Consider the following 56803-nt stretch of genomic DNA (forward strand, 5'->3'; position numbering starts at 1 on the left):
CCCCCCCGGCGGGGGGGCGCACGGCGTCGTCACGTGGGTGGGTGAGGACGCTGCGGGCCGCGCGCTGCATCCGGGCGCGCGCGTCACCGACTTGCGCGGCGCATTCGTCGCACCCGGCTTCGTGGATGCGCACGTGCACCTGTCCGCGACAGGCCTGCACCTGCAGGGCTCGACGCTCGGCGCCCCCTCCAAAGCCGCCTCGCTCGAGGCGCTTCGCACGCACGCCGCCGCGACGGACGGCGTGGTGGTCGCCCGCGGCTGGGACCCCGAGCGCTGGGGCGGCGCCGTGCCGACCGTTGCGGACCTCGAGAACGCGGCCCCCGGCCGGCACGTCTACGCCGCGCGGATCGACGAGCACTCGGCGCAGGCCTCGTCCGCGCTGCGCGCCACCGTGCCCCGCCTTGCGACCCTCGACGGCTACCACCCGGAACTGCCGCTCACCGGGGCGGCGCACGACGCCGTCCGTGTCGCCGCGCAGGACGCGCTCTCCGACGCGCAGATCACCGAGGCGCAGCGTGCCGCCCTGGATGCCGCGGCTGCCGACGGCATCGTCGCCGTGCACGAGTGTTCGGGGCCCGAGATCGCCGGCGCCCGCGATTTCGCGCTACTGGCGGAGCTGGGTCACCCCGTGCACATCCGCCGGTACTGGGGCGAGGCGGTCCGGAGCGCAGCGGACGCTGCAGATCTGCTCGATCGGACGGGGGCCGACGGGCTTGCGGGAGATCTGTTCGTGGACGGCTCGTTCGGATCCCACACCGCGCTGCTGCACGCGCCGTACGCGGACGCCGACACATGCGGCACCGCTCACCTCGACCAGGATGCGGTGACAGCCCACGTCCTGGCATGTACCGAGGCTCGGATCCAGGCCGGGTTCCACGCGATCGGCGACGCCGCCGTCGCGCGCGTCGTGACCGCGCTGGCAGCCGCGGTCGAGCGCTTCGGGGTGCCCCGGGTGGCGGCGTGCGGCCATCGCATCGAGCACGCGGAGATGGTCACGCCCGAGCAGGCCGAGAGTCTCGGGGCGTGGGGGGTCCAGGCCAGCATGCAGCCGGGGTTCGACGAGCTGTGGGGCGGCGAGCACGGGATGTACGCGACGCGTCTCGGGGCGCAGCGCGCCGCGACGCTCAACGACTTCGCACTGCTGGCGCGAAACGCGGTACCGCTCGCGTTCTCGTCCGACTCGCCGGTCACGCCGCTCGGGGGCTGGGCTGTGGTGCGCGCTGCGACCACGCACCACACACGCGGCAGTGCGGTGTCGCCGCGCGCCGCCTTCGCCGCGGTGACCCGCGGAGCATGGCGTGCCGGCGGCGTCCGCGACGGTGTGGCGGGCACTCTCGTTCCGGGCGCCCCCGCATCGTTCGCCGTATGGGAGGTCGGAGATCTCGTCGTTCGGGCGCCCTCCGACGCGGTGCAGCGGTGGTCCACCGACCCGAGGGCGGGCGTGGCGCCGCTGCCGGACCTGTCCGACGGCGCCCCGCTGCCTCGCTGCCTGCGCACCGTAGTCGCCGGCACCACGGTGTACGAGGCCGGATGAGGCGCCCGACGGGAGTCGGAGCGGCAGCAGCGGCCGTCCGCGCGGGCGCCGCGATCGTCGCCGGACTGCTGCTGTTCTGGTCGTTCCCGCCCGGGCACCTGTGGTGGGCCGCCCCCCTGGGTATGGCGCTCCTGATCGGACTGCTCACGCACCGGCCGACCCGCGCGCGCTCCGGATTCGGGTACGCATTCCTGACGGGCCTCGGCATGTTCGTCCCGTTGCTGACCTGGATCGACGAGATGGTCGGCGCGCTGCCGTGGCTCGCGCTCAGCGTCGCGCTCGCCGTGTATTACGGGTTGTTCGGCGCGGTTGCCGTGCGTGTCGGGCGGATCCGCGGCGGACCGGTCTTCGTCGCCGCGACGTGGACGGCATGCGAGTGGGCGCGATCTTCGTTCCCGTTCGGCGGATTCCCCTGGGGAAGAATGGCTTTCAGTCAGCCGGATGGACCTTTCCTCGCCCTTGCCCACATTCTCGGAGCATCGGGCGTCTCCTTCGCGGTGGCCCTGACCGGCGCCGGTCTCGCCGCCCTGGTGCTGCGGATCCCGCAGGTGCGGGGCCTCCGCCCGACCCGCCGTGCGCGCGGCCTCGCCGGCCCAGCCGCGGCCGCCGTCGTGCCCGTGCTCTGCGCAGCGGCCGTGTGGCCGCTCGTGCACGCCCCGCACGGCGGCGAGCCGACGGCCACCATCGCCGCGATCCAGGGCAACGTCCCCCGCCTCAACCTGGACTTCAGCACGCAGCGTGAAGCCGTCCTGAACAACCACCTCGCCGAGACTCAACGCCTCGCGGCCGACATCCGGGCCGGCCGCGTCGCGCGGCCCGACGTCGTGATCTGGCCCGAGAACTCGTCGGACATCGCTCCCGAGCAGGATCCCGACGCGGCCGCCCGGATCTCCGCGGCATCGTTGGCCGTCGGGGCGCCGATACTGGTCGGCACGGTCCACTTCGGGACAGGTGCGGGCGTCTACTACAACTCGATGATCATGTGGGATGGGCGCGGTGCGGGGGAGCGGCACGACAAGGCGATCCTCCAGCCGTTCGGCGAGACGATGCCCATGCGTTCCTTCTTCCGCGTGTTCAGCCACTACGTCGACATCGCCAACAACTTCCATAAGGGGTCGGGCGACGGCGTCGTGCACCCGGGCAGCGGCCCGCGGCCTGGCCTGCCCATCGGGGTCGCCACCTGCTACGAGGTCGCATTCGACCGAGCCTTCCAGACCTCGGTGCGTGCGGGAGCGCAGGTGCTCACCGTGCCGACGAACAACGCGACCTTCGGCCATACGAACATGACGTACCAACAACTCGGCATGTCCCGGGTCCGCGCCGTCGAGCTGGATCGCGAGGTGGTCGTCGCGGCCACCACCGGGGTGTCGGCCGTGATCACGCCCGACGGGGGCGTCGCCCGGCAGACCGCCATGTGGACACCCGCCTACCTCGTCACGCAGGCTCCGCTGCGCTCGACGCGAACGCCCGCATCGCGGCTGGCATGGGCTCCCGACGCCGCCGCGCTCATCGTGGCCCTGTGGGGGTTCGCGGTCGCCGTAGGGCACGATAGGAGATCGGCGCGGAGAGAAGGACACCCCGCCGCGACACCCGCCGACACAGCCGAGGAAGAGTGATGAGCCCCACCGACCTGCCGCCGTCATCGAAGACGCTGGTGATCATCCCGACGTATGACGAGCTGGAGAATCTGCCGCTCATCGTCGGACGTCTCCACCGCGCGCAGCCCGGGGCGGACGTGCTCGTAGTCGACGACAACAGCCCCGACGGCACGGGCGAGAAGGCCGATGAGATGGCCGCGGCGGACGAGCGGATCCACGTTCTGCACCGCACGGAGAAGAACGGGCTCGGCGGCGCGTACATCGCCGGCTTCCGGTGGGCGCTCGCTCGCGACTACACCGTGATCGTCGAGATGGACGCCGACGGCTCGCACGCGCCAGAGCAGCTCGACCGGCTCCTGCGTGCGATCGACGACGGTGCCGACCTGGTACTCGGCTCGCGCTATGTTCCGGGCGGCAACACAGTGAACTGGCCCCTCAAGCGTCAGCTCATCTCGCGCGGCGGCAACGTGTACAGCCAGCTCGCGCTCGGAGTCCGTATCCGCGATATCACGGGTGGCTACCGCGCGTTCCGTCGCGAGGTGCTCGCCGCCCTCTCGCTCGAGACGGTTGCGTCGGCCGGCTACTGCTTCCAGATCGATCTCGCGTGGCGGGCGCTGCAACTCGGCTTCCGGGTCGAGGAGGTGCCGATCACCTTCGTCGAACGGGTCATCGGCGAGTCCAAGATGAGCGGATCCATCGTCAAGGAGGCGGCGCTCAACGTGCCCCGCTGGGGCTTCGAGGGACGCCGCCGAAAGCTGCGCCACTACCTGGACTCCCGCAAACACTGAGCAGCAGGCCGCGCTGAACGACAGAAGGACCCCGCCTCGCGAACGAGGTGAGGTCCTTCTGTCGTTGTCGTTACTTGCCGCGACGGGCGCGCAGGAGGTCGAGGCGCTCCTTGAGCAACTCCTCCAGCTCGCCCTCGCTGCGCCGCTCCAGCAGCATGTCCCAGTGCGTGCGCGGCGGCTTGGTCTTCTTCTCCTCCTGGACGACACCGTCGATCAGGGTGCCCTCCAGTCCGTTCTTGCACAGCCAGGTACCCGGAATCTCCGCGTCGTCGGCGAAGGGGACGTCGAACTCCTCGCCGTTGTCGGTGCGGTACCTGGCGATTCGGCGTGGGGCCAGGTCGTGGTCCCGGTCCGTCTCGTAACTCACGGCGCCCAGACGGCTGCCTCGCAACACTCGATCTGCCATGTATGTCCCAACCTCTCCCCGGGCCGACGTTCCCGGGCACGCTCTACAACAGCGATACGACGCGCGGTGTTCCCGCGCAAACCTTCACAACAATACCGGTTACCCTCGTCGCATGCCCACGACCACCGCCCGGCGCCGCACCGCCGTCTGCGCGTGGTGTGGCCGCGAGGTCGTGTCCGAGGGGCCGGGCCGCACCCGGAAGTACTGCAAGCGGTCGTGCAGGCAGCGAGCCTACGAGAGCCGCGCAGCCCTCGCCGGGACACCGCTGCCCGCGGACTCCGTCGTGCTGTCGGCTCAAGAGGCCGAATCGCTCTCGGAGCGGATGTTCGAGGTGCGCTGCGCCGCGGAGGACGTGCAGACGGCGGTAGCCGAGGGCGCGTCGCCGGGGGAGCTCGAGCTCCTGTGCGCCCGCCTGGTGGACACTGCGCGATCGGCCGAACGCATCCGCTGAGCCCCCCTGGAGCACCCTGCCGTCGCCGACCGCCCGTTCACTACTGTGGTCGCCGTGCCCGTCTCGCCGCTCCGTCCCACCCGCCTGCTGCTCGCCGTCGCCGCCGTCGCCGCCGGCGTCGCGCTGAGCTCGTGCGCGGCGGGCCAATCGCCCAGGATCCCGTCGCCGGCCCCACTGCCGCCGGCACCGACCGCGTTGCCGGCGGGTTGGCAGGAGACCCCGGTGACGGTGAAGGCACCGTCGGGCACGGATGCGGGGGTGTGGCTACACCCCGGCGACACTTCGGTGCCACGCGCCGCCGCCGTGCTCATCGGCCCGACGGGGTCCGACCCGAGTGGCGGCGCGTCGCGCGGTGTCGCGGTCGTCCTCGCGCACGACGGCGTCCCCACACTCCGTGTCGGCGGGCCGCCCGCACCCGTCGCGTACGCCGACCGACTCGCGCAGGCGACTGCCGCCGCGAACGACCTGGCCGGGCGCCCCGGGGTGAGCAGGGGCCGGCTGCTCGCGGTCGGGCAGGGCGACGGTGCGCCGATCGCTGCGGGGCTCGCGGGAGCAGGCAACCCCGCCGTGAAGGGAACGGCGCTGCTCGAGCCGCAGCTCGCACCCCCGACGGTGACCGGCGTCCCGCCCGCGGTCCAGCTGTCGCTCGGCCTGCCGCGGAACAGCCACAACCTCATCACCTGCTCCGACTCGGATCCGACTGTGCACTGCGGCGACGTACAGGGCCTGGTCGACACGATGGGCGGGACGCACCCCAACTACGTGCAGCTCTCGGGCGTCGATGCCGATCTGGCGGCTGTGCCGCCCGGCGGCGGCCAGCGTGCACTGTCTCCGGAGCTCGCGGTCTCCATCGGCACCTGGGTCTCGATGCAGTGAATCGTTCCGGGGCTCTCGCCGCGTTCGCCGCAGGGGCGGGCGCGGCGGTGGCGTGGAACAACGCGGTCCTGCCGCGGCTGCGGCGCGGCTCTGTCGGCCGCGCCATGGCCACGGGCGCATTCGGTGTCGGCACGGCAGCGGCGGTGCGCGTACGGGCGCACCGGCCGGCGGGGCGCGTGACGACGGTGATCGCCCTCGCCGCCGGAGCCGCGGCCGGCGCCTGGGGCCTGGCGCGGGTCCAGCCGGTGACGCGCGAACCGCATACGGGATCGGCGGCGCGGGCGCGTTGGGTGCTCGTGGAGATTCCGTTCGGGACGGCACTTGCGGAGGAGACGTTGTTCCGCGGCGCGCTGGCGCCTGCGGCGTGTGCCGCCCTCGGCCCGCGCGCCGGGGCGCTCTCGTCCGCGGCGGTGTTCGGGCTGTGGCATGTCGGTGCGGCCCGCGCCGCGGATTCGTCGCCCGCGGCGACGGTCGCCGCCACCGCTGCCGCGGGGCTGGGGTTGTGGTGGCTCACTGTGCGCACTGGGCGGCTGTGGCCGGCTTTCGCAGTGCACACGATCGTGAATTCTGCGGGCGCCTTGCTCACACGCTCCTCAGAATCGGTGTGACTAGAGTGACTAGAGTTTCTAGAGTTGTCGGTGTTTTTACTCTCGAGATCAATTTCTTCTCTTACATTCACCAATTGATCGCAAAAACAGCAGGTGGGTGGCATGTTTTCAGAAAACGCAACCACTCTTTCGATTTCTGAGATTTCTTAATACGTGGCATCATGTGGTGAGCGCACTCGTCAGGCGCGAGAGGTCGTGTGCATTCTGGAATTCTCCGGGAACGCAACGACTGCACAACGTTTCTATGAGGAGTACAGATGACCGCCATGATCGCCGGACGGCGCGGCACGGCCCGCATGGGCGCCGCTGTCACCGCGACCGCGTTGGCCTTCAGCCTCGCGACCGGCGTGGCGGCAGCCAAACCGGCCGCCGCTGCCCAGGACACGACACCCCCGGTTGCGACCAAGACCGGTTGGGTCGCCCTCGCGGACGACGCGAGCCACCAGATGACCGTCTGGCACAACGGCGAGGTAGTGCGGAAGATGCCCATCTCGATGGGCAGCGCGAAGCACCCGACCCCCAACGGCACGTACTACACCATGGAGAAGTACAGCCACATGGTGATGTCGTCGGCCACGTACGGTGTGCCCGTGAACTCGGCCGAGGGATATGAGACCCCGGTCGATTGGGCCACCCGGATGTCGTGGAGCGGCATCTTCGTCCACGCGGCACCGTGGTCGGTGGCACAGCAGGGCTACAGCAACGTGAGCCACGGCTGCATCAACGTCAGCACGTCCAACGGCAAGTTCATCTACGACAACTTCCCGTCCGGCACACCGATCGTCGTGCGCGGCACATCGGGCGGCACGTACGTCCCCGGCAGCTGAACCCGAGACCCGAACGCGTAGGGCCCCGCTCCTTCGAGGAGCGGGGCCCTACGCGTAGTGAAGAGGCCCGGTCGAGGTGTGCGCCTAAGCGGTCGCCACCGCGTCGTCCTGCTCGTCGGCGGCTGAGGCCGAGAGCGTGCTGAACTCGATCGAGTCGTCGACCTTCGAACGCTGGTACTCCAGGGCGTCGAGGTAGTAGTTGTTGCGGATGCGCCACGGCGACTGGGGAGCGGCCTTGGGCATCGCGTTGGGCGAGCGCTTCACGTAGCCCGACTCGAGGTCGAGCGCGGGGAGCTCCTCGAGTTCGGCGCCTCCAGTGGTGGGCACGGCATTGGTGTAGCCGTGCTCCTTCATATGTCCGAGCAGACGCGCGATCGCACGGGCCGAGATATCCGCGCGCAGTGTCCACGACGCGTTGGTGTAGCCGATGATGAACGCGAAGTTCGGAATGCCCGACAGCATGTGGCCTCGGTATGCGAAGTGATCGTGCGGTGCCGTCGACTCGCCGTCGATGCTCAGCTGGATCCCGCCGAACGCCTGGAGCGCCAGGCCGGTCGCCGTGATCACGATGTCCGCCTCGAGCTCACGCCCCGAGGTCAAGGCGATCCCCTTCTCGGTGAAGTGATCGATGGTGTCGGTGACGATCTCGGCCTTACCGGTACGCAGCGTCTTGAACAGATCACCGTTGGGGACAACGCAGAGGCGCTGGTCCCACGGCTTGTACCGCGGCTTGAAGTGCACGTCGACCTCGTAGCCCTTCGGCAACTGCGCCTTCGCGCTCGCCCGCAGCACCTTGCGCGAGAGCTCCGGGAACTGACGGCACAACAGGTACGACCCGATCAACACGACCGAGTTCCGGTAACGGATCAGGTTGTGCGCGATACCGTCCGGCAGCACGGTCTGCAAGGTCTTGGTGAGGGGGTACTCGCTCGGAAGCGAGGAGACGTAGGTGGGGGAGCGCTGCAGCATCGTGATGTGCTCGACCTCGTCGGCCATCGCCGGCACAAGGGTGATGGCCGTCGCACCGGAGCCGATGACGACGACCTTCTTGCCGGCGTAGTCGAGATCCTCGGGCCAGAACTGCGGGTGCACGACCGTGCCCTGGTAGTCCCCGATTCCCGGGAACTCGGGCTCGTACCCCTGGTCGTAGTTGTAGTAACCGGTACAGCCGATCAGGAAGCGCGTCGTGTAGGTGAGCTCCTCACCGCCACGTTCGGCACGCACGGTCCAGAGGTCCGTCGCAGTGTCGAAATCGGCGGACAGGACCTTGGTGCCGAATGAGATGTGACGGTCGATGCCGAACTTGGATGCGGCCTTCTCGATGTAGGCCTTGATCTCCGGACCCGATGCGAGCGTCTTGCTGCCGTCCCAGGGAAGGAACGGGTAGCTGAGGGTGAAGATGTCCGAGTCGGACCGGATGCCGGGGTACTTGAACAGGTCCCAGGTCCCGCCCATCTCATCGCGACGGTCGAGGATCGTGTAGCTCAACTCGGGTTGCGTACTGGACACGCGATATGCGGTGTCGATGCCGGCGAGGCCGGCGCCGACGATCAGTACATCCTGGTAGGTCGCGTCGGGGTTGGCCACGGAGCCTCCTTGCTTCGGGGTCTGCTGCTCTCGCAGGGCTGGTTACTGAGAGCTATTCAATAGCGCTTTTGCAGGCTAGTGTACATCGCACACTCGCCGCGGTGATAGAGATCCATCGAAGTCCTTTCACTCAGGGTGACGGTCCGTGAGCGTGGCGTGCGCCTTGGTCAGTTCGACGTAGACGCTCGAATTGAGCTTCACGCGTGCCACCTCGTCGTCGGTCAGCTCTCGCCGGACCTTCGCCGGCACGCCTACGACCATGGACCGCGGTGGGATCACCGTCCCCTCCGTGATCAGAGCGTTGGCCGCGATCAGGCTCTCGGCACCGATCACCGCGCCGTTCAGCACCGTGGCCCCCATACCGACCAGGACGTCGTCGCCGACGGTGCATCCGTGCAGGACCGCGTTGTGCCCGACACTGACGCGCGCCCCGATCGTGCACGGCACGCCCGGGTCGGCGTGCACGACGACGCCGTCCTGGATGTTGCTGGCCTCGCCGATCTCGATCCGCGCCGAGTCGGCGCGGATCACCGCGTTGTAGTAGACGCCCACCCCGGCGCCGAGATGCGCGTCTCCGATGACGGTCGCCTCCTCGGCGACCCACGCCGTCTCGTCCAGCTGCGGGGACACGGCCCCGAACCTGCGCACCGTCATGGCGACCTCCCTGACTCGTCGAGGCCGCCTCAGGCCAGCCCCGTGGTGCCGAGCAGCCTACCCACGAGGTACGTCACGGCCATCGCGAGCAGTCCTCCGCCGAGCACACGCACCATCGCTCGGCGCCGGTCCGCATCGCCGAGTGTCGCCGAAGCGAACCCCGTGGCGAGTAGTCCCACCGCGACTGCGAGGACCACCCAGAGGATGCGGTTCCACGCGATCAATGCCGCGAGTATCGGAATCGAGGCCCCGATGCCGAACGACGCTGCCGACGACAGGGCCGCCTGCCACGGGCTCGCGAGCTCGTCACGGTCGATCCCCAGCTCCACCTCGAGGTGCGCGCGCAGCGGATCGGCGGCCGTCAGCTCCTCGGCGACCCGCCGAGCGGTCTCCTCGCTCAGGCCCCGGTCCCGGTACAGCTGGACCAATTCGTCGAACTCCTCGCGCGGCTGCGTGGCCAACTCGTCCGACTCCTTGGCGATGAGTGCCTTCTCCGTGTCTCGCTGCGTACTCACGGACACGTATTCACCCAGCGCCATCGACACCGCGCCCGCGACCAGGCCGGCGATGCCCGCTGTGAGCACCGCCTGCCGGCTCACGGACGCCGCGGCGACGCCGATCACGAGGCCGGCCGTCGAGATCAGGCCGTCGTTAGCGCCCAGCACGCCGGCACGCAACCAGTTCAGCCGGTCGCCGACGCCGGGATGGTGCGGTTCCGACTCGTGGGTCGCGGTCATGAGCGCAGTGTAGGACTCCTCAGACGGGGCACCACGGACGGCTACGACGCGTCCGGCCCTGCGCCGCCGCCGGTCGCACCACCTGCGTCGCCCCCGCCCCCGCTCGCGGAGTCGCCGCTGCCTGAATCCGTGCCGCCGGCTGCGCTGCCTGCCGCGTCCTTGCTCGTCGACGCGCCGCTACCCGACGCACCGCTGCCCGCGTCCTTGTCGCCGGCCTCCGTCTTCCCCGACGAGCCCGCCGAGCCCTGCGCGGACCCGGTCCGGTTCGATCCCGAGCCGCTTCCCTCGCTGGACCGACCGCCGGTCGAAGACGATCCGCCCGCGCCCGACGCGCCCTTGCTCTCGCCCGACTGCTCCGATGCGTCTCGGCCGGATCCCGTCGCAGCGGCGATCACATCGCCGACGACCGTGCTCAGCGTGCCTCCGGTCGTCCGCGTCGCGGACGGCGCCCGCTCGGTCGTCGCAGGCGTAGCCGCGCCCGACTGCGTGGCAGCAGAGGCCGCTAGCGCATTCGTGTCGGAGCCGCTACCGGTCGCGTCGGCCCCCGCGGCCCCACTGCTCGCGGCGCCGCCCGGCTGCTTCCCGATACTTCCGGGCGCTACCTGCTCCTGGATGCCCACGACCGTGGGGTTCTCGACCGTGCCGCCCAGGCCGGTCGAGTATGTGGGCTCGCCCGGCTGAGGTACCGGCACGGCGGCGCTGAGCGCCTTGTCGAAGCTCAACGGCACGTCGAATCCGTAGCTCCTGAGCATCTGGCCCCACGGGTTCTGGCCGGTGTCGACCGCGAGGTAGGTCGTCGAGCCGTCGACCCAGGTGCGGGTGGAGCTGCCGTCGCTGTACTGCTGGACTGTGACGACGGTGCCGTCCGGGCGGGTCTCGGTGGTCGGGTCGCCTACCGGCGTCACATCGGTCGGATGCGACGACGGGAGGAGCGTGGGATCGACCGCCGCATACGGCGCGATGTTGTCGGCGGTGTACCAGTTGTAGTGCAGGTACGTCCCCGGGGTCGAGTAGAAAACCGTCGCGATCGGGTTCGACAGGATGTTGCCCATGCTGCACACGGAGTCACCCGCGACGCAGACGTCGGTGGTGCTCGTGTTCTGGAGATCCTTCGTCACGATCGGACCGTAGGACGGAAACGACGGCAGGCCTACGGGCATGTTCCAGCGGGCCCCGGTCTGGGGATACGACGGTGCTCCGTACTCGACCAGGGTCAGCTGCCCGTTGGTCGGGTCCGCCTCGTACAGCCGTGCTGCTACCGCCGCGGCCTCGGTGCCCTGCGAGTACGCGTAGACCGTGACCGGGCCCTGCGCGCCCTTGATCGCGGCAAGGGTGTTCGGGCCACCGATCTCCGCCGCCTGTTCGTACGTGCCCGTGCCGATCTGCCCGGGCCCGCCGGCGGGATAGGTGACCCGCACGGCACCCGGGCCGGCGCCCACCGCCTCGGCGAATTTGGAGCCGTCCGAGTCGCCGTAGCCGCCCACGATCACCGGAGTCGAGGCGCCCGCGCGGGCGAGAGCCGCCGGTAGGGCCGACGCCGCGTTCGCCGCGGCGGGCGGTGCGGCGGCAAGCATCAGGCCGACGGCGACGGTGCAGAGCAGGGGAGAACACAGCGGTACGCGCGTGATTCGGTGCATACCGGGATTCGATCACAGCGCGGTCCGCTTTGCGCGGGATGAGCGGTTACGGCTACCAGGGTTCAGGATGCGCCGGCGCCGCCGTGCGTCGATCCGCGGCCTCCGGCACCGGTTCCTCCGCTGTCACCGCCGCCACCGGAGCTCCCATCCGAGGTATGGCCCGACCCGGTTCCGGTCGCACCACCCGACCCGGTTCCGGTGGACCCGCCGGAGCCGGCATGCGAGACACCTTCGCCTGCATCGTCGCCGGAGCTAGTCCGCTCCGCACTGCCGCGAGTGCCTCCGGTGACCCGGTCGATGATGTGCTGCACCGCGGTGAGGCCCGGCCGAGTCGCGCGATGCGCGCCGGCGTCGCCGTCCGGCTCCGCGGCGTCACCGCCGGACGTGCCCCCGGACGCCACCTCGCGGCCGGCCGGCTCCGCGTCTTTCGCTTCTTTCGCGCCGCCCGTAGCCGACGACTCCGAGGTCTGCGAGGTCTGCGAGGCCTGTCGGGCCGCTTGCGCTGCGGAGCCCGCCGACCGCGTTCCTCCCGACGGCGAGACGCCCTCCTGCGAGCCGCCAGGTTGCGGGGCGATGCTGCCCGGGAGCAGGGTCCGCTGCACGTCGTGCACGGTCGGCATCTTCACCTGTGCGCCCCACGGTGTGCCGGCGTAATCCGCTTCACCTGGCTGAGGCACGGGCACGACCGAGCTCATCGCCTGGTCGAACTGGCGCGGAACGGGGATCCCGGCCGACCGCGCTATGAGACCCCAGGGGTTCTGGCCCGTGTCTATCGCGATGTAGGTGGTCGAGCCGTCTCGCCAGGTACGCGTCGTGGACCCGTCCGAGTACTGCTGGACGGTGACGACGGTGCCGTCGGGTCGGGTCTCCTGCGTCGGTGCCCCGACGGGCACGCCGTCCGACGCCGGCGTCGCCGCACCCGGCGTGATCGGGACGAGCGCGTCTGAATCGGACGGGTCCGGGGTCGCGGGCATGGCGCCCTGGTATTCGGCCAGGTTCTCGGAGTTGTACCAGGAGCCGTGCATCAGAAAGCCCGGCACGGCGTACACCGCCGCGCCGACCGGGTCGACGAGGATGTTGCCCATCCCGCACGCCGGGTCGCCGACGACACAGATCGACGTCGTCTGGGTATGGGTGAGGTCGGTGGTATCGGCGGGGCCGTACGCGGGGAGGCCGGGAATCCCCGTGACGATGTTCTGCCAGACGCCGGTCTCGGGGAAGCTCGGGCTGCCGTCGATCACGAGTGCGACCGGGATACTCGACGTCGGATCCGATTCGTATCGCCTCGCCGCGACCGCGGCCTCGTCGGCGCCCTGCGACAGGGTGTAGACGTAGACGGGCTGGTCGCCTGCGGCCCCTATCGCGGCCACCGTGTTGGCGGCGCCGACGTCGACGGTGTCCGCATACGTGCTGTCGGTGATCCCGGTGCCGTCGGAACCGATCGCGGGGAGCCCGCCGCCACCGATCCCCACGACACCAGGCTGGTACACGACCAGGACGCGGTCCGCGGTGGGACGCAGCACGCGCCCCGCCTGCTGGCCGCCGGTCGGGTCGCTCGCGCCGCCCACCAGGATCACGGTGCTTCCGGTCGTCCCGGGCTGCAGCTCGTACCACTGCGCGGCGGCGACGGTCCGCAGCGGCACGAACGAGGTGTTCTGCGCACTCCCCGCGAACACCAGGGCGGTCGCGAGACCGCCTGCGCCCACCGCGATCGTGGCCGATCTACTCACGGCACACACGCGTCCAGCCATCACCAAGCCTCCTGAGGGATCCCTGCGCCGAGTACGAGCGCCCAGGAAGAGTAGGCCCGCGTGCGGTTCCTCGGGGCCGAATCGCCGACCCCGTCCTCCGAACCGACGACAGCCGGCGAATCCGGCCGCGGGCCTTCAGCGGCGAAGCTCGCGGACCATCCCCAGCAGCGCCCTGGTCGCCTTGCGTGCGGCAGGCGCGTCGCCGTCGACGACGGCCTGCACGACCGCGCCGTGCTCCGCCGCGAAGGAGCCCTCGAGTCCGACGGGCCGATTGCGGATGCTCTCTGTGACCAGCGGGAGCAAGTGGTCGTAGAACTCCAGATAGATCGCGTTATGACTCGCGGCGACGACGGCACGGTGCACCGCGACGTCCGCCTCGACCACCGCATCGACGTCCGCGGCGGGTACCTCGTCGACCTCCCAGAAGCGGTCCCGTTCGGCGAGCAGTCGCTGGAGGTCGGCCACGTCCTGATCGGTACGACGCTGTGCGGCGAGGCCCGCAGCGGTCACCTCGAGCGACTCTCGTAGCTCGAGCAGATCGGACTCGGCCGCCGCCGCGAAGTACTCGCCCAGGTAGTGGTCCGAGGCCGACAAGACATACGTGCCGGAGCCCTGGCGGCGTTCCAGCATCCCTGCATGTACGAGCGCCTGAACGGCTTCTCGGACCGTGTTGCGTGCCGTGCCGGTGATCTCGCACAGTTCGGGCTCGGTGGGTATCCGAGAGCCGACCGGCCAGGTCCCCGTCACGATCTCGCGGCGCAGCTGATCCGTGACCTGCCCGATCAGGGTCTGGCGTCGCACGGGTTGCACGGTGGTCGAGGCTACCGCGTGCCTCGTCACAATCAAGCCGAGACTGTTGGGCACACACATCCATTCATCCTATGATTCGAGGGAATGAAGATCCCGACACGGAGGTTGGCACGCCCATGACCGCGATACTGGACCGACGGCGGGGCCTCGGCAGCCGCTCGACCCGCTACGGCCGCATCCTGGTCGCACTGGCGATCCTGGTGTTCGCGCTATCGCTCCGCACCGCTGTCACCGCCCTGACCCCGCTGCTCACCGCTATCGGTGCGGATCTCGGGTTCGGCTCGGCCGTCATGGGAGTGTTCGGCATGCTCCCGACGGCTATGTTCGCCGTCGCCGGCCTGGCCACACCGTGGTTCACGGCACGCTTCGGGCTCGAGCGAGTCACTCTCGCCGCCGTCGCGTTCACCGCGATCGGCATAGCCCTCCGGTCGGTCACGTCGGGTACGGCAGGCCTCCTGGCGCTGTCCTGTGTCGCGCTGCTGGGCATGGGTATCGGCAACGTCGTCCTCCCGCCGCTGGTCAAGCGCTACTTCGCCGACGGAGTCGCAGCCATGAGCACGGCCTACCTGCTGTGCGTCCAGCTCGGCACGACGATCCCGCCGCTCACCGCGGTCCCGCTGGCCGACGCCTACGGCTGGCGCATGTCGCTCGCGGTGTGGGCGATCATCCCGATCGCCGCGCTGCTGCCGTGGGTCGGCGTCGTCCTCGCCCGCCGCGGGCACGACGTACACGACCACACGGGCGAGGCAGCCGGGGAGTCGACCGGAACCGTGTGGCGGTCGCCGGTCGCGTGGGGGATGGCGGCCATGTTCGGCATGACCTCGCTGATGACCTATTCGATGTTCACCTGGATCCCCGCGGTCCTGGCGTCGGCCGGTGGTAGCGCCTCGCTGGGCGGGAACATGGTGGCACTGTTCTCGGGTGTCGGATTCGTCGCGACGTTCGTGGCGCCCGCCGCCGCGACGCGCATCCGCAACCCGTTCCCCGTGGCGCTCGCATGCGCCGCGGTGCTCCTGATCGGGTTCGCCGGACTCCTGTGGGCGCCCATGACGGCTACCTGGCTGTGGATCACCCTGATCGGCTTGGGCCCGACGACGTTCCCGATGGCGCTGACCCTCATCAACCAGCGCACCCGGACCGGCGCGGGCTCGGCGGCGCTGTCGGGCTTCGCGCAGGGGGTCGGCTACACCGCGGCCTGCGCCGGACCGCTGCTGTTCGGCATCCTGCACTCCGCCACGGGCGGATGGTCGGTGCCGTTCGGGTTCCTCGTCGGCACCACCGTCGTCATGCTGGTCGGCGCCTTCCATGCCTGCAGACCGCGGATGCTCGAGGACACCTGGGGCAGGGCCGGGGCCGTCGCCCGATAGTGCAGCGCCAGTAGGGTGTCCGCCATGTCCGCCGGATCGTTCAGTCAGGTCGATGTGTTCTCCACCGAGCCGTTCGGCGGCAACCCGGTGGCGGTGGTGCACGACGCCTCCGACTGGTCCGACGACGATATGGCGCGCTTCGCGCGCTGGACGAACCTGTCGGAGACGACGTTCCTGCTGCCGCCCTCGACACCGGCCGCCGACTATCGGCTGCGCATCTTCACTCCCGGCGGCGAGCTACCGTTCGCAGGCCACCCCACGCTCGGTTCGTGCCATGCGTGGCTCGAGGCGGGCAACTCTCCGCAGGGGGAGGCGGTCGTACAGGAGTGCGGGGTCGGGTTGGTCACGCTGCGCGAAACCGGCGCGGGCCTCGCGTTCGCTGCGCCACCACTGCGCCGGTCTGGCCCGGTGGACGCGGACGTGCTCGCCCGCGCCACCTATGTGCTCGGGCTGACCGCCGACGATGTACTCGCCTCGTCGTGGGTGGACAACGGGCCGCCGTGGCTGGGCCTGATGCTGCGGGACGCGGGAATGGTCCTCGGCCTACGCCCCGACTTCGTCGCGATGGGCGATCTGTTCGTCGGCGTGGTCGGACGGCATCCCGACGGTGCAGAACCCACGGGCGGTCCGGCCGACGTCGAGGTCCGCGCGTTCTGCCCGGGTGCCGGGGTGAACGAGGATCCCGTGACCGGCAGCCTCAATGCGGGGCTCGCCCAGTGGCTGCTCGGCGCCGGCGTACTTCAGGAGCCGTACACCGCGGCCCAGGGTACGGCGATCGGCCGGAGCGGACGGGTGCATGTCACGCGCGACGGGGACGGCACGGTGTGGGTCGCGGGTGCGACGGTGACGCGCATCGCGGGCTCGGTCCGCTGAACCCGCCGGCTAGGCGCCTCCGGCTGCCGCGACCTCCCGCGCGAGGGAGGCCAGTTCGTCGACGCGCATGCGGGGCCAGCCGTGCAGCTTCTCCTGCCAGTGCCCGGGGACGGCTGCCCGGCCCCAACGCGCGCCGAGGAGGCCACCGGCGATAGCAGCGGTCGTATCGGTGTCGTTGCCCGCACGCACCGCCGTCTCGAGTGCAGCCACGAGGTGATGCGGCCCGGACGCGTCGGTGGTGCTGATCGCCCACCACGCGGTCTGCAGCGCGTGCACGACCCACCCGTTCTGCGCGAACTCCGTAGGCGGGCCGGCCTCGGCGGCATCGAGCAACGGCGACCAGAAATCGCGTTCCACCGCGTCCGCCGCCTCGAGGTAGAGGCGCGGCCCGTCGAAGGTCCCGGTCACGACGGCGTGCCGGATCGAGTAGGACCACAACGCGCACGCCTGTCCCGCGTGGGGATCGGCATGGGTGAGGTCTGAGACGCGCCTGGCGGCGTCGACGCACGCGTCCGGATCGTCCAGATACCGGAGGGCGACGGGTGCGGTGCGCATGAGCGACCCATTCCCGCCGGTGCGGCCTGTGCGGGCGTGCAGGTCGGCAGCGGCGGCCGTCATCGATGCCGCGTCCGAGGCAGCGCGCGTGAGAACCACCCGGGTCTGGTTGCCGATGTCCTTGGGCGCGCCCGCGTACCAGCGCTGGAACCCGGCAGCGGCCGCGTCGAGCCCGTCGCCGCGCAGGTCTCCGGCGACCGCGCCCTGAGCCACGGCGACCGTCATCGCGGTGTCGTCGGTCCACTCGCCGGGGGCGAATCCGAACGGCCCGCCGCCCCGCATCCGGATATCGACGCCCGCGCCGGGCACGGTGAACTCGTAGCCCGCCCCGAGCGCATCGCCCGCCGCTGTCGCCACGAGCACGCCCTCGATGCGGTCCAGAGAGTCTGCGGTGTACTCCATGGCGCGCACGCTACCGGTCGACCGGGGCATGTCCCGGCCGGCACCCGTCATGAGTATTGATATATGCGCATTCGCTTATGTATGGTCGGAGGCGTTCCTGCCCACAAACGAGGAGAGCGGATGAGCGAGCACGAGGGCGGCCACAGGCACCGCTCCGGTCACCACAGCCACGACCACACGATCTCGGCAGACGCGGATCGCCGCTGGCTGTCCGCGGCGCTCGTCCTCCTCATCGCGTTCATGGCCGCCGAGGTCGTCGTCGGCATCGTCGCGCAATCGCTCGCCCTGATCTCCGACGCGGGTCACATGCTGACGGATGCCGCGGCCATCGCGCTGGCGCTGGTGGCGCTCCGCCTCGCCGCCAGGCCAGCACGCGGCGGCTTCACGTACGGCCTCAAGCGTGCGGAGATCCTGTCCGCTCAAGCCAACGGGCTGACGCTGCTGCTGCTCGCGGCGTGGTTCCTATACGAGGGCGTGCGGCGCTTGATCACGCCACCCGACGTGGCCGGGCCCCTCGTTCTTGCGACGGCACTCGTCGGCATCATCGTCAATCTCGCCGCAACGTGGTGCCTGCGCCGAGCCGACCGGACCAGTCTGAATGTAGAAGGCGCCTACCAGCACGTGCTCAACGACCTCTTCGCGTTCATCGCGACCGCGGTCGCCGGCGCCGTCGTGTGGGCCACCGGATGGTCGCGCGCGGATGCGATCGCCGCACTCGTGGTGGCGGCCTTGATGGTGAAGGCGGGCTGGGGGCTCGTCAGAGACTCCGGCAGGATCTTCCTCGAGGCCGCGCCGCCCGGCGTCGATCCTGTCACCGTCGGCACCCGCTTGGCCACGGTCGACGGCGTCCTGGAGCTGCACGACCTGCACATCTGGCAGATCACGTCCGGACAGTCAGCGCTTTCGGCGCACGTCCTGGTGAGCGATGCAACCGACCCGCACGTCGTACGCATCGGGATCGAGCAGATACTGCGGCACGAGCACGCGATCGAGCACACGACACTGCAGGTGGACCGCGCTGCGTGCGCCCCGGAGGGACACTGCTCGGGCGAGCACGGTCCGGCATTCCGCGCTGCGACAGCCTGACTCACCCTTCTGCAAGCTCGGTGCACCACACTGAAGTTGCGGGATGCTTGAATGAACCCGTGAACGGAACGGGCGATACGACCTCGGATGCGTACCGAGTGGCCGCGTGGATCCGCGATGGCATCGTCGACGGCTCACGCTCGCCGGGCAGCCGGCTCGTCGAGCGCGATCTCGCCGACGAGTACGGCGTCAGCCGCATCCCCGTCCGCGAGGCGCTCAAGCTGCTCGATGCCGAAGGCATCGTCACGCTCCGGCCCCGAACGTGGGCCGTGGTCCGCGAGTTCACCCAGTCGGATGTCGCGGATCTGTACGAAGTGCGGGCGGCGCTGGAGGTATTGGCATTCCGGCTCGCCGCGCAGCGCTACCACAGGAAGGGCCTCGACCACCTCGCCGAGACACTGGCCATCCAGCAGGACTGCACGCACGCGGGTGACCTGCCAGGGGCGCGACGCGCGGCGGCCGACTTCCACGAGGTCGTCGTCGAGCTCGCCGGGAATCGCCTGCTCACCGAGCTCTTCGACACCATGGGCAGCCGCATGCGATGGCTGCTCGGGCAACACGACGACGTCGGGCACGTGACCGCCGAGCACGAGGCCCTGTACTCGGCTATCGCGCGGCGCGACGTCGATGCGATCCCGGCTCTCGTACGCGCGCACCTCGACACCAGTCGCCGGCTGCGCGAGCAGTACATCGACGGGCCCGGTGCGCAGCCTGCGGACAGTGGTCTGGGGTAGCGTGTCGGGTCGGCCGCAGGCCCACGGACGCGAAGTAGAACGTGTTACAGTTTCGGTCATTCGACGCCCGGACACGAACCTGCGACCCTAGGTTCCAGAAGGGTTGCCCGGGCCTTGGAAGAGTTGAGGAGACCCGTGAAGACCTCCGCTACAGACGACAGCACGGAGACCATGGCCGACGAGACCGACGACGCAGAGCAGGACATCGAGACGCCGACGAAGGTCGACACGTCTCCCGGGGAGGCGGCGCAGGAGCGCCGCCGCATCCGCGAGGAGCGCGCTGCTAAGCAGTCGTCCACGATCACGCTGTCGGTCTCGCGCACGACCGCCGTCCTCGGCGCGCTCACGGTGCTCTTCGCGATCGCCGCGATCGTGTTCGCGGGCCTGTGGCTGTCGGACCGTTCGGAAGCGAACGACGCCAAGGCGCAGCTGTCGGCGCAGCAGGCGACGGCCGATCAGAACCAGCGCGCGCAGGACGTCGCAACGAAGTACGCAGTCGGCGCCGCCACCGTCGACTACCAGAACCTGGGGGTATGGGAGAAGGCCGTGGTCGCCGGCACCACGCCTGCCTTGTCGAATACGCTGCAACAGGCTGCATCCCAGATGGAGCAGATCTACTCACCCGTGCAGTGGCGCTCTACGGCCACACCTATCACCGCGGTCGCCACCTCCAACAAGAACGGCGTCATCGCCGTGAACGTCTTCGTGAGCGTTATCACCAAGACGACGCAGACACCCGAGGGCATGCCCTCGACGGCTACCTACTCGGTCACCGTCGACAGCAGGCAGAACTGGGTGATCACCGATGTGCGCGGGATCGACGCGACCCTGCCCAAGTAGGCGCCCCTGACAGACGCGCGGCCGGTCAGGGCTGGCCGGGCAGCAACTGGACCATCAGGCCGTGCGCCTCGGCGAGCAGCGTCCCGTCTGCGGTCGTGAGCTTCGAGGACACGAAGGTCTTCCGGCCTTCGACACTCGTCACCGAGCCCTCGACGACGAGCGGCTCGTTCAGCGGGGTCACCTTGCGGTAGTCCACGTGCAGGAATGCGGTGCGGCTGATCGGCCGGCGCGCCGCATACACGATCATGCCGAAGTTGTCGTCGAAGACCAGCGGAAGCACGCCCCCGTGCGCCACGCCCCCGCCACCGAGGTGGTATCGCCGCAGTACCCCTGTCGCGCGAACCGACTCCGCGTCGAACTTCTCCACCGACCAGGGCGGCATGAGGAGGCTGCCTCGTCCGGGCAGCGACACGACGCGGCCGGCCGGTGAACGTCCTTCGCGGGCCTCGTACGGCTCCAGCGTGCCGATGAGAGCGTTCGCCTGCTGGAGCGCTTCGTCGAGGATCTCGCCCGGCGCGTCCACGGAGACGGCCAGGTCCTGGAGCCTGCGCATGGACTCGACGAAGGGGCCGAACGAATCGGGGGGTGTTGCAGGGCGGTAGCGCGGGAAGTCGCTGCGCCGGTCGAGATCGCCGGACTCCTCGGCCGATCCGCCCTCGGACTGGGTCGCTTCGGTCATGAGACGAATGTACTCAGCACCAATCCGCTGGTCGGCACCCCCGTCCCGGCAGTGACAAGCACGGTGTGCGGACTCCCGACCTGATTCGCGGCGGTGCCACGCAGTTGGCGCACCGCCTCGGCGATCCCGTTCATTCCGTGGATGTACGCCTCGCCGAGCTGGCCACCGTGCGGGTTCAGGGGGAGATCACCCCCGAGCTCCAGGTGCCCCTCGGCGACGAAGCCCGGCGCCTCGCCCTTGCGACAGAATCCGAGTTCCTCGAGCTGCATGAGCACGTACGGGGTGAAGTGGTCGTACAGTACGGCGACGTCCACGTCCGCGGGCGAGAGCCCCGACTGCGCCCACAGCTGGGATCCGACGACGCGCATCTCCGGTAGCCCGGCCACGTCGTCGCGGTAGTAGCTCGTCATCACGTACTGGTCCTGCCCGCTGCCCTGGGCCGCCGCCTGGATCACCGCGGGAGCCTGCGCCAGGTCGCGCGCGCGCTCGACGGACGTGATCACCAACGCCACACCGCCGTCCGACTCCTGGCAGCAGTCGAGCAGGCGGAGCGGCTCGGCTATCGGACGGGACGCCTGGTGGTCCTCGAGCGTTATCGGCCGACCATGGAACCACGCTTTGGGATTTGTAGCCGCCCGCGCCCTGTCCAGTACCGCGATCCGACCGAAATCCTCGCTGGTGGCACCGTACTCGTGCATGTATCGACGCGCGGACATCGCGACGGTGGCCGCGGGCGTCGCGATACCCATGGGGTAGTGGAAGCTGTTTTCGACACCATTGGTATTGACCTGCTGTGCCGCCGCGGCGGACACGCGTCCGAATCGCTGCCCCGAACGCTCGTTGAACGCTCTGTATGCGACCACGACGTCTGCCACCCCGGTCGCAACCGCCATGGCTGCCTGCTGAACCGTTGCCGCCGCCGCGCCGCCACCGAAATTGATGCGGCTGAAGAACTTCAGCGATCCCAGGCCCAGTTCGCGTGCGACCGCGATCTCGCTGCTGGAGTCCATCGTGAACGTGACGAGGCCGTCGACGGCGGCGGGTTCCAGCCCGGCGTCGTCGAGTGCCGCGCGGACGGCCTCCACCGCGAGTCGCAACTCGCTGCGGCCGGAGTCCTTCGAGAACTCTGTGGCACCTGTTCCTGCGATCGCCGCGCGGCCGGAAAGCCCGCTCATTCGGGCAACACCACCGTCACCGCACCGGTGATGTGGTCCCCGATCGAGTCTCGCGCGACGACGGACACGACGACGCGGACCTCGCCGTCGACCTCGCGGTGCTCCGTGACGGAGCCCCGGAATGTCAGCGAGTCGTAGGCGTAGCAGGGCACGCCGAGCCGGATCGATGCGGCGCGTACCAGCGCATCCGGCCCTGCCCAGTCGGTGACGTACCGCTGTACCAGACCGCTATCGGTAAGGATGTTGACGAAGATGTCCTTCGAGCCGCCCGCCTGCGCCGAGTCCCGATCGTGATGCACGTCTTGGAAATCGCGCGTCGCCAGCGCGGAAGAGACGATGAACGTCGGAGTCGCCTCGATCGTCAGCGACGGGAGCTCGACGCCGACCGGTACCTCGGAGACACGCAGCGTCTTCGACTGCGCCAGAGGTCTGTTCGCAGTCATGCCACCTCCCATGCCGGCAGGGTCGTGTCGTCGTCGATACGCAGGAAGACAGCGCGGACGTTCATACCGACGTGCACGGACTCCGGGGCCGCGTCGATGAGTTCACCGAGCACGCGCACACCCTCGGGCAGGTCGACGAGTGCCACGACGAACGGCAGACGCTTACCGGGCACCGGCGGATGATGATGCACCACATACGAGTACACGGTGCCCGCGCCGGACGCGACGACGTAGCCCGGAGCCTTGGCGAGGTCGCCGTCGGGGGAGACGGTCCCGGGTGGGTGCCGCAGGAGGGGCGCCGCTCCCGGATCACCGAAGCTCTGGATCCGCAGTTCGCCCACCTTTGTGCCCTCCCAGAAGAATTCGGTGTCACGCGACACGACGGGGCGCAGCACGCCCTCGGCGTAACCGGGTGCGTCGATGATGCGCCCCGACGCGCCCCGGTCCGGGGGCGGAGCCGAACCACGCCCAGGCGGCGCGAATTTGAGCACGCGGAAGGTCATCTCGGCGACGACCTCATCGGCGACCCGCCACATGGTTCTGGTCGTCACGAACCAACCCTCGCCAAGGCCGGTCCGCTTGGGACCCTTGACATCCTCTAGCCGTGCGGATGCGGTGAGACGCTCGCCGACGCGGAGGTACCTGTGGTAGATCTGCTGGGAGTCGGTGGCGACGACGGAGGTGTAGCCGGCGTCGTCGAGCGCGGCCATCATCGCCCCGAGCGGGTCGTCCTCTGTGCGCGTGCCATGCAGGCCCGGCATGGTCCACACCTGGGCCATGGCGGGCGGCGCGACGAGCCCGCCGTGCACCGATGCGACCGCGATCTCCTGGTCCACGTAGACCGGATTCATGTCACCTATGGCCTCGACCCAATTGTGGATCATGGCCTGGTTCACCGGGTCTCGCGCCATGCGCGGCGCCGACTCACCCCACGCGGCGATCCGGTCCGCTGCTGCCCGGACCACCTGTGCGGCCGCGGCGGTCACCGCGGCACCCGCGGGAGTTCGAGGCCCATCCGGGCTATCAGTTCACGCTGGATCTCGTTCACGCCGCCTCCGAAGGTGATCACCAGGTTCCGTTTGGCCTGCACGTCGAGCCAGCGCAGCAGCGCGGCGGTGTCGGGTTCGGCCGGATCCCCGAAACGCCCGACCACCTCCTCCAGCAGTGCGACGAGCCCTTGAACGCGCTGCGACCCGAAGACCTTGGTCGCGGATGCGGCGGCGACGACCGCACGTGGATCGGTGTCGCTCGCGGCGGCCACCTGCCAGTTGAGCAGCTCGTTGATGCGCTCCGCGGCACGCACCTCCGCGAGCGCGCGAGCGACCGCCGACTCGGACATCAGGTCGTGCGCCGCGGCCCATGTCTGGACGCGATCGGCGATACCACCGATCCGCCCGGACGGCCCGAGCATGACGCGCTCATGGTTGAGCTGAGTGGTGATGAGGCCCCACCCACCGTTCTCCGCCCCGACGAGCCGGCTGGCAGGCACCCGCACGTCCTCGTAGTACGTTGCGTCGACATGGTGCGCGCCGTCGCAAGTGAGGATCGGCGTCCAGCTGTATCCCGGATCGCTCGTATCTACGATCAGGATCGAGATCCCCTTGTGGCGCGGCGCATCCGGGTCCGTGCGAACAGCGAGCCAGATGAAGTCGGCGTCGTGCCCGCCGGTCGTGAACGTCTTCTGCCCGTTCACGACGTACTCCTCGCCCTCACGCACTGCGGTGGTGCGCAGGGCGGCCAGATCGGTGCCCGCGCACGGCTCGGTGTATCCGATAGCGAAATGCACGTCGCCCGCGAGGATCCGCGGCAGAAAGAACGCCTTCTGCTCGTCAGTGCCGAACTCCTGCAAGGTCGGACCTACCGTCTGCAGCGTCACAGAGGGCAGCTGGACATCCGCTCGCGTAGCCTCGTTGACGAAGAGGTACTGCTCGACAGGGCCGAATCCACGGCCGCCGTACTCGAGCGGCCAGCCCACGCCGAGACGCCCGTCGGAGCCCAGGCGCCGGACCACTTCTCGGTGCACGGCCCCGTGGCGTTGCACCATCATCGAGGCGCGCTCCTGCTCTGTCATCAGGTTCGCGAAGTACCCGCGCAGCTCCCTCTGCAGACTGGACTGGCGGGCCGTGAGTGCTATGAACCGCCCGTCGGCCGCCACGGCGTCGCTCGGACCGCAGTCGCCACCGACCTCCGCGAGCCGCTGCAGTGCTGCGTCCGCCCCGCCGACGAACCGCGTCAGGTCCTTGATCAGGGAGTAGTACCTGTGCAGCGGATAGGTGATGTCGACGCCGATGCCGCCGTGCAGGTGGTGGCAGGTGCGCATCGCCTCCGGTACCTCGGCCGCGAGCCAGTACGCAGCCAGCTCCGCCTCGGCGTCGCGGTAGTCGTCTCCCATACCTGCGGACGCGATCCGGAACACCGCGGACGCAGCCGCGAGATGAATTGTGCGCGAGACGATGTAGACGTCCGCGATCTGTTGCGCAACGGCTTGGAACGTGGCCAGCGGCCGCCCGAACTGCTCACGCGTCGAGACGTGCGCCGCGGTCAGACGCAGGGCTACGGCCAGTGCACCGTCGCCGACCGCGGCCGCGCCGACGAGTGCGTGCCTCCGCAGCGACCGTGCAGCCGCGCCGCTCACGTCCCCGCCCAGCAGGCCCTCGCCGCGCACGCGGACGCCGTCGAGGACCATGCTCGCCTCGGGCGCACCGGACGACGCGGCCGCCTCATCCAGGGTGACTCCCTGCGCGCGCGGATCGACCAGGAACACGCCGACGGTCCCCTCCGGCAGCAGAGCCGTCGTGAGGATCCGTTCCGCCTCGGCGGCGTAGGGGATCGCGGTCTTCCGGCCGTCGAGACGCCATCCCCCGGAGACCGGGGCCGCAGTCGTCGCCGGCCGATTCGATAGGGGCGACCCGGGCTCACCCAGTGCGGCGCTGAGCAGGGTGGCGCCCGTCGCCACACCGGGCAGAAAGGCGGCCTGCTGGGCGGCGGTGCCGTGCTCGGCGAGCGGCAGCGCCCCCAGCGCGAGGGTCGCCAGCGCCGGGATTTCCGCCGCATCGCCTCCCACCGCGGTGAGGACGGCGGCCACCGCCTGCGGCCCCATGCCCACGCCACCGTGCTGTCCGGGTACGCAGAGGCCCAGCAGCTCGGACTTCGCCATGGCGGCCCAGAGCTCGCGCGGGCCGGCCTCGGCCGCGCGCGCGAGCACCTCACGCGTGAGGCGCGCCACCGCCTGCAGATCCTCGTCCGCGTCGAACCGCACGCGCGCCTCCTCGCCGGTACGGCATTGTCGCCGAACCACTCACACAGGGTTGAAACCTGTTCTAGTTTTAACAAGGAGGGCGTGCTGCCGCAAGGATTCCGCCCACAGAGACGAACCGTCGATACGACCGGAGCGGAGAGCTGCCGTGCGATTCACGTACGCCGAGGCGATGACCGAGCCCGACTACTACGTCCCGTTGGCGCAGGCCGCGGAGGCGGCCGGCTACACGTCCATGTGTGTCGCCGACAGCATCGCGTATCCCGAGGAGTCCGACTCGATATACCCGTATACGCCCGACGGGAGCCGGGAGTTCTTGGACGGCAAGGCGTTCATCGAGACGTTCGTGCTCTCGGCCGCCCTCGCCGCGTCGACGACGACACTGCGCTTCACGCCTTTCGTGCTGAAGCTCCCGATCCGGCCGCCGGTACTCGTCGCCAAGCAGGCGACGTCGCTGGCGTACCTCAGCGGTGACCGGTTCGAGCTCGGGGTCGGGATCAGCCCGTGGCCCGAGGACTTCGAGATGATGGGCGTACCGTTCGAGCGGCGCGGGCGGCGCATGGACGAATGCATGGAGGTCATCCGCGGCCTGAGCTCGGGCGAGTACTTCGAGTATCACGGCGAGTTCTACGACGTCGCCCGCCTCAAGCTGACGCCGGCACCGCGTAAGCCCTTGCCGCTGCTGGTCGGCGGACACAGCGACGCGGCTCTGCGGCGCGCGGTGCGGCTCGGCGACGGCTGGATGCACGCCGGAGGGGATCCCGAGGATCTGGACCGCATGCTGGCACGGATCTCCGAGTTGGAGCGGGAACGCGACACGCCGCGGGACATCCCGTTCGAGGTCCACGTCATCTCGCTCGACGCGTACACCGTCGACGGCGTCAAACGCCTGGAGGACAAGGGGGTCACCGATGTCATCGTCGGCTTCCGGCTTCCATACATCGTCGGACCCGACACCGAGCCGCTCGAGAAGAAGATAGAGAACCTGCAGCGCTACGCCGACGACGTGATCGCCAACTGCTCCTGAATCAACCGTATGGAGGAAGCTATGACCGACGCCGACCCCGCCCGCGCCGTCGCCGAGGCGTCTCGGAAGGCCGTGCGTGCCAAGGACAAGGACGCGTGGCTTGCGCTCTTCGCCGAGGACGGCTGGGTCGAGGATCCGGTCGGCCCGTCCGGGTTCGACCCCGACGGCAGAGGCCACCACGGACGCGACGAGATCGCCGCATTCTGGGACAAGGCGATCGCGCTCGCCGACACCATCGAGTTCGACTACACCGACTCCTTCGCGTGCGGCCGTGAGGTCGCGTACACGGGCGCGATCCGGACCACCGTGGCAGGCACGCGGATCGATGCGGAGGGAGTATTCGTCTACCGCGTCGACCCTGAGGGCCGCCTCATGTCCCTCCGCGCCTTCTGGGAGGTCGACCGTGCGATGGCGACGGCCCGCACGATCGCACCGCAGTAGGCGGGAGAGCCAGGACGCCTCACCGCTCCGGGGGAGCAGGCGGCACCCACGCGGGATCACGTCCCAATCGGCGCAGCAGCAGCGCCTGCAGGCCGCAGATCCGGCTCGTCCAGCTCATCACAGATCTCCCGGAAGGCCGCGACACAGCTGTCCAGAAGTTCGATTCGGCGAGGCGACACCACTAGCGCACCGTCTCACACGATCCCGCGGAACGCAGGCGGGCTACTCGTATCCGATCTCCACTTCGTCGCTCACGGGAAGGGCCTGGCAGGCCAGGATGAGACCGTCTTCGATGTCCTCGGGTTCGAGGACATCGTTCTCGACCATCCGCACCTCACCCGACACGAGGCGCGCGGCGCACGCCCCACACGACCCTTCGCGACACGAATACGGAGCCGTCAGGTCGGCATCGAGCAGCACGTCCAGCAGTCGCCTGTCGCGCCGCCAGGACAGAGTGCGCTTCGCTCCGTCCAATTCGACGGTGAGGGTACCGGGTGCACCCGTTTCGGTCGGCGTCGCGACGTCCGGCTCCGCGTCGGCGAGCGCGTCGGCCTCCGCCGACTCGGCATCCTCGGCCTCGAACGGGTTGCGCGGCAGCGAGCGGAAGCGCTCCATGTGCACGTCGCGGCGCGCGACACCCAGCGATCCCATCGCCGCGACGACCGTGTCCATGAACGCACCCGGGCCGCAGACGTACACGGCATCCTCCCGCCATGGCGCGACGAGCGATGCCAGTTGCTCCTCCGTGGGCAGGCCCTGCACCGACTCGAGCCAGTGCATGACCCGCAGCCGATCCGGAGAACGCCGCGACAGCTCGGTGAGTCGCGCAGCGAAGATGACCGAACCCGCATGGCGATTCGCATACACCAGCGTGACCGCGCCCCTCCCGCCGGAGAGCACGGCCTCCACTATCGCCATCACAGGGGTGATCCCGCTACCGCCCGCGAAGAGCAGCAGATCGGCGTCGAGCGATTTCGGAGTGAACACCCCGGCAGGCGGCAGGACGTCCATCTCGAGACCAGGTGCGGCGTTGTCGCACAGCCAGTTCGATGCGTAGCCGTCAGCGGTGCGTTTCACGGCGACCCGTACGACGCCCTCGTCCGGCGCGGCGCACAGCGAGTAGCAGCGCGCGACGGATCCGGTGGTCTCGCTCGGAACCCGCACCGTCAGGAACTGGCCGGGCCTGTAGGAGAACGCTTCCCGGTGCTCATCGGGCACCACGAACTCGATCGAGTGGGCGTCCTCCGTCTCTGCGACCACCTTGCCCACCTGCACCCGATACACCGTCACGTATGCTCCTGCGTGCCGATCGGGATCAGGCCGAGTTTCACGGCCGCCGAGATGGATTCGGCGAGCCGGGGGCATCCGGCGCATGCCGGACGGCCCGAGCGCGACCGGCCCTGGAACGCGGGGCATACGGTGGCGGGGTCGCTGTGCCACTGGATGGCGGTCTGCTCGCGACTCGTTTTGCGCACCATGACATCCGCGCCACAGCTACCGCATTCGACGGAGGCGTAGCCGTCGGTGAGGAAGTGCCGGCGGTCGTCGAGAGTATCCGGCAGGTTGCCCCGGGAGCCGAACGTCGTGGTGCCACCGGGATGCGCGACCAGCGCCGCCGACACCTCAGGCCCCCGGTCCACGCGCCGGCTCCGCATCGGCTCGCGAGTCGGCGGAGACCGACGATGACGAGGACGCCTGTCGTGCGATGTTCTCCGCGACCTCGGCTTCCCACGCGGCGAGGGCGTGAGTCGTGTCCACCTCGAACTCGAAACGCTGCGTCATATCGTCGGTGACGTCGTCGACGTCGACATAGAACTGCTCGTACCAGCGGCGCAGCTGGTAGACGGGACCGTCCTCCTCGCACAGGAGCGGGTTGTCGATGCGGGTCTTGTTCCGCCATATCTCGACGTCCTGCAGGAAGCCCAGGCCGACGTTCTTAGCGAACTTCGCGGCGACGTGGTCGGCCTTCGAATCATCGAGCCCCGGCAGCTTCTTCACCTTCACACCCCACATCAGGCGGAACGAGTCCTGAGTGATCGGGTAGTGGCAGTTGATCAGGACGTTCTCGATCTTCAGTCCGTGATAATCGTTGTGCAGGTAGTTGATCATGTACGACGGACCGAAGTAGTGCGCCTCGGACTTCAGCAGCACGTCGTCTCCTCCGGACAGACCCAAGTCCGTGACGTCGTTGCGCCCCTTCGTATCCAGGTACTGCGAGGCGATATGTCCGTCGAAGACGTTCTTGAAGTACGTCGGCAACCCGAAGTGGATGTAGAAGAAGTGCGGCATATCGACGACGTTGTCGACGATCTCGCGGCAGTTGGAGCCCTCGATCACGACCGAGTCCCACGTCCAGTTGCTCCACTCGGGCCCCGCTACGTCGCCGTCGATGGCGGGAATGTCCAGCTCCGGGCCGGGCGTCGTCCCCTGCGCGTCGTGCCATACGAAGAGCTGATCGTTCTGCACGGCCGTACGCCACGACCGCGTGCGAGCCCGCAGCGGCACGCGCTTGGCGTAGGGGATCGACTTGCAACGCCCGTCACCGCCCCACCGCCAGTCGTGGAACGGACAGGCGATCTCGTCGCCCTTGACCGTGCCCTGCGTCAGGTCGCCACCCATATGCCGGCAGTAGCCGTCGAGCACGTGTACCGCACCATCCGCGCTTGCGAACACGACCAACTTGGTGCCGAACGCCGAGACCGCATGCGGTGCACCGTCGGTGAAGTCCTTCAGCAGTCCGAGGCAATGCCAGCCACGTGCGTAGCGGCTGGGCGCCGTGCCCGAGTCGATGGTCCGGACGTGCTGTTCGGCGATCATGCGATCTCCTCCTTCTCGGATGCGGCGGGCGCGCTCGAAGCGGCGTGTGCGATGTCCTCGACCGCCAGGTATGCGAAGACCATGGCCGGCCCGATGGTCGCGCCGGGGCCCGCGTACGTGTGGCCCATGACGGGCGCGCTCGAATTGCCCGAGGCGTACAGCCCCTCTACGACGGTGCCGTCCGTGCGCAGCACCCGCCCTGCGCAGTCGGTGACGAGCCCGCCCTTGGTACCGAGATCCCCGGGCACCATCTTCGCGGCGTAGAACGGCCCGGTCGCAAGTCGCCCGAGACTCGGGTTGGGCTTGTTGTGCGGGTCGCCGTAGTAGTGGTCGTAGGCGCTCTCGCCGCGGCCGAAATCCGTATCCCGCCCCGCGGCCGCGAACCCGTTGAACCGTTCGACGGTCTCGGAGAGCGCCTGCGCCGGAACGCCTATCGCGCCGGCGAGGTCGTCGAGACTGTCGGCTCGAACCAGGCAGCCGTGCTCGAACCAGCGCCGGGGGAGCGCCTGCCGCGGGCCCTGCCCCGCGAACATGTAGCGGTTGCGGTATCGCTGGTCGAAGACGAGCCAGGCCGGGATGTTCTCGCCCGGACCGTCGCCCTGTCCGAACTCGCCGCCGTACATCGCGTGCGTCGCTTCGACGTACGGGGCGGATTCGTTGACGAACCGCTCACCGCGCGCGTTGACCATGATGCTGCCGGGCAACGATCGCTCGGCCAGGCAGAACCACGCACCGCGGGGGAGTGGGATCGACGGGCCCCACCACGCATCGTCCATGAATGCCACGGCACCGCCGGCGGCCATACCGGCCGTGATCGCGTCTCCCGTGTTGGCGGGCACGCCATTGGTCCACTCCGTGCCGATCGGCTCGCGCTGATACGCCCGCCGCATCTCCGCGTTGTGCTCGAAGCCGCCGGCGGCAAGCACGACACCGTGCCGCGCGTGGAGCGTGACGCCCTCACCCACGACCACTCCCGTGACGCGCCCGGCGCCGTCGTCGACGACCGATCGAAGCGGAGTGTCGAGCAGGACGGGTACGCCGGCCTCCAGCAGCCCGGCCCGCAGCCCCGCAGCGAGGGCCTGGCCCCGCCCGAGCAGGTGCTTGCGCCGCGCCCGCCCCAGGACCATTCGCGCACCGACGCGCAGTGCGCGCACGGGGCCGCGCCAGTCCCGTGCGAGCAGGTTGAGCCATTTGTAGTCGGCCTGCGTCACGACGAGGTTCATCGGCGCTCTGGTGTAGTCGGGCTCGAGGTGGGCGAGTTCGGCTCCCAAGCGGCGCCCGTCGAACGGGCGCGGTTCCACCGAGCGCCCCTGCGCCCGGCCACCCGGTGCTTCCGGGTAGTAGTCCGAATACCCTGGCACCCAGCGCAGACGCAGCGGAGTGGTGCGGTGCACGAATGCGACGACCTCCGGCCCGCGCTCGACGTACGTGTCGATCCGCTCGGCGGGCACGTGATCGCCGACAATGGCTTTCAGGTACGCCCGAGCGTCGTCGCGGGAATCTCGCACCCCCGCGTCGATCAGGGCCTCGTTGCCGGGGATCCACACGCCTCCGCCGGAGCGAGCGGTCGACCCGCCGTAGTGGGCGGCCTTCTCGACGATCACGACTGAGAGTCCACGGTGCGCCGCCGAGAGCGCCGCAGTCATGCCGGCGGCGCCGCTGCCCACCACGACCACGTCGTAGGTGTCGTCGCTGCTCATCTGCGTCTCCAACTCCCGTTCCCGCCGTGTAGCACGTTCCGAAACGACCCGTGGTGCGAGCCACGTCACAGTCCGCCCTGCCTGAGCATAGACTAGAACACGTTTCATTCAAGCGTGCGGGACTTCGGCATCTCCGCTGGTCCTGCGCGCGGCGGCGGCTCCCGCGCGGCGCCCGTAGAAGCTGCCGTCACCCAGTGACGTACCGCTCGCGTAACCGCCTGACGCGAGTCCCCAAGTGCAACGGCCGGCGGCGTACAACCCGTCGATCGGCCCGCCCGCCACGTGCTGCACGCGACCGTCGAGGTCACAGCGCAGGCCGCCGAGGGTGAACCCCGCCGTGAAGCCGCGCATGTCGAAGGCGGCGAACGGAGAGCGCAGCGGACGTAGCCACTCCCTCTTCTTCCCCAGCAGCGGATCCTCGCCGCACTCGGCATACGCGTTGTACATGTCGACGGTGCCCTGTAGCGCACCAGCGGGCAGGCCCATGTCGGCCTCGAGCTCGGCGATACTCCCAGCCGCCCACGTCGGGGGCTGGCGGAAGAAGGGCGTCGATGTCGCCGTGGCCACACCCTCGTCGTGGCCCGCCTCATCGATGACCAGGAACGCCTCGTTGCCCTGATCGAGCAGGACCGCCTGCCCGATGCGCCCGGGATAGGTGTCCTCCGCGATGAACCGCTGGCCCCGGCCGTTGACCACGATGCCACGTGCCAGTAGCTGAGGATCGCCGAAGAACGCGACCTCGGTCGCATCCATGTGGGCCACCGCGGCACCGACGGCTTGCGCCATCAAGATCGACACGCCGTCGTGTTCCTCGATCGCTGCCGCGGGCCTCCCCGCGAGACGCGGTGCGTGCGCGGCCACCATGTCGGCGTTATAGGTGAAACCACCCGTCGCGAGGACCACGCCCCGCCGGGCGCGCACGGTGAGGTCGCGGCCGTACCGCCGGGCCCGGAGCCCGGCGATGCGCCCGTCCCCGGTCACGAGCGCGGAGACCCGGACGTCGAATTCGGCGCGCACCCCGAGGGATTCGGCGGTCTCTGCAAGCGGCCGCATGAGCATGTATCCGGCGCCGCGCACACCGGTCCGCTTGCCCTGCATGCGCGGAACGTGGCCACGCGGCGCGGGCGGTATATCCGCGCGGAAGGGGGCGGAGTTCTCGCCGCCCGAGTAGCCCAACCCCTCGTCGTGGGGCACCTCCCAGCCCGGCTGACTCCAGAACTCGGGCTTGAACTCCACTCCACAGTCGACGAGCCAGTCGTAGTGTCCGGCGCTGCCGGCGCAGTAGTCGCCGATCCGAGCGTCGTCGGCGGCCGGACCGAGGGCCGCGGACATGAACCGCGCCATCGCCTCCGGGGTGTCGTCGAAGCCCAGAGCACGCTGCAGGGCGGTGCCCCCGCCCAGGTAGATCCAGCCGCCGGACAACGCGGCGGCACCGCCCCAGCCGCCCGTGCGCTCGAGGACCAGGACTTCGGCACCGGCGCGCGCGGCTTCGATGGCTGCACAGACCCCCGCGATCCCGTACCCGGCCACCACCACGTCGGCCTCGAGGTCCCACTCTTCGACCACACCCGCCTGTACAGGTCGCACGTCTTGCACGGCAACCACCTCCGCTCGCGATTTCAGAACACGTTGCAACCGGTGGCACGGACCCGTGGTCCCATGCCTGACCCGAACCCGGCTGTCACGATGGAATTCTGCCCGATCCGAGCCAGTCTCACCCCAATGAACGAGAACATGTTCTACCATCTTCGTCAAAGGTCCGGTCTTCAGCGGGACCGCACAGAACCGGGAAGGCGCGAGATGACGAGCGAACAGACGGCAGACACCGTCCTGTCTGAGGTTGCAGAGCTACTACCCACCCTCCGCGAGCGTGCGCAAGAGACCGAAGACCTGCGGCGGATTCCTGAGGCATCGGTGAAGACACTGCAGGAGATCGGCTTCTTCCGGATGCTGCAGCCGACGCGCTACGGCGGCCTCGAGACCGGGCCGGTGGACTTCTACAACGCGGTGAGACAGATCGCGAGCGCGTGCGGTTCCACGGGCTGGGTGGCGTCGATCATCGGTATCCACCCATGGAACGTCGCGCTCTTCGCGGACGAGGCCCAGCACGAGGTCTGGGGCGAGAACCCCGATACGTTGGTCTCGTCGTCGTACGCGCCCATGGGCAGGTCGGAGGTCGTCGACGGCGGGTACCGATTGTCCGGCCGGTGGAGCTTCTCGTCGGGTTGCGACCACGCGACGTGGGCGCTACTCGGCGGGCCGGCGTTCGCAGACGGCAAGCCGGTGGACTTCCTGACCTACCTGGTGCCGGTCAGCGACTACGCGATCGTGGACGTGTGGAACACCGTCGGGCTGCGCGGCACGGGCAGCAACGACATCGTCGTAGAGGATGTCTTCGTGCCAGCACATCGCGCGCTCAGCTTTCAGCAGGTCTCGCGTTGCCAGGGACCTGGCCAGGAGGTCAACACGTCACCTCTGTACCGCATGCCTTTCGGATCCGTGCACCCGACGACCATCACCGCGCCGATCGTCGGCATGGCCTACGGGGCGTACGAGGCACACGTCGAGCACCAACGCACCCGGGTCCGGGCGGCGTATGCGGGCGAGAACACCAAGGAGGACCCGTTCGCGATGGTGCGCGTCGCCGAGGCCGCCAGCGAGATCGACGCGGCGTGGCTGCAACTGACGACCAATATCGCCGACGAATACGCCCTCGTATGCGCGGGGGAGAAGATCCCGTTCGCCCAGCGGCTCAAGGTACGTCGCGACCAGGTGCGCGGTACCGAGCGCGCCATCTTCGCCGTGGATCGCATGTTCGAGAACTCGGGTGGCCGCGCGCTGCAGCAGGGCACGCCCATCCAGCGCTTCTGGCGCGACGCGCACGCGGGCCGCGTGCACGCGGCCAACGATCCCGAACGCGCCTACAAGATGTTCGGCACGGGTGAGTTCGGCCTTCCTGTCACCGACGGGATGGTCTGACCATGACGGCAGCGACCGACCTCGCCGAGGGACTCTTCGCGACCACGCCCGACGGCCTGCGCCTGCACTACCACGAGGCCGGCACCGGCAACGACCAGACACTGGTACTCCTGCACGGCAGCGGGCCCGGTGTCTCGTCGTGGAGCAACTTCGGGCGCAACATCCCCGTGCTCGCCGAGCGCTTCCACGTCCTCGCGGTGGACCAGCCGGGCTTCGGTCGCTCGGATAAGCCGATCGAACACCCGCAGTACTTCACCCACAGCGCCACGGCGTTGCTGGGCCTGCTGGACACACTCGGGATCGACGACCGGGCCCACCTCGTCGGGAACTCCCTTGGGGGCGGCACCGCCGTGCGGTTCGCGCTCGACCACCCTAACCGCGCCGGCCGGCTGGTCCTCATGGGACCGGGCGGCCTGTCGGTGAACGCGTTCGCGCCGGACCCCACGGAAGGCCTGCAACGGCTGCAGGAGTTCTACGCGCGACCGAGCAGGGAGAGACTGGAGGCCTTCCTGCGAATCATGGTGGTCGACCAGTCGCTCGTGACCGACGAGATGATCGACGACCGCTACGAACTCGCCATCGATCCCGAGTCGATCGCTGCCTTCAAAGCCATGGGGCGCTCCTTCGCGGGGCCCGACTACCAGCAGGGCATGCTGTGGCGCGACGCCTACCGGTTGCGCCAACGGGTCCTGCTCGTCTGGGGCCGCGAAGATCGCGTCAACCCCCTCGACGGCGCCCTGCTCGCACTCAAGCAGATCCCACGCGCGCAACTGCACGTGTTCGGGCAGTGCGGGCACTGGGCGCAGCTCGAGAAGTTTCACGAGTTCAACCGGCTCACCGCGGATTTTCTGTCCGCTCCATAGCGATTCGCCAGGAGGAGTGACATGGGTATCCGATCGCTGGGCTACCTACGCATCGAGGCCACCGACGTGTCGGCCTGGCGCGAGTACGGCCTGAAGGTGCTCGGCATGGTCGAGGGCGTAGGAACCGATCCCGATGCGCTGTACCTACGGATGGACGACTTCCCTGCTCGCCTCGTGATCGTTCCCTCCTACCGCGATCACCTGCAGGCCTCGGGCTGGGAGATGGCCACCGCGGGCGATCTCGACGAGCTCCGGGAGCGGCTGCGCGCGAGCGCGGTCGAGTTCCGTGAGGGCACACCGGAGGAGCGAGCCGACCGGAAGGTCGACGGGCTCATAGTGTTCTGTGACCCCGCGGGGTCGCGGCTCGAGGCGTTCCACGGCGTCGCCCTGCAGCACCGCCGCATCGTCAGTCCCTACGGGCACAGCTTCGTCACGGGCGAGCAGGGTCTCGGCCACGTCGTGCTGTCCACCCCCGACGACGCGGAGGCCCTGCACTTCTACCGCGACGTTCTGGGCTTCCGGCTTCGGGACTCGATGCGGCTGCAGCCTCAGATGCTCGGCCGCCCGGCCGACGGCGAGCCCGCATGGCTCCGCTTCTTCGGCTGCAATCCGCGCCATCACAGCCTCGCATTCCTACCGATGCCGACGCCGACCGGCATCGTGCACCTCATGGTGGAGGTCGAGAACACCGACGACGTCGGACTGTGCCTCGACCGTGCGCTCCGCCGCAAGGTGAAGATGTCCGCGACACTCGGCCGCCACGTGAACGACCTGATGCTCTCGTTCTACATGAAGACACCGGGCGGCTTCGACGTCGAGTTCGGTTGCGAAGGGCGCGAAGTCGACGACGACACGTGGATAGCGCGCGAGTCGACCGCTGTGAGCCTGTGGGGCCACGACTTCACCATCGGGTTCCAGCAGGGCGACGATCGAGACGAGCCTGCGACTCGTTACGACCGACAGGGCGGGATGAAGTGACGACCCCCGTCATCGAGGCACACGATTTCCGAACGGCCCTGGGGCACTTCTGCACCGGCGTCACCGTCGTCACCGGCATGGGCGGCGACGACGTGCCCGTCGGCTTCGCGTGCCAGTCGTTCTCGGCCCTGTCGCTGGATCCGCCGCTTGTGCTCTTCTGTCCCGGCAACACCTCGCGCGCGTGGCCCGTCATCCAGCAGGCCGGCAGCTTCGTAGTGAACCTACTCGCCGAGGACCAACGCGACCTGTCCACCACGTTCGGCTCACGCACCGCCGATAAGTTCGCCGGGGTATCTTGGCGCGCTGCGGAATCCGGAGCGCCGATACTGGAGGGGGCTTTGGGCTGGATCGACTGCACCATCGAGGCCGTACACGACGGCGGGGACCACCGCATCGTCGTAGGCCGGGTGACGACGCTCGGGGCACCCCGTCCCGACCGGCCCCTGCTCTTCTACCGCGGCCGCTACACCGGCACGTTCCCGGAGCGCGGCGAGGCGATCCCCGCCGGCCTGTCCCTCGACGCCTTCCTCACCTGGCCCGTGGGTGACGACTGGCTCTAGACGGCCGATGCCGCTCCCTAGTAGAAGTCCGCGTCCCCGCCGACATCTCAGCGGGGAAGCGGACTTCTACTAGGGAGAGTCGCTAGCGACTAGGTCCCGAGAAGGTGGCGCGTGAAGAAGTCGGCCCCACCGAACGAGATGTGCCGCGGCACGTGGCGGTGGTCCCCGGCATGGGCGTGCAGCGTCTTCTCCGCGGAACCGAAGGCATCGAACACCTCCAGCCCCGAGGAGCGTGGCAGCTCCGGGTCGTCCCAGGAGAGGATGTAGTCCGTGGGGATCGTGATGGACCGCGCCGCGGCGAGCACGGACGGGGACGCCACCGCGCCGCCGAAGACGGCTGCGGTGACCCTGGGATCCGATGCGACGTAAGGGATCCCGATCATCGCTGCGACGGTCATCCCGAGATAGCCGATCGGCCCGTCGATACCGGGTGTCGCGATCAACTCGTCGACGACGGCGTGCAGCTCGGGGACCGCGCGCTCGGCGAGAGACGCGTTGAACTCGGCGATGACCGGCACGAGGGACTCTCCCGCCCTCCGGCGGCTCACGAGTTCGGCCACCCAGCGCTTGTCGGGCTCCGATCTGGCCCGGTCCCCATGGCCGGGGAAGTCGACGGATGCGACCGCGAAGCCGGACGCCGCCAGCCTTCGCGCCCGGCTGACGAGGCTCGGGAACCGCTTGTGCAGACCGCCGGGATGGCCGTGCAGGATCAGAGGGAGACCATCGGCGCGCTCGGGCGTCCATAGGACGCCGGGCACACCATCGACGGTGAAGTCCCGCTCGACGATGCCGTCGGCGGCGGAGGAGGAGTTTGTGAAATTCATGGCGAAAGCCTTTCCGAGAGATGGGTTCTCGGGTGCTCCCGCCGGCATTTCACGCCGTGTCGGATAGCCGCGCTGACGAGGGGAGCACCCACGATGTCGATGCGTTCACGGGTCTCACCTCCTCGATCCAGTACTGCGGCCGACGGAAACGATAGGCGCGCCCCGCCCGCGCGGCAACCGGATTAAGCGCCCAGCCGGCCGGCCCGGTCCAGAAAGGCGACGAGATCGCGGGCGGAGTCCTCCATCGGCCGCGGGTGGTAGCCCAGCTCACGGCGCGCCTTGGAACAGTCGACCAGGGGAGAGGCGAGCAGTGGTCCTAGCGCACCCTTGGACAGGATGTCGGAGTCGAAGCGAGCCCCGAGCGGCTCGAGAACCGGCATCGCGGCCTTCAGCGCCTTGAGAGGCAGCCCGACGAGCGGGCCTCGGCGGCCCGCTGCAACAGCGGCGAGCCGCATGAAGTCGATCAGCGGGCGGTACTCGCCGCCCAGGAGGTAGTTCTCGCCAGTACGCCCCTTCTCCGCCGCGGCAAGCAGCCCCGTCACGACGTCCCGCACGTCCACGAGGTCGAACCCGGCGCGTCCGATGAACACGGGCACCCGGCCCAGGGCCGCCGAACGGGCGAGCCCGTTGAGCCGGGAGAGCGGTGTGCCGTGGTCGCAGGGGCCCCAGATCCCCGTCGGGTTGCAGATCACCGCGTCCAGGCCCTCCGCGACAACCTTGTGCAGTTCCTGCTCCCCGGCCCATTTGGACCGGTCGTACACGGGGATCCCGGGCCGATGGGAGCGTGGCGTCCGTTCGTTCATCACCGACGCGCGGTCCTGGTCGAACGCGTGCACCGAGCTGAGGTGCACAAGCCGCCGCACGCCTACGTCGTGCGCTGCCCGGGCGACGGTCGCCACTCCGCATGTGTTGAGGTTCCACGCCCTCTCGTCCTCCATCCGCAGGGTTATGGCGGCGGCGAGATGGAAGACGACGTCGGCTCCGTCGAGCGCGGAGCGCATCGACGCGCGGTCGAGCACGTCGCCGCACACCCACCGGACATCGCCCGACGCGGACCCGCGACCGCGGATGCGGTCCACGGCGATGACTTCGTGGCCCTCCGCCACCAGCTGCCCGATCAGATTCCCGCCGACGTAACCCGCGGCCCCGGTCACCGCGATCCGCATCGACACGGCTCTAGATCCGCTCGATGATGGTCGCGGTGGCGAGCGCGCCGCCGCAACACATCGTGACGAGTGCTGTGGTGCGGCCGGTGCGCTCCAGTTCGTGCAGTGCGGTAGTGAGTAGACGCGCGCCGGTGGAGCCGACGGGATGGCCCAGTGCGATCGCGCCGCCGTTGACGTTGACGCGGTCGGGCTCAGGCGCGATCTGCTGCAGCCACGACAGCGCAACCGAGGCGAATGCCTCGTTCACCTCGAACAGATCGACGTCGGAGACGCTCATCCCGGACCGCTCGAGGGCGCGTCGCGTCGCGCGGATGGGGCCGTCGAGGTGGTAGTAGGGCTCGTCGCCCACGAGGGCCTGGGCGACGATACGCGCACGAGGCGTGAGTCCCAGCTGCCGTGCCCGCACCTCGTCCGCCAACAGCAGCGCCGCGGCGCCATCGGACACCTGCGACGAGGTCCCGGCCGTGTGCACCCCGCCGTCGACGACGCTGCGCAGTCGGGCCAACCCTTCGACGGTGCTCTCGCGCGGGCCCTGGTCCCGGTCGACGACCGCCGTCTCACCGGTGGGCGCACCGTCGGCGATCACGGGCGCCGTCAACGGGAGCACCTCACGCTCGAACCGGCCCTCCGACCATGCGCTCAGCGCCTTGGCATGCGATTCGACGGCGAATCGATCGACGTCGTCGCGCGTCAGCCCGCGACGTCGGACGATGCGTTCGGCGGCTTCGAACTGGTTCGGCAGATCGATCGTCCACGACGGGGGCCGCGGGGAACCGAGCCCGTCGGGTCGGTTGGCGCCCAACGGCACCCGGCTCATCGCCTCGACACCGCACGCCACGCCGACGTCTATCGCGCCTGCCGCGATGAGACCGGCTACGAGCCCTGTGGCCTGCTGCGCCGACCCGCACTGGGCGTCGATAGTGGTGGCTCCGGCACCCTCCGGCAGACCGGCGGCAAGCCAGGCGATGCGTGTGATGTTGCCGGCCTGCTCACCCGCCTGCGTGACGTTGCCCCCGATCACCTGCTCGATCTCGCCGGGGTCGATACCCGCCCGCTCCAGGAGACCGATGTAGGTCGCTCCCAACGTGTCGGCGGGATGAAGACCCGACAGCCACCCCCCGCGCCTTCCGATCGGGGTGCGCACGGCTGCTGCGATGACTGGACTGCCCACTGCGGGATCCTCCTGAGGATGCTGACGACGAGAGTAGAGCCTGTTCTCGAATCGAGCAATGAGAACGCGCCCATTCCAGTTCGGACTATGATTCACTGTACTAGAACTTGTTTCAATATATGCAGGAGAGTGACCGCCGTGACCGTGTCCTTCCCCCCGGGTTTCGACTTCACCGATCCCGACCTATGGGCGTCCCGCCGCCCGATCGAGGAGTTCGCGATGCTCCGTCGCAACGCTCCCGTGTGGTGGAACGACCAGCCCGACGGCATCAGCGGGTTCGACGACGGAGGCTATTGGGTCGTCAGTCGCCTGGCCGACGTCAAGGAGATCTCGAAGAACCCGAAGACGTTCTCCTCGTGGGAGAACGGCGCCATAGTGAGGTTCAACGGAGACATCGGCCGCGACCAGATCGAGATGCAGCGCGCACTCCTGCTCAACATGGACCCGCCGCAGCACACCAAGTCCCGGCGCATCGTGTCGCGTGCGTTCACCCCCAAGGCCGTCGAGACGCTCCGGGGCGCACTGACCGAGCGCGCCGAGAAGATCGTCGCCGACGCCAAGGCCCGGGGCGGGGGAGACTTCGTGCAACAGGTCGCCTGCGAGCTCCCCCTGCAGGCGATCGCCGAGCTACTGGGTGTCCCTCAGGAGGACCGCATGAAGCTGTTCGAGTGGTCGAATCAGATGATCGCCTACGACGACCCCGAGTACGACGGTGAATACCTCACAGCCATGACCGAATTCGTCGGCTACTCGTGGAACATGGGCGAGGAGAAGCGCAGGTGCCCTGTCGGCGACATCGTGTCAACACTTGTGAACGCGGACATCGACGGCGAAGCGCTGGGCTCGGACGAGTTCGCCTTCTTCGTCCTCCTGCTCGCGGTGGCCGGCAACGAGACCACCCGGAACGCGATCACCCACGGCATGAAGGCCTTCGTCGACAACCCGGACCAGTGGGAGCTGTATCGCGAGCACCGGCCACGCACAGCACCCGATGAGATCGTCCGGTGGGCCACGCCCGTCACCGCGTTCCAGCGCACCGCAACCGAGGACACGGAACTCGGTGGAGCGCAGATCGAGAAGGGGCAGCGGGTCGCGATGTTCTACAGTTCCGCCAACTTCGACGAGGCCGCATTCGAGCATCCGTTCGCGTTCGATATCATGCGAAACCCCAACCCGCACGTGGGATTCGGCGGCACGGGAACGCATTACTGCGTAGGCGCCAACCTTGCGCGCCTCGAGATCGACCTGATCTTCAAGGCGATCGCCGACGCGATGCCGGAACTACGGCAGATCGAGGAACCCGAGCGCTTGCGGTCCGGCTGGCTCAACGGAATCAAGCACTGGCAGGTCGAGTACAGCTGAGCAGCTCAGCTCCGATCGGGGGCGAGCTCCCTGCCGAGGCGTTCCAGATGACGTTCCCATTCCGCCCCGGCGGGAAGGACACCCGGCGCAGCCGCAGCGAGTTGAGCATGGCCCAGGTACACGGACACGGCAGCCACCGCGCGGCTGCGCGCCGCCTCGTCATCCAGCCCAGCGGCGCGGTACAGCCCCGCCACGTACTCGACACGGCGCTCGGTGACGCGCACGACCGCGGGGCCCACGGTGGGGTCTCCGGCGGCAGCCAGGAGCGCGAGCTCGAGCGGATCGCCGATCGCCCCGAACACCACGCCCAGTAGCTCCGCGAGCCGATCGGGCGCTCGCTGCGCCTTCTCCGCTGCTTCGATCACGGCCTCCGTATGCTCGCGCTCCCACGTCTCGAGCGCACGGTCCAGCAGGTCCCGCCGATCACGGAAGTGCCAGTAGAAGCTGCCCTTCGTCGCGCCGAGACGCTTGGCGAGCGGCTCGACCGCGGCAGCAGCGAGTCCTCCCTCGGCGATCGCGTCGAGGGCGGCGTGGGTCCAGTCGGCCGCGCTGAGGCGACGGCGTTCAGGTCTGGTGTCGGGCATCGCCGTACGGTACCGTATGGCGTACCCGATACGGTACCGTACGGACGGAGCGGACGATGTCGCACCCACCGATCAATATCCACGAACGCCGGATCGACGCGCCGCCTAGCGTCCTTGGGCCCCTTCTTGATGGGCTGGGCGGCCCCGACGACAGGCTGTGGCCATCGCCGGCATGGGTGCCGATGGTCCTGGATCAGCCCCTCGCAGTGGGCGCCGACGGCGGCCACGGGCCGATCCGCTACCGCGTCGTCGACTACGAGCCCGGGCGCCGGGTCCGCTTCGAATTCCATTCCACGCCGGGAGTCTCCGGCCATCACGAGTTAGTCGTATCGCCCGACGGCGACGGTTCCCTGGTACGCCATATCCTCACGGCCCGTTCGCCGTGGCCGCTGGGCCTGATACTCGGCGAGACCCTCATGCATCTGCACGACGCGTGCGTCGAGGACATGCTCGACAACGCCGAGCGCGCGGCGACCGGAACGGTCCGGGCTCCATCGCGCTGGTCACCGCGGGTACGCGCGCTGCGAGCTCTCAGCGACCGACCGGCGGCGCGTGCTGTGCCCGTGCCCGTGCCCGAGAGCGCGATACTCGCCCGCCGCACCATCGACGAGTGGTCGGCGGCAGCGCGACGCGGCCGACTGGTGGATGCGCACGCCGTCGAACTGCGTCGGGGCATGTCGACCGATCCGCGGGCCTGGGCGAAGGACGCATTCGGCGGCGCGCCGGCGGCGGTCAGGGCTGCGATGGCGCTGCGCGAGGCGGTGGTCGGCCTGGTCGGGATCGGGCGGGGCTCACCGGGGTCCTTCGCGATACGTGACAGCACCGGCGACGAGGTCCTGCTGGGCGAGGATGCGAGCCACCTCGACTTCCGCGCATCGGTCCTGGTCGCCGACGGTGCCGTCACGCTCACGACGGTTGCGGTGCCTCACAATCTGCGCGGGCGCCTCTATCTGTTGCCGGTACGGATCGCTCACCCGATCATCGTCGAGGCGATACTGCGTGCAACGTGGCGGCGCATGCAGGTCGACGTGGAGGCACTCGCCCCGACATGACTCACCCGGGCTTGTCCGACGAGACCACCCACATCGAGAAGTACTGCGAACCACCGCCGTACGCGTGACCGAGCGCCTTGCGGGCACCGTCTACCTGGTACGCGCCGGCGCGGCACATGACCTGCTTGGCGGCCTCGGCGAAGCGCAGCATCCCAGACGCACCGATCGGGTTCGACGACAGCACGCCACCCGACGGATTCACAGGTAGCCTGCCGCCGGGCCCGGTCTCGCCGGCCGCGGTGAGCTTCCAGCCCTCGTTCTGTTCCGCGAAACCGAGATTCTCGAGCCACATGGGCTCGAACCACGAGAAGGGAACGTAGATCTCGGCGACGTCGATCTCGTCGATGGGACTGCGGATCCCAGCCGCCGACCACAGTGCTGCGGCCGCGTCGCGCCCGGCTCTGGGGCTTACATGGTCGCGACCGGCGAACGTGGTCGGCTCGGTACGCATCGCGGTGGCGTGGATCCATCCCACCGGGCCGTCTGCGCTATCGGCAGCAGCCTCGTCTCCGATCACCAGAGCGCACGCACCGTCGGAGGACGGGCAGGTCTCGTCGAAACGGATGGGGTCCCAGAGCATCTGGGATGCCTGGACCGACTCGAGAGTGATATCCGGCTGCCGCAGGTGCGCGTACGGATTGCGCGCGCCGCCCAGTCGATCCTTCACCGCGACCACGGCTCCGATGTGATCCGGTGCGCCGGATCTGCGAATGTACGAACGCACGTGCGGCGCGAAGTAGCCGCCCGCGCCGGCCCCGACGGGGACCGTGAACGGGATGCCGATCGACAACGCCCACATGGCGTTCGACTCCGACTGCTTCTCCCATGCCAGTGTCAGCACGCGCCGATGCACCCCGGACTGCACGAGCGATGCGGCGACGATCGCCGTCGATCCGCCGACCGAGCCCGCGGTGTGCACGCGCATGAGGGGCTTCCCGACAGCACCGAGCGCGTCCGCAAGGAACAGCTCGGGCATCATCACGCCCTCGAACAGGTCGGGTGCCTTCCCGACGACGATCGCGTCGACGTCGTCGAGCGTCACCTGCGCGTCGGCGAGCGCCCGGTCGACCGCCTCCCGCAGCATGCCGGCCATCGACACGTCATGCCGCTTACTGCGATGGTGGGTCTGCCCGGTGCCCAGCACCGCGGCCCGTGCCCGGCTCATACCTCCACCTCCATCGATGCCACCAGATTCTGTTGCAGGAGAGGGCCGCTCGCGGCATGCGCGAGCACTCGATCCGCCTGTCCCGAGAAGATGCGCCTCGCCGCTTCGCCGATCCGGTTCAGCCCACCTGCGAACATCGGATTGCCTGCCAGTGGACCACCCGATGGATTGACGACCACACCCGAGCCGAGTCCCAGCGCCTCTGCGAGGATGATCTCCTGGTGCGTGAACGGAGCGTGCAGCTCGGCGACCTGGAATGCCCCGATATGGCCTAGCGCTCGACCTGCGGCCTCGGTCGAGGGCGATCTGGTCAGATCGCGTGCGCCGAGTGCGCCGGACTCGATCCGATGCTCGATCCCGGTGATCCACGCCGGTCTCTCGGCGAATTCCCGAGCCCGCTCGGCGGATGCGAGCACGATCACGGACGCGCCGTCCGTGATGGGCGCGATGTCGTGAGCGCGGAGCGGATCGGCGACGGGCTCGGTTGCGAGCAGGGCCTCGACGTCGACCGGCCCCGAACGCGCCTGTGCGGTCGGATCCTCCTGTGCTGCTGCACGACTGCGCGCCGCGACCTCTGCCATATCGCGCTCGGTCCAGCGCCCCGCCTCGAGGCCGAGGCGGGCCTGCAGGCCCGCGACGCTGACGGAGTCCGGCCACAGCGGGGCGACGCTGTACGGGTCGTGCTGAAGCGCAAGGACACGACGTAGCTGCCCCGCGGACGACTTACCGAAGCCGTATACGAGCGCCGTCCGGACCTGGCCGGTAAGGATCTTCACCCACGCCTCGTACAGCGCCCAGGCGGCGTCCATCTCGACGTGCGACTCGTTGATCGGCGGCCAAGCGCCTATCGCGTCGACCGCGGAGATGAAGGAGAACGCACGGCCGGCCAGATAGTCGGACGAGCCGGAGCACCAGAAGTCGATGTCCGCCTTGGTGGCTCCCGTCGCGTCGTACACCTCGCGCAGCAACGGCACGAGCATCTCCGTGCCGTTCGTCGTCGTGTCGGCCACAGGCACGTGAGGGGTACGGGCGAACGCGACGACCGCGACTCCCGAGCCGGGTGGGATGCTCACAGATGCCTCCGAAAGGTGTCGTACTCGGCATCGGCCTCGCCGGTGGGTTCGAAGTGACTGATATTGGCGGGCGTCGGCCCCCATTCGTCGCGCGGCCGCCACGCCGCGCGAACTCGCATGCCCATGCGGACCTGATCGGCGGCGCAGCCCAGAACCAGATGCAGGAAGGGGATATCCGCGCCGTCGAGCAGGATGTATGCGCCCACGTACGGGGGCTTGATCCGCTGCCCGAGGAACGGCACGTTGACGATGCAGAAGGTCGTGACGATGCCCGTGTCCGGCAGCTCGACCTCGGTAGTGGTGGGCACGCCGTCCGTGGGGCATGCGCTCCGCGGAGGTACGTAGACCTGGTCGCAGACCGGGCACCGCTGGCCGATCAGCCGACCCTCCGCGAGGGCATGAAGGTAGCGACTCTCCTCCCGCGACGCGGTGTGCGTGAGGTGGACGTCGACGGGCGCGGTGAGCATCGCGATCGCCTCGGGAAGGTCCGCGCCCGAGGACGGCTCACCCTCTCCCTCTCCCGGTTCGAAGCACGCGACGTCCGTGATCGCGCCGACGGGGGAGTCCACCCACCGTGCCCGCACCCGCATACCTGTCCGCATCGCGTCGCGAGGAGCGTCGACAGCGTGCAGTAGGGGCGTGTCGGCACCGTCCAGCCGGATCAGAGCCCAGGAGAACGGGCTGTCGAAAGGTTGCCCGCGGACGGGCTCCGCGCACCACGACCAGCTCACCACGGTGCCGGTGGTCGCCACTTCGACGAGCTCGCCGAGCGGCGCCGCGGTCACAGGGTCGTACTCGGGTGGCGGCACATGCACCCTGCCGTCGCTGCCCCGGGCCCCGATGATGCGGCGCTGCGCCAGCGCCCCTGCGAAGCGCCCGAGGACCGGGCCCAGCGAGCGGGTGTAGTCGAAGGAGATGTCGAGCGGCGCTGCCAGCGTCGCGAATTCAGCGCTCACATCGCTAGTGGAACACGTTCTTGTTTTCTCCGCAAGAAGTGTCTCCGAGGGCTTATGGTCGTAGCCGACGAAACGTTCTGCGAAAAGGGAGACGCATGTCCGATACCGCGCTACACCGCGATCCGCTCCCGGTCGAGATCCTGATCCGCTCGCTCGACGTCTACGCCGAACGGACGGCGCTCACGCTGGCCGGCGACGATACCGTCACCTATGCGGACATGCGCGACGCGATCAGTCGGTACGCCCAGGTGTATCTGTCGCGGGGCATCGGCGTCGGCAGCCCGGTAGCCATCCTCTCCGCGAATCGCCCCGAGGTGCTGTACGCGCAGGGCGCCAACCTGGTGACGGGCGTGCGCTTCGCCGCGCTGCATCCGCGGGGCTCGCTCGACGATCACGTGTACGTCCTCGAGGACGCGGGGATCGAGACGCTCGTCTTCGATCCCGACGCGTACGAGGAACATGCCGCCACGCTCGCCGCGCGCGTCCCGGGTCTCAGGAACCTGTTCGCGTTCGGCCCCACTGGCTGCGGCACCGACCTGGCAGCTGCGGCCGCGGAGTTCGCACCCCGGCCACTCAGTGCGCCGGCCGTCGCCGAAGGTGCCACATCGAGTCTCGCCTACACGGGCGGCACGACCGGCAGATCCAAGGGCGTGATGATGGGCTACACGGGAAGCGCCGCGTTGTTGCGGATCCAGCGCGCCGAATGGGAGTGGCCGGACGACACGCGGTTCCTCGCGTGCGCCCCGCTCAGTCACGCCGGTGGCGCGTTCTGGAACCCGATCAGCATGCAGGGCGGTTCCATGGTCGTGCTGCCTGGATTCCACCCCGAGCGTGTGCTGGAGGCGATCGAGAAGTACCGCATAACGGCGACGATGCTGGTCCCTACCATGCTCTACGCGCTCCTCGACCATCCCCGCATCGATGAGTACGACCTCTCCAGCCTCGAGACCGTCTACTACGGTGCCTCGGCGATCTCGCCCACGCGACTCACGGAGGCGATCGAGCGGTTCGGCCCGGTCTTCTTCCAGTTCTACGGGCAGGCCGAGTGCCCCATGACGATCTCCGTGCTCCGTAAGCGCGACCACGACCTCGCATGCCCCGAGCGACTCACCAGCTGCGGTCGGCCGGTGCCGTGGTTGCACGTCGCGCTACTGGACGACGACTGCCGACCCGCCGCCATCGGGGAGCCGGGGGAGATCTGCGTGCGCGGATCGCTCGTGATGCAGGGCTACCTGAACAAGCCGGAACAGACCGAAGATGCGCTGCGCGGCGGCTGGCTGCACACCGGCGACGTCGGCCGCTTCGACGACGAGGGCTACCTCTACATCGTCGACCGCAAGAAGGACATGGTGGTCACAGGCGGCTTCAACGTCTTCCCACGAGAGGTCGAAGACGTCCTCTCCGCGCACCCCGCGGTCGCCGCGGCAGCGGTGATCGGCGTGCCCGACGAGCGCTGGGGTGAGGCGGTCAAGGCCGTCGTCGTGCTCCGCGCCGGCCACACCGCCGGCGCCGAGGAGCTGATCGCGCTGGTGCGCGAACGCAAGGGCTCGGTCCACGCCCCCAAGTCGGTCGAATTCGCCGACGCCATCCCCGTCAGCCCCCTCGGCAAGCCCGACAAGAAGGCGCTCCGGGACCTGTACCCGAACTGAGAGCTACCTACCCCGGAAATCGGGCTTCCGCTTCTCCGCGAACGCGCGTGGGCCCTCCTTCGCGTCCGCGCTGCGGAACACCTCGAGGCCGAGGCGGGCGTCGATCGCGAACGCCGCTTCCTCGGCGAGGCCCTCCGTATCGCGCATGGTCTGCAGGATGGCGCGGACGGCGACCGGGCCGTTGGCATTGACGAGTCCGGCGAGTGCGAGAGCCTCGTCCAGGGCGGTCCCGTCGGGCACGATGTGGCCGATGAGTCCGATCTGAAGGGCTTCGGTGGCGCTTACGTGACGGCCGGTCAGTAGGAGTTCGGCCGCCACGGTGTACGGGATCTGGCGAGGAAGCCGGACCGCCGAGCCGCCCATCGGGAACAGGCTCCAGCGTGCCTCTGACACACCGAATCTCGCGCTCTCGCCCGCGACCCGTATGTCGGTGCCCTGCAGGATCTCCGTGCCGCCCGCGATGGCCGGACCCTCGACGGCCGCGATGAGCGGCTTGGTCAGGCGGCGCCCCTTGAGCAGTCCGGGGATCTTCGCAGGGTCCCAGCCACCGCCGGACATCGCGCTGCCGGGGTCGCTGCGGCTCATCGCCTTGAGATCCGCACCCGCGCAGAACGCACCACCCGCCCCGGTGAGGATGCAACTGCGGATCTCGGGATCCCCGTCGACGCGGTCCCAGGCGCCGACCATGATCGAGAGCATCTCGCCGGTCAGCGCATTGCGGGCGTGCGGGCGGTTCATCGTCACGATGAGCGTGTGGCCACGCTGCTCGACGAGAGCATGCGGAGCGTCGGACTCCGCGGCCGCCTGTCCGGTGGTCATGTGCTCCGCCTTCCGCTGGTGTCATCGACCGGGAGATGCCGGGATGAAAAGTGGTCGTCTGCCGGTTTCAAGAAACCCGTCCCGAAGAACAGTAACATGTTCTAGTTTTGATCTTATGAGCTTCAATGTCGCAGATCTGCTCGAGCACGCCGTCGATGCCATGCCGGATCGCACCGCCCTCGTCTGTGGAGACCGCAGCATCACCTACCGTGAACTCGACGAGCGCGCGAACAGGCTGGCCCACCACCTCGCCGCCCAAGGGCTCGGCGTCGGCGACCACGTAGGGGTCTACTCCCGCAACTCGATCGAGTCGATAGAGACCATGTTCGCAGCCTTCAAGCTGCGCGCCATCCCGGTCAACGTCAACTATCGGTACGTGGCCGACGAACTGCGGCACATCTTCACCAACGCCGATCTCGAGGCACTCGTCTTCGAACGGCGCTTCGACAGTCGGGTGGCCGAGGTCCTACCCGACGCGCCCCTGCTCACCGCGCTGCTGTCCGTAGCCGACGGGAGCCCGGAGAACGCGGGGACCGCCACGGGCGCAGTCGACTACGAGGAGGCCCTCGCAGCACGATCCGCCGACCGCGACTTCGCGGAGCGCAGCCCCGACGACCTCTACATCCTCTACACGGGCGGCACCACCGGTCGGCCGAAGGGCGTCATGTGGCGCCAGGAGGACGTGTACCGGGCCCTCGGCGGCGGCATCAACTTCATCACGGGCGAGTACGTCGAGGACGAATACCAGCCCTCGCAGATGGGCTCGCAAGGCCCCGGCATGGTTGCGATGCCCGTCTCTCCGCTCATCCACGGCGCGGCACAGTGGGCCACGATGATGAGCCTGTTCGGCGGCGGCAAGGTCGTTCTGGTGCCACAATTCGACGCCGACGCGGTGTGGCGGGCAGTGCAGGACAACAAGGTCCAGGTACTCACCGTCGTGGGGGATGCGATGGCGCGCCCGCTCATGGACGCCTACAAGACGGGCCGGTACGACGCGTCTTCGCTCATCTCGTTCACGTCGCACGCTGCGCTGTTCTCGCAGTCGCTCAAGGAGGAGTACCTCGAGACGTTTCCGAACCTCTTCCTCACCGATGCGATCGGCTCGTCGGAAAGCGGTTTCGTCGGTCTAGGGGTGGTGACCAGGGGCGTCGACTACGGCCAGGGTCCCCGCGTGAACCCGAGCGCGCAGGCCGCTCTCATCGACGACGACGGTGCGCTGGTCTCGATGTCGCCGGGGGCCACCGGCCGCATGGCACGCACCGGGCATGTACCGATCGGCTACTACAAGGACCCCGAGAAGTCGGCGACGATCTTCGCCGAGATCGACGGCAGGCGTTACGTCATCCCGGGCGATTACGCACGCTATGAGGACGACGGGACGCTCACGCTGCTCGGCCGCGGTTCCGGATGCGTCAACACCGGCGGCGAGAAGGTCTTCCCCGAGGAGGTCGAGGGCGCACTCAAGTCGCACCCTGACGTGTTCGACGCGCTCGTCGTCGGTGTCCCAGACGACCGCCTCGGACAACGGGTCGGCGCACTCATCCAGGCACGTGAGGACGTCGAGCTCGACATCCCGGCAGTACTCGCCCAGGCCCGCACCAGGATCGCCGGCTACAAGCTCCCGCGCAGCGTGTGGATCGTCGACCGTGTGCACCGGCAGCCGAGCGGCAAGCCCGACTACCCGTGGGCCAAGCGCCACACCACCGAGGTCCCCGAGACCGCGATCCCCGCGGCGCAGTAGGAGGCCCGTCGTGCGCACACAGATCTGCGACCGGCTCGGCATCGAGTATCCCGTCGTCGCGTTCACGCCGTCCGAGCATGTCGCCGCGGCGGTATCGCGCGCGGGTGGCCTCGGGGTCCTCGGCTGTGTGCGGTTCAACGACGCCGGCGAACTCGACCAGGTCCTGGACTGGATGGACTCGAACACCGACGGCCGCCCGTACGGCGTCGATGTCGTGATGCCCAACAGAATGCCCGAGGAGGGGAACGCCGCAGACCTGTCGAGCCACATCCCCGATGAGCACCGCGCGTTCGTGGAGCGCACGCTCGCGGAACTAGGCGTTCCCGAACTCGATTCGCATCCCGACGGCGGCGCGGGTGTCCTCGGCTGGCTGCATTCGGTCGCGCGGGCGCACGTCGATATAGCTCTGCGACACCGCATCTCACTCATCGCAAACGCCTTGGGATCGCCCCCGGGCGACGTCATCGACGCGGCGCACGACGCGGGCGTGCAGGTCGCCGCGCTCGCGGGCCGGGCTTCGCACGCCCGGGCGCACGTCGATCGCGGCGTCGACATCGTCGTCGCCCAAGGGTACGAGGCCGGCGGGCACACGGGCGAGATCGGGTCGATGGTGCTGCTGCCCGAGATAGTCGACGAGGTAGGGAGCGAAGCGACGGTGCTCGCCGCCGGCGGCATCGGCTCGGGCCGGCAGATCGCGGCCGCCCTGGCACTGGGCGCCGACGGCGTCTGGATGGGATCGTACTGGCTCACGACCACGGAATACCTGATCACCATGTCGAATTCGTCGACCATGCAGCAGGCACTCTTGGCGGCCACATCCGGCGACACCGTCAGGACGCGCATCTACTCCGGCAAGCCCGCGCGACTGCTGAAGACACGCTGGACCGAGGCGTGGGCCCGGCCGGACGCGCCGTCGCCGCTGCCGATGCCGCTGCAGAACCTGCTCGTCGGCGAGGCACACGCACGAATCGCCGCGTCCCGCGACCCGTCCGTCGTCGCCATGCCGGTCGGACAGATCGTCGGCCGCATGAATGCGGTGCGGCCGGTCACGGAGATCATGGCCGAGCTGATTGCAGGATTCGACGAGGCCGCCGACCGCCTGCAGGCGACCCGCGTGTCGCCGGCCCGGTAGCGCATCATGGCCACCGACCGGCGCGCCGAGATCGCCATGACCGACCACGAGGTCGCGGATTTCCTCGCGGTAAACCGGACAGCGACGCTCGGCACCGTCGGACGCGACGGGCGTCCGCACCTCGTGGCGATGTGGTACGCGATACTCGACGGCGAGGTGTGGTTCGAGACGAAGGCGAAGTCGCAGAAGGCCGTCAATCTTCGCCGGGATCCGCGCTGTTCCGTCCTGGTCGAGGACGGCGCCACGTACGACGCGTTGCGCGGAGTCGAGCTGGAGGGCGACGCGCAGCTGACCGGCGATCCGGCGATCGTTCTGCGCGTCGGCATCGGGATCTGGGAGCGCTACGTGGGACCGTACGACGAGACCCAACGCGCGGCCGTCGACGCGATGATGCACAACCGTGTCTGTGTGCGCCTGGTCGTGGGCCGCCGACGCAGCTGGAACCACCGGAAGCTGGGGATGCCTCCGATGCCCGTCGCCGGCACGACCGCCCCCTCCGCTACGTACGGGCCCTAGTAATACTTCGCTTCCCACCTGGAATCCTAGGTGGGAAGCGAAGTATTACTAGGGACAGCTCACCCGAGGAAAGGTGGCACTCGGTGCAGCACACCGGCGGATCGCAAGGCGTGTGTGATCAGGGCGTGGAATCTGCGGCGGTCGGCTAGGTCGTTCCACGTCCACCGCACCACGGCGATGCCGGCAGCGCGGAAGTCGGAGTCTCGCTGCTTCTCCCGCTTGATGCGCTCGCGGTCGTCGTACTTGCCGTATCCGTCGAACTCGCCGATGATCCCGTCCCACGCGAAATCCGCCCAGTAGTCGCTGCCGCTGAGGTGGTAGTACTCCTGCAGTCGCGGAGGCGGCAGCTTCCACAGGTGCATCATCAGACGCGAGCGGGACTCGCCCGGCGACTCGCTGTGCTCCACCGAAAGGGTGAGCGCCTGGCGCGCGATCCGCACCCCCGGACGGATTCCGAGCCGATCGGTGGTCTCAGCCAACTCCTCGGGCGGCACAGGCGGCGGGATGTCCGGGTCGGGGTACCGCGGGACGACACGCACCGCGTCGATCGCGCATACGGCCCGCTCCAGGTCTCCCGACGTCGCTACGTCGATCGCCGTGCGAGCCCTCGAGGTCGCGCTCACGCCCTCGAGCCAGACGGTGTCTCCGGCGCCGAGCGGTCGCGGATGGATGTGCCGCCCGCGTCGGATGCCGCCGCCGTGACGATGATTGATCGTCATATGCACCAGGCCGAGATCCGCATCGTGCGCGGGGATCCCGTGTAGCGCCGCGGCACTCTGGTGGCTGACCGTAGCGGACTGGCACAGCAGCCCGGCGGCGATCACTCTGCGCCGGTACTCCGAGTAGACGTCACCGCGCGGCCCGACCTCGTACACGCCGTGCGCGAGCCGTCGGATGCTCCCGTCCCTCACACCCGCTGCGATGCCTGCCGGCGTCACACCCGTGGCGAGTAATGCGGCCCTGCTCATCATCTCGGTCCCCATACCGCGATCCTGCGCTTCCGAAGCCGGACAACCACCCGCGAGAACGGGATTGTCCACAGCCTGTGGATGGCAGATTCCCTAATAGAACTCCGCCTCCCGCATGAAATTCCAGGTGGGAGGCGGAGTTCTATTAGGGAGCGGGCGCGGTCCGTCAGTCGCGCATCGCTTCCGCTAGGCGGCGGAGCGTGGGCTCGTCACGCACGCCGGAGAACAGCAGTGTCGTGACCGGGCCGCCGCGCCAGCGGTCCAAGCGTTCGACGATGCGGTCGATCGGACCGACGAGCGCGATCGCGTCGACGAGTTCGTCAGGTACGGCGGCGATCGCCTCCGCGCGGCGGCCGGCCAGGAAGAGTTCCTGCACCTTCGCAGCGTCGTCTGCGAAACCGAGGCGTCCTATCAGGTCGAGATGGAAGTTCCTCTCGCGCGCACCCATTCCGCCTATGTAGAAGGCGAGGGGCACCTTTGCGACGGACATCGCGGCGGGCAGGTCGTCGACGACCACAGACACGGTCGCCGCGATCTCGAACCCGACGGGCCGATCGGCGAGTGAGGAGCCGAACACCTCCTCGACGCGTTCGGGGTCGATGAACAGCGGCAGCCAACCGTCACCGATCTCGGCCGCCAGCGCGACGTTCTTCGGTCCCTCGGCCCCGAGCAGGATCGGGATCCGCTCGCGCACGGGGGTGACGATGGATTTGAGCGGCTTGCCGAGCCCCGTGCCGTCGGGGTAGGGCAGCGGATAGTGCGGGCCGTCGCTCGTGACCGGACCGCGACGCGCTATCACCTGGCGGACGATGTCGACGTACTCGCGCGTTCGCGCAAGGGGTTTCGTGAACGGCGCGCCGTACCACCCTTCGGCGACCTGCGGTCCGGACGCTCCCAGTCCGAGCATGAAGCGGCCACCGGAGAGCGCGTCGAGTGTGAGTGCGTGCATCGCGGTCGCAGCGGGGGAGCGTGCGGGGATCTGCGCGACAGCGGTGCCCAGCCCGATCCGCGTAGTGCGCGCCCCGTACCAGGCGAGCGTGTCGAATGCATCCGAGCCGTAGGCCTCCGCCGTGACGACGAGGTCGTAGCCGAGACGTTCGGCGGCCAGCACGGTCGCGGTGTGATCCTCCGGCCCACGCGTCCAGTATCCGAGATTGAGCCCGATCGCTGGGTAGTCCGCCATACGGCGATGGTAGAACACGTTTCACATAGCGACGAGCCGGTTGCGCCGATCCAGCACGTCATCAGCTAGAACGCGTTACCGTTTCCGACATGGCTTCCCCCAGCGTCACCGGTTCCACCCTGCCCCCGGCGGTTACGCCGGAGCTGATCGCGAGGCTCGCCGGGACCGTCGTCTCGGACGGCACCCGTGAGCCCCACCGGCTGGTCGAGGTCTTCACCGGCGCCGAGGTCGGTGCGCTGCCACAGTCGACCACCACCGACGTCGATCGCGCGTTCGGGGCCGCGCGTGAGGCACAGCGGGAGTGGGCCGCATGGCCGCTCGACCGGCGGCTCGCGGTGTTCGCGCGTGCGCACGCCATGATCCTGGCCGAACACGACCTGATCGCCGACCTGATCCAGGTGGGTTCGGGCAAGAACCGCCGCATGGCATTCGAGGAGTCGTGCGACGTACCCATGGTCATCAGCCACTACCTCAAGGTGGCCCGACGCCTGCTGCGTCCCGCTCGTCGCGGGGGTCCGGTCCCCCTGTTCAGCAGCTCTACCGAGGTACACCGTCCCAAGGGCGTGGTAGGAGTGATAGCGCCCTGGAACTTCCCGTTCGCCATGGCGCTCTCCGATGCGACGCCGGCTCTCATGGCGGGCAACGGTATCGTCCTCAAACCGGACAACAAGACCGCGCTCGCGGCGCTCTACGGGGTGGAGCTGCTACTCCGGGCCGGGCTGCCGGAGGGACTCTTCCAGGTGGTGTGCGGCGACGGTCCCGACGTGGGACCTACGCTCATCGACAACAGCGACTTCGTCATGTTCACAGGGTCCTCGGCGACAGGTCGCGTCGTCGGCGAGCGCGCTGGGCGCGACCTCATCGGCTGCAGCCTCGAGCTCGGGGGCAAGAACCCCATGATCGTCCTGGACGACGTCGACCTCGACGAGGCGATCCCGACCGCGATCTTCTCGGTCTTCGCGAATGCCGGCCAAGCGTGCATGCACATCGAGCGGATGTACGTGCAGGACGACGTCTTCGACGAGTTCGCACGGCGATTCGTCGAAGCGGTCGCAGCGCTGCGGGTGGAGGCGGGTTACGACTACTCGTCCGACATGGGCTCACTCGCGTCATCGGAGCAGCTCGCCCGCGTCTCGGCGCAGGTCGATGAAGCCGTTGCCCTGGGGGCCACGGCGCTTTGTGGCGGACACGCTCTCCCGGACGTCGGGCCCGCCTTCTACGCCCCGACCGTGCTCACGGGCGTCACGCCCGATATGCGCATCGCGATCGCGGAGACCTTCGGCCCCGTCGTCGCGCTGCACCGGTTCCGCACCGACGACGAGGCGGTAGCAGCGGCCAACGACACACGCTATGGACTCAACGCCAGCGTCCTCGGCTCGGATCCGCACCGCTGCAACCGGATCGGTTCCCGACTGCAGGCGGGGAACGTCAATATCGGCGACGGCTTCGCAGCATCCTTCGCCAGCAAGGGCACGCCGTCAGGAGGCTGGAAGGAGTCAGGCGTGGGGACGCGGCACGGCGACGCCGGTCTGCTGAAATACACGGACACTGCGAATGTGGCCGTACTCAAGAAGCAACTCCTGCTGCCGCGCCCCGGCGTTCGCTACGAGAAACACGTGGCGCAGACCCTGGCAACGCTGACCTGGATGCGTCGCCTCCGGATCCGCTGAGCGCAGATCCGGCTAACGCGGCGGCACGGCGACGGTGGCCGCCACGCCGTCAGAGACGAGCGAGCGCTTGGCGACTTTGAACGACGCCGTATGCGGCAGTTCGGATTCGACACGAAGCCGGGTGGGCCGCTGTCGGACGCTCAGGTCCGGCTGCGCAGCAACGAAGCCGGCGAACACCTCCGCGTCGAGGCTGGCACCCGGCCGCAGCACCACTGCGGCCGCGACCTGATCCCCGACACCCTCGGCCGGGAGCGCATACACGGCCACCTCGGAGATATCCGGATGCCGGAGCAGCACCCGCTCGATCGGCGCCGTGCCGAGGTTCTCACCCGCGACGCGCAGCCAGTCTCCGGTGCGGCCGGCGAAGTACACGAACCCGGCGTCGTCGACGTAGGCGAGGTCGCCGGTGCGGAACCATCCGCCGCGCAGCTTGACGGCGTTCGCGGCATCGTCGTTGTAATACCCGTGGAAACCACCCGCTCCGGCGGTGTTGACGAGCTCACCCACGGCCGCCGCGGCGTTCAGCAGCTCCCCACCGGGGCCGAATCTCGCGGGCGGGCAGGGTGAGTCGTCATCAGCATGCAGCACGTCCGCACCGTCGGGCAGGACGCCGAGTGCCTCGGGCGGGGTGTCCGGTGTCCTGGCTATGACGATGCCGAGCTCGCTCGAACCGTATCCATCGAGCAGCCGACACCCGAAGCGCCTGGCGAACGCCGCGGTGTCTCCCGGGCGG

General features: G+C 69.2%; 54 protein-coding genes and 1 pseudogene (1 of these 55 cut by a window edge). 25 read left to right on the forward strand and 30 right to left on the reverse strand.

Features of this window, described 5'->3' with window-relative positions; translation table 11 throughout:
* From P0W64_RS13975 to P0W64_RS13985, 3 genes are all read left to right on the forward strand, one after another.
* A partial coding sequence (locus P0W64_RS13975) for an amidohydrolase family protein (protein ID WP_275480742.1) occupies positions 1 to 1534 on the forward strand: 1534 nt, incomplete at its 5' end.
* Positions 1531 to 3150, forward strand: a complete 1620-nt coding sequence (gene lnt / locus P0W64_RS13980) for an apolipoprotein N-acyltransferase (RefSeq protein ID WP_275480743.1) — start codon at positions 1531 to 1533, stop codon at positions 3148 to 3150. The genes P0W64_RS13975 and lnt, both read left to right, overlap by 4 nt.
* Positions 3150 to 3920 carry a polyprenol monophosphomannose synthase gene (locus tag P0W64_RS13985; RefSeq protein WP_275480744.1) on the forward strand — a complete coding sequence of 257 codons (771 nt, stop codon included), beginning with the start codon at positions 3150 to 3152 and terminating at the stop codon, positions 3918 to 3920. The genes lnt and P0W64_RS13985 overlap by 1 nt, the downstream gene beginning before the upstream one ends.
* Before the next feature lie 70 nt (positions 3921 to 3990).
* On the opposite strand, the gene P0W64_RS13990 is transcribed toward P0W64_RS13985, so the two are convergent.
* On the reverse strand, positions 3991 to 4326 hold the full coding sequence (locus P0W64_RS13990; protein ID WP_275480745.1) for an RNA polymerase-binding protein RbpA: 336 nt from the start codon (positions 4324 to 4326) through the stop codon (positions 3991 to 3993).
* A gap of 112 nt (positions 4327 to 4438) precedes the next feature.
* Between P0W64_RS13990 and P0W64_RS13995 the strand changes: the two genes are divergently transcribed.
* The 4 genes from P0W64_RS13995 (at position 4439) to P0W64_RS14010 (ending at position 7088) form a co-directional block, all read left to right on the forward strand.
* A complete protein-coding gene (locus P0W64_RS13995; protein WP_275480746.1) occupies positions 4439 to 4777 on the forward strand; it encodes a hypothetical protein in 339 nt (112 codons plus the stop codon).
* 54 nt (positions 4778 to 4831) lie between these two features.
* Positions 4832 to 5653 carry a hypothetical protein gene (locus tag P0W64_RS14000; protein ID WP_275480748.1) on the forward strand — a complete coding sequence of 274 codons (822 nt, stop codon included), beginning with the start codon at positions 4832 to 4834 and terminating at the stop codon, positions 5651 to 5653.
* Entirely contained in the window at positions 5650 to 6261 is a 612-nt protein-coding gene (locus tag P0W64_RS14005; RefSeq protein ID WP_275480749.1) for a CPBP family intramembrane glutamic endopeptidase, read from the forward strand. The genes P0W64_RS14000 and P0W64_RS14005 overlap by 4 nt, the downstream gene beginning before the upstream one ends.
* A gap of 257 nt (positions 6262 to 6518) precedes the next feature.
* Complete coding sequence (locus P0W64_RS14010; RefSeq protein WP_275480750.1) at positions 6519 to 7088, forward strand: L,D-transpeptidase; 570 nt, start codon at positions 6519 to 6521, stop codon at positions 7086 to 7088.
* Between the two features lie 84 nt (positions 7089 to 7172).
* Here P0W64_RS14010 and P0W64_RS14015 read toward each other — a convergent pair whose 3' ends face one another.
* From P0W64_RS14015 to P0W64_RS14040, 6 genes are all read right to left on the reverse strand, one after another.
* On the reverse strand, positions 7173 to 8675 hold the full coding sequence (locus P0W64_RS14015; protein ID WP_275480751.1) for an NAD(P)/FAD-dependent oxidoreductase: 1503 nt from the start codon (positions 8673 to 8675) through the stop codon (positions 7173 to 7175).
* A gap of 126 nt (positions 8676 to 8801) precedes the next feature.
* Positions 8802 to 9329 (reverse strand): gamma carbonic anhydrase family protein, encoded by a 528-nt coding sequence (locus P0W64_RS14020; RefSeq protein WP_275480752.1) that lies wholly within the window; start codon positions 9327 to 9329, stop codon positions 8802 to 8804.
* A 29-nt stretch (positions 9330 to 9358) separates the two neighbouring features.
* On the reverse strand, positions 9359 to 10066 hold the full coding sequence (locus tag P0W64_RS14025; RefSeq protein WP_275480753.1) for a VIT family protein: 708 nt from the start codon (positions 10064 to 10066) through the stop codon (positions 9359 to 9361).
* 41 nt (positions 10067 to 10107) lie between these two features.
* The gene (locus tag P0W64_RS14030; protein WP_275480754.1) at positions 10108 to 11703 is read right to left on the reverse strand and encodes a hypothetical protein; all 1596 of its coding nucleotides are present in this window, start codon (positions 11701 to 11703) and stop codon (positions 10108 to 10110) included.
* Positions 11704 to 11765: 62 nt separating this feature from the next.
* Positions 11766 to 13433, reverse strand: a complete 1668-nt coding sequence (locus P0W64_RS14035) for a PE-PPE domain-containing protein (RefSeq protein WP_275480755.1) — start codon at positions 13431 to 13433, stop codon at positions 11766 to 11768.
* 156 nt (positions 13434 to 13589) lie between these two features.
* A complete protein-coding gene (locus P0W64_RS14040; protein WP_275480756.1) occupies positions 13590 to 14264 on the reverse strand; it encodes an FCD domain-containing protein in 675 nt (224 codons plus the stop codon).
* Between the two features lie 116 nt (positions 14265 to 14380).
* On the opposite strand from P0W64_RS14040, the gene P0W64_RS14045 reads away from it, so the two are divergent.
* Together P0W64_RS14045 and P0W64_RS14050 are read left to right on the forward strand one after the other, a co-directional pair.
* The gene (locus tag P0W64_RS14045; protein WP_275480757.1) at positions 14381 to 15631 is read left to right on the forward strand and encodes an MFS transporter; all 1251 of its coding nucleotides are present in this window, start codon (positions 14381 to 14383) and stop codon (positions 15629 to 15631) included.
* Positions 15632 to 15655: 24 nt separating this feature from the next.
* A complete protein-coding gene (locus P0W64_RS14050) occupies positions 15656 to 16504 on the forward strand; it encodes a PhzF family phenazine biosynthesis protein (protein WP_275480758.1) in 849 nt (282 codons plus the stop codon).
* A gap of 9 nt (positions 16505 to 16513) precedes the next feature.
* Here P0W64_RS14050 and P0W64_RS14055 read toward each other — a convergent pair whose 3' ends face one another.
* A complete protein-coding gene (locus tag P0W64_RS14055; protein ID WP_275480760.1) occupies positions 16514 to 17461 on the reverse strand; it encodes an ADP-ribosylglycohydrolase family protein in 948 nt (315 codons plus the stop codon).
* A gap of 120 nt (positions 17462 to 17581) precedes the next feature.
* Between P0W64_RS14055 and P0W64_RS14060 the strand changes: the two genes are divergently transcribed.
* From P0W64_RS14060 to P0W64_RS14070, 3 genes are all read left to right on the forward strand, one after another.
* Positions 17582 to 18547 (forward strand): cation diffusion facilitator family transporter, encoded by a 966-nt coding sequence (locus P0W64_RS14060; protein WP_275480761.1) that lies wholly within the window; start codon positions 17582 to 17584, stop codon positions 18545 to 18547.
* A 59-nt stretch (positions 18548 to 18606) separates the two neighbouring features.
* Positions 18607 to 19281: a GntR family transcriptional regulator gene (locus P0W64_RS14065; RefSeq protein ID WP_275480763.1), complete on the forward strand. Its 675-nt coding sequence runs from the start codon at positions 18607 to 18609 to the stop codon at positions 19279 to 19281.
* A gap of 135 nt (positions 19282 to 19416) precedes the next feature.
* A complete protein-coding gene (locus P0W64_RS14070) occupies positions 19417 to 20121 on the forward strand; it encodes a hypothetical protein (protein ID WP_275480764.1) in 705 nt (234 codons plus the stop codon).
* A gap of 25 nt (positions 20122 to 20146) precedes the next feature.
* Here the strand turns inward: P0W64_RS14070 and P0W64_RS14075 are convergent, their stop codons facing one another.
* From P0W64_RS14075 to P0W64_RS22550, 6 genes and pseudogenes are all read right to left on the reverse strand, one after another.
* The gene (locus P0W64_RS14075; protein ID WP_275480765.1) at positions 20147 to 20800 is read right to left on the reverse strand and encodes a hotdog domain-containing protein; all 654 of its coding nucleotides are present in this window, start codon (positions 20798 to 20800) and stop codon (positions 20147 to 20149) included.
* Entirely contained in the window at positions 20797 to 21975 is a 1179-nt protein-coding gene (locus tag P0W64_RS14080; protein WP_275480767.1) for a lipid-transfer protein, read from the reverse strand. Before P0W64_RS14080 ends, P0W64_RS14075 begins: the two co-directional genes overlap by 4 nt.
* Positions 21972 to 22418 (reverse strand): MaoC family dehydratase, encoded by a 447-nt coding sequence (locus tag P0W64_RS14085; RefSeq protein WP_275480769.1) that lies wholly within the window; start codon positions 22416 to 22418, stop codon positions 21972 to 21974. The genes P0W64_RS14080 and P0W64_RS14085 overlap by 4 nt, the downstream gene beginning before the upstream one ends.
* Positions 22415 to 23329: an OB-fold domain-containing protein gene (locus P0W64_RS14090; RefSeq protein WP_275480838.1), complete on the reverse strand. Its 915-nt coding sequence runs from the start codon at positions 23327 to 23329 to the stop codon at positions 22415 to 22417. Before P0W64_RS14090 ends, P0W64_RS14085 begins: the two co-directional genes overlap by 4 nt.
* Positions 23330 to 23400: 71 nt before the next feature.
* A complete protein-coding gene (locus tag P0W64_RS22545) occupies positions 23401 to 24573 on the reverse strand; it encodes an acyl-CoA dehydrogenase family protein (RefSeq protein ID WP_343232862.1) in 1173 nt (390 codons plus the stop codon).
* 63 nt (positions 24574 to 24636) lie between these two features.
* Positions 24637 to 25716 (reverse strand): annotated as a pseudogene (locus tag P0W64_RS22550) (acyl-CoA dehydrogenase family protein); the annotation flags it as partial.
* 106 nt (positions 25717 to 25822) lie between these two features.
* Here P0W64_RS22550 and P0W64_RS14100 point away from each other — a divergent pair.
* Both P0W64_RS14100 and P0W64_RS14105 read left to right on the forward strand, forming a co-directional pair.
* Positions 25823 to 26701, forward strand: a complete 879-nt coding sequence (locus P0W64_RS14100; protein ID WP_275480772.1) for a TIGR03619 family F420-dependent LLM class oxidoreductase — start codon at positions 25823 to 25825, stop codon at positions 26699 to 26701.
* Between the two features lie 21 nt (positions 26702 to 26722).
* Entirely contained in the window at positions 26723 to 27142 is a 420-nt protein-coding gene (locus P0W64_RS14105) for a nuclear transport factor 2 family protein (protein ID WP_275480774.1), read from the forward strand.
* A 222-nt stretch (positions 27143 to 27364) separates the two neighbouring features.
* Here P0W64_RS14105 and P0W64_RS14110 read toward each other — a convergent pair whose 3' ends face one another.
* The 5 genes from P0W64_RS14110 to P0W64_RS14130 all read right to left on the reverse strand — a co-directional run bounded on the left by P0W64_RS14110 (position 27365) and on the right by P0W64_RS14130 (position 33255).
* Positions 27365 to 28432 carry a ferredoxin--NADP reductase gene (locus P0W64_RS14110; protein ID WP_275480775.1) on the reverse strand — a complete coding sequence of 356 codons (1068 nt, stop codon included), beginning with the start codon at positions 28430 to 28432 and terminating at the stop codon, positions 27365 to 27367.
* Positions 28429 to 28782, reverse strand: a complete 354-nt coding sequence (locus tag P0W64_RS14115; protein WP_275480776.1) for a hypothetical protein — start codon at positions 28780 to 28782, stop codon at positions 28429 to 28431. Before P0W64_RS14115 ends, P0W64_RS14110 begins: the two co-directional genes overlap by 4 nt.
* Positions 28766 to 29959 (reverse strand): Rieske 2Fe-2S domain-containing protein, encoded by a 1194-nt coding sequence (locus P0W64_RS14120; RefSeq protein WP_275480777.1) that lies wholly within the window; start codon positions 29957 to 29959, stop codon positions 28766 to 28768. Before P0W64_RS14120 ends, P0W64_RS14115 begins: the two co-directional genes overlap by 17 nt.
* Positions 29956 to 31659, reverse strand: a complete 1704-nt coding sequence (kstD, locus tag P0W64_RS14125) for a 3-oxosteroid 1-dehydrogenase (protein ID WP_275480778.1) — start codon at positions 31657 to 31659, stop codon at positions 29956 to 29958. The genes P0W64_RS14120 and kstD overlap by 4 nt, the downstream gene beginning before the upstream one ends.
* Before the next feature lie 108 nt (positions 31660 to 31767).
* Entirely contained in the window at positions 31768 to 33255 is a 1488-nt protein-coding gene (locus P0W64_RS14130; protein ID WP_275480779.1) for an FAD-dependent oxidoreductase, read from the reverse strand.
* Positions 33256 to 33459: 204 nt separating this feature from the next.
* Here P0W64_RS14130 and hsaA point away from each other — a divergent pair, with 204 nt between their 5' ends.
* The 4 genes from hsaA to hsaB are packed head-to-tail and all read left to right on the forward strand — an operon-like array spanning position 33460 to position 37039.
* The gene (gene hsaA, locus P0W64_RS14135) at positions 33460 to 34638 is read left to right on the forward strand and encodes a 3-hydroxy-9,10-secoandrosta-1,3,5(10)-triene-9,17-dione monooxygenase oxygenase subunit (protein ID WP_275480780.1); all 1179 of its coding nucleotides are present in this window, start codon (positions 33460 to 33462) and stop codon (positions 34636 to 34638) included.
* A gap of 2 nt (positions 34639 to 34640) precedes the next feature.
* Positions 34641 to 35501 (forward strand): 4,5:9,10-diseco-3-hydroxy-5,9,17-trioxoandrosta-1(10),2-diene-4-oate hydrolase, encoded by an 861-nt coding sequence (gene hsaD / locus P0W64_RS14140; RefSeq protein WP_275480781.1) that lies wholly within the window; start codon positions 34641 to 34643, stop codon positions 35499 to 35501.
* A 21-nt stretch (positions 35502 to 35522) separates the two neighbouring features.
* Positions 35523 to 36479 carry an iron-dependent extradiol dioxygenase HsaC gene (gene hsaC / locus P0W64_RS14145; RefSeq protein ID WP_275480782.1) on the forward strand — a complete coding sequence of 319 codons (957 nt, stop codon included), beginning with the start codon at positions 35523 to 35525 and terminating at the stop codon, positions 36477 to 36479.
* Positions 36476 to 37039 (forward strand): 3-hydroxy-9,10-secoandrosta-1,3,5(10)-triene-9,17-dione monooxygenase reductase subunit, encoded by a 564-nt coding sequence (hsaB, locus tag P0W64_RS14150; RefSeq protein ID WP_275480783.1) that lies wholly within the window; start codon positions 36476 to 36478, stop codon positions 37037 to 37039. Before hsaC ends, hsaB begins: the two co-directional genes overlap by 4 nt.
* Positions 37040 to 37128: 89 nt before the next feature.
* On the opposite strand, the gene P0W64_RS14155 is transcribed toward hsaB, so the two are convergent.
* The 3 genes from P0W64_RS14155 to P0W64_RS14165 form a co-directional block, all read right to left on the reverse strand.
* Positions 37129 to 37863 carry an alpha/beta hydrolase gene (locus tag P0W64_RS14155; protein WP_275480784.1) on the reverse strand — a complete coding sequence of 245 codons (735 nt, stop codon included), beginning with the start codon at positions 37861 to 37863 and terminating at the stop codon, positions 37129 to 37131.
* A gap of 182 nt (positions 37864 to 38045) precedes the next feature.
* Positions 38046 to 39029, reverse strand: a complete 984-nt coding sequence (locus P0W64_RS14160; RefSeq protein WP_275480839.1) for an NAD-dependent epimerase/dehydratase family protein — start codon at positions 39027 to 39029, stop codon at positions 38046 to 38048.
* Positions 39030 to 39039: 10 nt separating this feature from the next.
* Positions 39040 to 40200 (reverse strand): steroid 3-ketoacyl-CoA thiolase, encoded by a 1161-nt coding sequence (locus P0W64_RS14165; RefSeq protein WP_275480785.1) that lies wholly within the window; start codon positions 40198 to 40200, stop codon positions 39040 to 39042.
* Between the two features lie 87 nt (positions 40201 to 40287).
* On the opposite strand from P0W64_RS14165, the gene P0W64_RS14170 reads away from it, so the two are divergent.
* Positions 40288 to 41562, forward strand: a complete 1275-nt coding sequence (locus P0W64_RS14170; RefSeq protein ID WP_275480786.1) for a cytochrome P450 — start codon at positions 40288 to 40290, stop codon at positions 41560 to 41562.
* Between the two features lie 5 nt (positions 41563 to 41567).
* Here the strand turns inward: P0W64_RS14170 and P0W64_RS14175 are convergent, their stop codons facing one another.
* Positions 41568 to 42146 carry a helix-turn-helix domain-containing protein gene (locus tag P0W64_RS14175; RefSeq protein WP_275480787.1) on the reverse strand — a complete coding sequence of 193 codons (579 nt, stop codon included), beginning with the start codon at positions 42144 to 42146 and terminating at the stop codon, positions 41568 to 41570.
* 56 nt (positions 42147 to 42202) lie between these two features.
* On the opposite strand from P0W64_RS14175, the gene P0W64_RS14180 reads away from it, so the two are divergent.
* Positions 42203 to 43198 (forward strand): DUF2867 domain-containing protein, encoded by a 996-nt coding sequence (locus tag P0W64_RS14180; protein ID WP_275480788.1) that lies wholly within the window; start codon positions 42203 to 42205, stop codon positions 43196 to 43198.
* A gap of 1 nt (position 43199) precedes the next feature.
* On the opposite strand, the gene P0W64_RS14185 is transcribed toward P0W64_RS14180, so the two are convergent.
* Genes P0W64_RS14185 through P0W64_RS14195 form a run of 3 tightly spaced genes read right to left on the reverse strand, consistent with a single transcriptional unit; the run spans position 43200 to position 46392 of the window.
* Positions 43200 to 44363, reverse strand: a complete 1164-nt coding sequence (locus tag P0W64_RS14185; RefSeq protein WP_275480789.1) for a thiolase domain-containing protein — start codon at positions 44361 to 44363, stop codon at positions 43200 to 43202.
* Positions 44360 to 45430, reverse strand: coding sequence for a thiolase domain-containing protein (locus P0W64_RS14190; RefSeq protein WP_343232863.1), 1071 nt, complete (start codon positions 45428 to 45430; stop codon positions 44360 to 44362). Before P0W64_RS14190 ends, P0W64_RS14185 begins: the two co-directional genes overlap by 4 nt.
* A gap of 2 nt (positions 45431 to 45432) precedes the next feature.
* Complete coding sequence (locus tag P0W64_RS14195; RefSeq protein ID WP_275480791.1) at positions 45433 to 46392, reverse strand: OB-fold nucleic acid binding domain-containing protein; 960 nt, start codon at positions 46390 to 46392, stop codon at positions 45433 to 45435.
* A 95-nt stretch (positions 46393 to 46487) separates the two neighbouring features.
* On the opposite strand from P0W64_RS14195, the gene P0W64_RS14200 reads away from it, so the two are divergent.
* Positions 46488 to 48041, forward strand: a complete 1554-nt coding sequence (locus tag P0W64_RS14200; RefSeq protein ID WP_275480792.1) for an AMP-binding protein — start codon at positions 46488 to 46490, stop codon at positions 48039 to 48041.
* A gap of 3 nt (positions 48042 to 48044) precedes the next feature.
* On the opposite strand, the gene P0W64_RS14205 is transcribed toward P0W64_RS14200, so the two are convergent.
* A complete protein-coding gene (locus P0W64_RS14205) occupies positions 48045 to 48860 on the reverse strand; it encodes a crotonase/enoyl-CoA hydratase family protein (RefSeq protein ID WP_275480793.1) in 816 nt (271 codons plus the stop codon).
* A gap of 115 nt (positions 48861 to 48975) precedes the next feature.
* Between P0W64_RS14205 and P0W64_RS14210 the strand changes: the two genes are divergently transcribed.
* Genes P0W64_RS14210 through P0W64_RS14220 form a run of 3 tightly spaced genes read left to right on the forward strand, consistent with a single transcriptional unit; the run spans position 48976 to position 52249 of the window.
* Positions 48976 to 50601 (forward strand): acyl-CoA synthetase, encoded by a 1626-nt coding sequence (locus P0W64_RS14210; RefSeq protein ID WP_275480794.1) that lies wholly within the window; start codon positions 48976 to 48978, stop codon positions 50599 to 50601.
* 10 nt (positions 50602 to 50611) lie between these two features.
* Positions 50612 to 51733 carry a nitronate monooxygenase family protein gene (locus P0W64_RS14215; RefSeq protein WP_275480795.1) on the forward strand — a complete coding sequence of 374 codons (1122 nt, stop codon included), beginning with the start codon at positions 50612 to 50614 and terminating at the stop codon, positions 51731 to 51733.
* 6 nt (positions 51734 to 51739) lie between these two features.
* Positions 51740 to 52249 (forward strand): PPOX class F420-dependent oxidoreductase, encoded by a 510-nt coding sequence (locus P0W64_RS14220; RefSeq protein ID WP_275480796.1) that lies wholly within the window; start codon positions 51740 to 51742, stop codon positions 52247 to 52249.
* 59 nt (positions 52250 to 52308) lie between these two features.
* Here the strand turns inward: P0W64_RS14220 and P0W64_RS14225 are convergent, their stop codons facing one another.
* Together P0W64_RS14225 and P0W64_RS14230 are read right to left on the reverse strand one after the other, a co-directional pair.
* Positions 52309 to 53232: a hypothetical protein gene (locus P0W64_RS14225; RefSeq protein ID WP_275480797.1), complete on the reverse strand. Its 924-nt coding sequence runs from the start codon at positions 53230 to 53232 to the stop codon at positions 52309 to 52311.
* A 151-nt stretch (positions 53233 to 53383) separates the two neighbouring features.
* Positions 53384 to 54400: an LLM class F420-dependent oxidoreductase gene (locus P0W64_RS14230; protein ID WP_275480798.1), complete on the reverse strand. Its 1017-nt coding sequence runs from the start codon at positions 54398 to 54400 to the stop codon at positions 53384 to 53386.
* Positions 54401 to 54489: 89 nt separating this feature from the next.
* Here P0W64_RS14230 and P0W64_RS14235 point away from each other — a divergent pair, with 89 nt between their 5' ends.
* Positions 54490 to 56070 (forward strand): succinic semialdehyde dehydrogenase, encoded by a 1581-nt coding sequence (locus P0W64_RS14235; RefSeq protein WP_275480799.1) that lies wholly within the window; start codon positions 54490 to 54492, stop codon positions 56068 to 56070.
* Between the two features lie 12 nt (positions 56071 to 56082).
* Here the strand turns inward: P0W64_RS14235 and P0W64_RS14240 are convergent, their stop codons facing one another.
* Positions 56083 to 56803, reverse strand: the 3' portion of a protein-coding gene (locus P0W64_RS14240; protein WP_275480800.1) for an AMP-binding protein. 845 nt of this gene lie beyond the right edge of the window; only the last 721 of its 1566 coding nucleotides appear in the window; the start codon falls outside the window, past its right edge — the gene reads right to left on this strand; the stop codon is at positions 56083 to 56085.

It is taken from the genome of Tsukamurella sp. 8F, assembly GCF_029167375.1.
Classification (GTDB): Bacteria; Actinomycetota; Actinomycetes; order Mycobacteriales; family Mycobacteriaceae; genus Tsukamurella.

Bases quoted from the DNA above. Each gene is read 5' to 3' on its own strand.
- P0W64_RS14030 (WP_275480754.1), bottom strand. From the start codon at position 11,703: ATGCACCGAATCACGCGCGTACCGCTGTGTTCTCCCCTGCTCTGCACC.
- P0W64_RS13995 (WP_275480746.1), top strand. From the start codon at position 4,439: ATGCCCACGACCACCGCCCGGCGCCGCACCGCCGTCTGCGCGTGGTGT.
- hsaD (WP_275480781.1), top strand. From the start codon at position 34,641: ATGACGGCAGCGACCGACCTCGCCGAGGGACTCTTCGCGACCACGCCC.
- kstD (WP_275480778.1), bottom strand. From the start codon at position 31,659: ATGAGCAGCGACGACACCTACGACGTGGTCGTGGTGGGCAGCGGCGCC.
- P0W64_RS14210 (WP_275480794.1), top strand. From the start codon at position 48,976: ATGAGCTTCAATGTCGCAGATCTGCTCGAGCACGCCGTCGATGCCATG.
- hsaA (WP_275480780.1), top strand. From the start codon at position 33,460: ATGACGAGCGAACAGACGGCAGACACCGTCCTGTCTGAGGTTGCAGAG.
- P0W64_RS14090 (WP_275480838.1), bottom strand. From the start codon at position 23,329: ATGGCGCGAGACCCGGTGAACCAGGCCATGATCCACAATTGGGTCGAG.
- P0W64_RS14080 (WP_275480767.1), bottom strand. From the start codon at position 21,975: ATGAGCGGGCTTTCCGGCCGCGCGGCGATCGCAGGAACAGGTGCCACA.
- P0W64_RS14225 (WP_275480797.1), bottom strand. From the start codon at position 53,232: ATGGGGACCGAGATGATGAGCAGGGCCGCATTACTCGCCACGGGTGTG.
- P0W64_RS14230 (WP_275480798.1), bottom strand. From the start codon at position 54,400: ATGGCGGACTACCCAGCGATCGGGCTCAATCTCGGATACTGGACGCGT.
- P0W64_RS14020 (WP_275480752.1), bottom strand. From the start codon at position 9,329: ATGACGGTGCGCAGGTTCGGGGCCGTGTCCCCGCAGCTGGACGAGACG.
- P0W64_RS14160 (WP_275480839.1), bottom strand. From the start codon at position 39,029: ATGCGGATCGCGGTGACCGGGGCCGCGGGTTACGTCGGCGGGAATCTG.
- P0W64_RS14010 (WP_275480750.1), top strand. From the start codon at position 6,519: ATGACCGCCATGATCGCCGGACGGCGCGGCACGGCCCGCATGGGCGCC.
- P0W64_RS14055 (WP_275480760.1), bottom strand. From the start codon at position 17,461: ATGGAGTACACCGCAGACTCTCTGGACCGCATCGAGGGCGTGCTCGTG.
- P0W64_RS14235 (WP_275480799.1), top strand. From the start codon at position 54,490: ATGGCTTCCCCCAGCGTCACCGGTTCCACCCTGCCCCCGGCGGTTACG.
- P0W64_RS14185 (WP_275480789.1), bottom strand. From the start codon at position 44,363: ATGAGCCGGGCACGGGCCGCGGTGCTGGGCACCGGGCAGACCCACCAT.
- P0W64_RS14060 (WP_275480761.1), top strand. From the start codon at position 17,582: ATGAGCGAGCACGAGGGCGGCCACAGGCACCGCTCCGGTCACCACAGC.
- P0W64_RS14220 (WP_275480796.1), top strand. From the start codon at position 51,740: ATGGCCACCGACCGGCGCGCCGAGATCGCCATGACCGACCACGAGGTC.
- P0W64_RS14050 (WP_275480758.1), top strand. From the start codon at position 15,656: ATGTCCGCCGGATCGTTCAGTCAGGTCGATGTGTTCTCCACCGAGCCG.
- P0W64_RS14025 (WP_275480753.1), bottom strand. From the start codon at position 10,066: ATGACCGCGACCCACGAGTCGGAACCGCACCATCCCGGCGTCGGCGAC.
- P0W64_RS14120 (WP_275480777.1), bottom strand. From the start codon at position 29,959: ATGATCGCCGAACAGCACGTCCGGACCATCGACTCGGGCACGGCGCCC.
- P0W64_RS14170 (WP_275480786.1), top strand. From the start codon at position 40,288: ATGATTCACTGTACTAGAACTTGTTTCAATATATGCAGGAGAGTGACC.
- P0W64_RS14045 (WP_275480757.1), top strand. From the start codon at position 14,381: ATGACCGCGATACTGGACCGACGGCGGGGCCTCGGCAGCCGCTCGACC.
- P0W64_RS13990 (WP_275480745.1), bottom strand. From the start codon at position 4,326: ATGGCAGATCGAGTGTTGCGAGGCAGCCGTCTGGGCGCCGTGAGTTAC.
- P0W64_RS14175 (WP_275480787.1), bottom strand. From the start codon at position 42,146: ATGCCCGACACCAGACCTGAACGCCGTCGCCTCAGCGCGGCCGACTGG.
- P0W64_RS14075 (WP_275480765.1), bottom strand. From the start codon at position 20,800: ATGACCGAAGCGACCCAGTCCGAGGGCGGATCGGCCGAGGAGTCCGGC.
- lnt (WP_275480743.1), top strand. From the start codon at position 1,531: ATGAGGCGCCCGACGGGAGTCGGAGCGGCAGCAGCGGCCGTCCGCGCG.
- hsaC (WP_275480782.1), top strand. From the start codon at position 35,523: ATGGGTATCCGATCGCTGGGCTACCTACGCATCGAGGCCACCGACGTG.
- P0W64_RS14205 (WP_275480793.1), bottom strand. From the start codon at position 48,860: ATGACCACCGGACAGGCGGCCGCGGAGTCCGACGCTCCGCATGCTCTC.
- P0W64_RS14105 (WP_275480774.1), top strand. From the start codon at position 26,723: ATGACCGACGCCGACCCCGCCCGCGCCGTCGCCGAGGCGTCTCGGAAG.
- P0W64_RS13985 (WP_275480744.1), top strand. From the start codon at position 3,150: ATGAGCCCCACCGACCTGCCGCCGTCATCGAAGACGCTGGTGATCATC.
- P0W64_RS14200 (WP_275480792.1), top strand. From the start codon at position 46,488: ATGTCCGATACCGCGCTACACCGCGATCCGCTCCCGGTCGAGATCCTG.
- P0W64_RS14180 (WP_275480788.1), top strand. From the start codon at position 42,203: ATGTCGCACCCACCGATCAATATCCACGAACGCCGGATCGACGCGCCG.
- P0W64_RS14155 (WP_275480784.1), bottom strand. From the start codon at position 37,863: ATGAATTTCACAAACTCCTCCTCCGCCGCCGACGGCATCGTCGAGCGG.
- P0W64_RS14085 (WP_275480769.1), bottom strand. From the start codon at position 22,418: ATGACTGCGAACAGACCTCTGGCGCAGTCGAAGACGCTGCGTGTCTCC.